At 65.2% G+C, this 53,969-nt stretch carries 58 protein-coding genes, 1 tRNA gene and 1 pseudogene (2 of these 60 cut by a window edge); 29 read left to right on the top strand and 31 right to left on the bottom strand.

Annotated elements, in window-relative coordinates; genetic code table 11:
- The 4 genes and pseudogenes from ACQR1E_RS30160 to ACQR1E_RS30145 all read right to left on the bottom strand — a co-directional run.
- Positions 1–420 carry the 5' portion of a type II 3-dehydroquinate dehydratase gene (locus ACQR1E_RS30160; RefSeq protein WP_315706506.1) on the bottom strand. It extends 75 nt beyond the left edge of the window, so 420 of the gene's 495 nt are visible here — the first part of the coding sequence; its start codon is at positions 418–420; its stop codon lies off the left edge, out of view.
- 28 nt (positions 421–448) lie between these two features.
- Positions 449–1,722, bottom strand: a pseudogene (locus tag ACQR1E_RS30155) (TRAP transporter large permease).
- A gap of 55 nt (positions 1,723–1,777) precedes the next feature.
- The gene (locus ACQR1E_RS30150; protein ID WP_315706507.1) at positions 1,778–2,287 is read right to left on the bottom strand and encodes a TRAP transporter small permease; all 510 of its coding nucleotides are present in this window, start codon (positions 2,285–2,287) and stop codon (positions 1,778–1,780) included.
- A gap of 74 nt (positions 2,288–2,361) precedes the next feature.
- Complete coding sequence (locus ACQR1E_RS30145; RefSeq protein ID WP_315706508.1) at positions 2,362–3,381, bottom strand: TRAP transporter substrate-binding protein; 1,020 nt, start codon at positions 3,379–3,381, stop codon at positions 2,362–2,364.
- A gap of 217 nt (positions 3,382–3,598) precedes the next feature.
- Between ACQR1E_RS30145 and ACQR1E_RS30140 the strand changes: the two genes are divergently transcribed.
- From ACQR1E_RS30140 to ACQR1E_RS30130, 3 genes are read left to right on the top strand one after another with little or no spacing between them, the layout of a single operon-like run.
- Complete coding sequence (locus ACQR1E_RS30140; RefSeq protein WP_315706509.1) at positions 3,599–4,258, top strand: GntR family transcriptional regulator; 660 nt, start codon at positions 3,599–3,601, stop codon at positions 4,256–4,258.
- A complete protein-coding gene (locus ACQR1E_RS30135; protein ID WP_315706510.1) occupies positions 4,255–4,827 on the top strand; it encodes a hypothetical protein in 573 nt (190 codons plus the stop codon). The genes ACQR1E_RS30140 and ACQR1E_RS30135 overlap by 4 nt, the downstream gene beginning before the upstream one ends.
- On the top strand, positions 4,802–5,743 hold the full coding sequence (locus ACQR1E_RS30130) for an SMP-30/gluconolactonase/LRE family protein (protein WP_315706511.1): 942 nt from the start codon (positions 4,802–4,804) through the stop codon (positions 5,741–5,743). The genes ACQR1E_RS30135 and ACQR1E_RS30130 overlap by 26 nt, the downstream gene beginning before the upstream one ends.
- Before the next feature lie 27 nt (positions 5,744–5,770).
- Here ACQR1E_RS30130 and ACQR1E_RS30125 read toward each other — a convergent pair whose 3' ends face one another.
- Positions 5,771–6,865 (bottom strand): hypothetical protein, encoded by a 1,095-nt coding sequence (locus tag ACQR1E_RS30125; protein WP_315706512.1) that lies wholly within the window; start codon positions 6,863–6,865, stop codon positions 5,771–5,773.
- A 274-nt stretch (positions 6,866–7,139) separates the two neighbouring features.
- Here ACQR1E_RS30125 and ACQR1E_RS30120 point away from each other — a divergent pair, with 274 nt between their 5' ends.
- Positions 7,140–8,138, top strand: coding sequence for a LysR substrate-binding domain-containing protein (locus ACQR1E_RS30120; RefSeq protein WP_315706513.1), 999 nt, complete (start codon positions 7,140–7,142; stop codon positions 8,136–8,138).
- Positions 8,139–8,165: 27 nt separating this feature from the next.
- Here the strand turns inward: ACQR1E_RS30120 and ACQR1E_RS30115 are convergent, their stop codons facing one another.
- Together ACQR1E_RS30115 and ACQR1E_RS30110 are read right to left on the bottom strand one after the other, a co-directional pair.
- The gene (locus ACQR1E_RS30115) at positions 8,166–9,638 is read right to left on the bottom strand and encodes a carboxylesterase/lipase family protein (protein ID WP_315706514.1); all 1,473 of its coding nucleotides are present in this window, start codon (positions 9,636–9,638) and stop codon (positions 8,166–8,168) included.
- A gap of 105 nt (positions 9,639–9,743) precedes the next feature.
- Positions 9,744–11,051, bottom strand: coding sequence for an MFS transporter (locus ACQR1E_RS30110; protein ID WP_315706515.1), 1,308 nt, complete (start codon positions 11,049–11,051; stop codon positions 9,744–9,746).
- 274 nt (positions 11,052–11,325) lie between these two features.
- On the opposite strand from ACQR1E_RS30110, the gene ACQR1E_RS30105 reads away from it, so the two are divergent.
- Positions 11,326–11,523 (top strand): tetratricopeptide repeat protein, encoded by a 198-nt coding sequence (locus ACQR1E_RS30105; RefSeq protein ID WP_315706516.1) that lies wholly within the window; start codon positions 11,326–11,328, stop codon positions 11,521–11,523.
- Between the two features lie 94 nt (positions 11,524–11,617).
- Here ACQR1E_RS30105 and ACQR1E_RS30100 read toward each other — a convergent pair whose 3' ends face one another.
- Together ACQR1E_RS30100 and ACQR1E_RS30095 are read right to left on the bottom strand one after the other, a co-directional pair.
- On the bottom strand, positions 11,618–11,887 hold the full coding sequence (locus tag ACQR1E_RS30100; protein ID WP_315706517.1) for a conjugal transfer protein TraD: 270 nt from the start codon (positions 11,885–11,887) through the stop codon (positions 11,618–11,620).
- A 1-nt stretch (position 11,888) separates the two neighbouring features.
- Positions 11,889–12,215, bottom strand: a complete 327-nt coding sequence (locus ACQR1E_RS30095; RefSeq protein ID WP_315706518.1) for a conjugal transfer protein TraD — start codon at positions 12,213–12,215, stop codon at positions 11,889–11,891.
- 169 nt (positions 12,216–12,384) lie between these two features.
- Between ACQR1E_RS30095 and traA the strand changes: the two genes are divergently transcribed.
- Both traA and ACQR1E_RS30085 read left to right on the top strand, forming a co-directional pair.
- A complete protein-coding gene (traA, locus tag ACQR1E_RS30090) occupies positions 12,385–15,396 on the top strand; it encodes a Ti-type conjugative transfer relaxase TraA (protein WP_315714175.1) in 3,012 nt (1,003 codons plus the stop codon).
- A gap of 102 nt (positions 15,397–15,498) precedes the next feature.
- Positions 15,499–15,774, top strand: coding sequence for a helix-turn-helix transcriptional regulator (locus ACQR1E_RS30085; protein WP_315707353.1), 276 nt, complete (start codon positions 15,499–15,501; stop codon positions 15,772–15,774).
- 218 nt (positions 15,775–15,992) lie between these two features.
- On the opposite strand, the gene ACQR1E_RS30080 is transcribed toward ACQR1E_RS30085, so the two are convergent.
- Positions 15,993–16,256: a hypothetical protein gene (locus ACQR1E_RS30080; protein WP_315707331.1), complete on the bottom strand. Its 264-nt coding sequence runs from the start codon at positions 16,254–16,256 to the stop codon at positions 15,993–15,995.
- Between ACQR1E_RS30080 and ACQR1E_RS30075 the strand changes: the two genes are divergently transcribed.
- Entirely contained in the window at positions 16,201–17,871 is a 1,671-nt protein-coding gene (locus ACQR1E_RS30075) for a recombinase family protein (RefSeq protein ID WP_315714387.1), read from the top strand. The genes ACQR1E_RS30080 and ACQR1E_RS30075 overlap by 56 nt on opposite strands.
- On the opposite strand, the gene ACQR1E_RS30070 is transcribed toward ACQR1E_RS30075, so the two are convergent.
- From ACQR1E_RS30070 to ACQR1E_RS30050, 5 genes are all read right to left on the bottom strand, one after another.
- Positions 17,828–17,904: transfer RNA gene (locus tag ACQR1E_RS30070), tRNA-Met, on the bottom strand. The genes ACQR1E_RS30075 and ACQR1E_RS30070 overlap by 44 nt on opposite strands.
- Before the next feature lie 237 nt (positions 17,905–18,141).
- On the bottom strand, positions 18,142–18,492 hold the full coding sequence (locus ACQR1E_RS30065; protein ID WP_316194262.1) for a hypothetical protein: 351 nt from the start codon (positions 18,490–18,492) through the stop codon (positions 18,142–18,144).
- 76 nt (positions 18,493–18,568) lie between these two features.
- Positions 18,569–19,204 carry a class I SAM-dependent methyltransferase gene (locus ACQR1E_RS30060; RefSeq protein ID WP_316172598.1) on the bottom strand — a complete coding sequence of 212 codons (636 nt, stop codon included), beginning with the start codon at positions 19,202–19,204 and terminating at the stop codon, positions 18,569–18,571.
- 27 nt (positions 19,205–19,231) lie between these two features.
- The gene (gene mnmA, locus ACQR1E_RS30055; RefSeq protein ID WP_315714172.1) at positions 19,232–20,428 is read right to left on the bottom strand and encodes a tRNA 2-thiouridine(34) synthase MnmA; all 1,197 of its coding nucleotides are present in this window, start codon (positions 20,426–20,428) and stop codon (positions 19,232–19,234) included.
- A 142-nt stretch (positions 20,429–20,570) separates the two neighbouring features.
- Entirely contained in the window at positions 20,571–20,798 is a 228-nt protein-coding gene (locus ACQR1E_RS30050) for a hypothetical protein (protein WP_316176096.1), read from the bottom strand.
- Between ACQR1E_RS30050 and ACQR1E_RS30045 the strand changes: the two genes are divergently transcribed.
- The 9 genes from ACQR1E_RS30045 (at position 20,785) to ACQR1E_RS30005 (ending at position 29,582) form a co-directional block, all read left to right on the top strand.
- Positions 20,785–22,389, top strand: a complete 1,605-nt coding sequence (locus ACQR1E_RS30045) for a flagellar hook-length control protein FliK (protein WP_434897927.1) — start codon at positions 20,785–20,787, stop codon at positions 22,387–22,389. The genes ACQR1E_RS30050 and ACQR1E_RS30045 overlap by 14 nt on opposite strands.
- A gap of 12 nt (positions 22,390–22,401) precedes the next feature.
- Positions 22,402–23,100, top strand: a complete 699-nt coding sequence (locus ACQR1E_RS30040) for a flagellar hook assembly protein FlgD (RefSeq protein WP_315750102.1) — start codon at positions 22,402–22,404, stop codon at positions 23,098–23,100.
- A 249-nt stretch (positions 23,101–23,349) separates the two neighbouring features.
- The gene (locus ACQR1E_RS30035) at positions 23,350–23,625 is read left to right on the top strand and encodes a DUF1153 domain-containing protein (protein ID WP_002714638.1); all 276 of its coding nucleotides are present in this window, start codon (positions 23,350–23,352) and stop codon (positions 23,623–23,625) included.
- Positions 23,626–23,960: 335 nt separating this feature from the next.
- Positions 23,961–25,559, top strand: a complete 1,599-nt coding sequence (gene fliF / locus ACQR1E_RS30030) for a flagellar basal-body MS-ring/collar protein FliF (RefSeq protein ID WP_315750101.1) — start codon at positions 23,961–23,963, stop codon at positions 25,557–25,559.
- Between the two features lie 44 nt (positions 25,560–25,603).
- A complete protein-coding gene (fliG, locus tag ACQR1E_RS30025) occupies positions 25,604–26,698 on the top strand; it encodes a flagellar motor switch protein FliG (protein WP_315714167.1) in 1,095 nt (364 codons plus the stop codon).
- Positions 26,698–27,318, top strand: coding sequence for a FliH/SctL family protein (locus ACQR1E_RS30020; RefSeq protein WP_315714166.1), 621 nt, complete (start codon positions 26,698–26,700; stop codon positions 27,316–27,318). The genes fliG and ACQR1E_RS30020 overlap by 1 nt, the downstream gene beginning before the upstream one ends.
- 29 nt (positions 27,319–27,347) lie before the next feature.
- Positions 27,348–27,695 carry a flagellar motor switch protein FliN gene (gene fliN / locus ACQR1E_RS30015; protein WP_015669138.1) on the top strand — a complete coding sequence of 116 codons (348 nt, stop codon included), beginning with the start codon at positions 27,348–27,350 and terminating at the stop codon, positions 27,693–27,695.
- Positions 27,696–27,748: 53 nt separating this feature from the next.
- Positions 27,749–29,128 (top strand): sigma-54-dependent transcriptional regulator FlbD, encoded by a 1,380-nt coding sequence (gene flbD / locus ACQR1E_RS30010; protein ID WP_316194259.1) that lies wholly within the window; start codon positions 27,749–27,751, stop codon positions 29,126–29,128.
- Positions 29,058–29,582, top strand: coding sequence for a hypothetical protein (locus ACQR1E_RS30005; RefSeq protein ID WP_434897926.1), 525 nt, complete (start codon positions 29,058–29,060; stop codon positions 29,580–29,582). The genes flbD and ACQR1E_RS30005 overlap by 71 nt, the downstream gene beginning before the upstream one ends.
- Here ACQR1E_RS30005 and ACQR1E_RS30000 read toward each other — a convergent pair.
- The 6 genes from ACQR1E_RS30000 to ACQR1E_RS29975 form a co-directional block, all read right to left on the bottom strand.
- On the bottom strand, positions 29,573–29,728 hold the full coding sequence (locus ACQR1E_RS30000; protein WP_315714164.1) for a hypothetical protein: 156 nt from the start codon (positions 29,726–29,728) through the stop codon (positions 29,573–29,575). The two genes, ACQR1E_RS30005 and ACQR1E_RS30000, sit on opposite strands and share 10 nt — an antisense overlap.
- Positions 29,729–29,819: 91 nt before the next feature.
- Complete coding sequence (locus ACQR1E_RS29995; RefSeq protein ID WP_434841370.1) at positions 29,820–30,395, bottom strand: flavin reductase family protein; 576 nt, start codon at positions 30,393–30,395, stop codon at positions 29,820–29,822.
- 14 nt (positions 30,396–30,409) lie between these two features.
- Complete coding sequence (locus tag ACQR1E_RS29990; protein WP_434897925.1) at positions 30,410–31,270, bottom strand: ATP-binding cassette domain-containing protein; 861 nt, start codon at positions 31,268–31,270, stop codon at positions 30,410–30,412.
- Positions 31,271–31,279: 9 nt separating this feature from the next.
- Positions 31,280–32,086 carry an ABC transporter permease subunit gene (locus ACQR1E_RS29985; RefSeq protein ID WP_315714161.1) on the bottom strand — a complete coding sequence of 269 codons (807 nt, stop codon included), beginning with the start codon at positions 32,084–32,086 and terminating at the stop codon, positions 31,280–31,282.
- Complete coding sequence (ssuD, locus tag ACQR1E_RS29980) at positions 32,083–33,261, bottom strand: FMNH2-dependent alkanesulfonate monooxygenase (RefSeq protein WP_434897924.1); 1,179 nt, start codon at positions 33,259–33,261, stop codon at positions 32,083–32,085. The genes ACQR1E_RS29985 and ssuD overlap by 4 nt, the downstream gene beginning before the upstream one ends.
- Positions 33,262–33,297: 36 nt before the next feature.
- On the bottom strand, positions 33,298–34,254 hold the full coding sequence (locus tag ACQR1E_RS29975) for an aliphatic sulfonate ABC transporter substrate-binding protein (RefSeq protein ID WP_316166532.1): 957 nt from the start codon (positions 34,252–34,254) through the stop codon (positions 33,298–33,300).
- A 389-nt stretch (positions 34,255–34,643) separates the two neighbouring features.
- Here ACQR1E_RS29975 and napE point away from each other — a divergent pair, with 389 nt between their 5' ends.
- The 7 genes from napE to ppk2 all read left to right on the top strand — a co-directional run bounded on the left by napE (position 34,644) and on the right by ppk2 (position 41,473).
- Positions 34,644–34,829 carry a periplasmic nitrate reductase, NapE protein gene (gene napE / locus ACQR1E_RS29970; RefSeq protein WP_315714158.1) on the top strand — a complete coding sequence of 62 codons (186 nt, stop codon included), beginning with the start codon at positions 34,644–34,646 and terminating at the stop codon, positions 34,827–34,829.
- A 16-nt stretch (positions 34,830–34,845) separates the two neighbouring features.
- Positions 34,846–35,166: a chaperone NapD gene (locus ACQR1E_RS29965; protein WP_315750094.1), complete on the top strand. Its 321-nt coding sequence runs from the start codon at positions 34,846–34,848 to the stop codon at positions 35,164–35,166.
- Between the two features lie 15 nt (positions 35,167–35,181).
- Positions 35,182–37,686: a nitrate reductase catalytic subunit NapA gene (gene napA, locus ACQR1E_RS29960; RefSeq protein WP_315750092.1), complete on the top strand. Its 2,505-nt coding sequence runs from the start codon at positions 35,182–35,184 to the stop codon at positions 37,684–37,686.
- 5 nt (positions 37,687–37,691) lie between these two features.
- On the top strand, positions 37,692–38,162 hold the full coding sequence (locus ACQR1E_RS29955; RefSeq protein WP_315714155.1) for a nitrate reductase cytochrome c-type subunit: 471 nt from the start codon (positions 37,692–37,694) through the stop codon (positions 38,160–38,162).
- A complete protein-coding gene (locus ACQR1E_RS29950; RefSeq protein ID WP_315827657.1) occupies positions 38,159–38,821 on the top strand; it encodes a NapC/NirT family cytochrome c in 663 nt (220 codons plus the stop codon). Before ACQR1E_RS29955 ends, ACQR1E_RS29950 begins: the two co-directional genes overlap by 4 nt.
- Before the next feature lie 265 nt (positions 38,822–39,086).
- Entirely contained in the window at positions 39,087–40,196 is a 1,110-nt protein-coding gene (locus tag ACQR1E_RS29945) for an ATP-dependent DNA helicase (protein WP_316201308.1), read from the top strand.
- 146 nt (positions 40,197–40,342) lie between these two features.
- On the top strand, positions 40,343–41,473 hold the full coding sequence (ppk2, locus tag ACQR1E_RS29940; protein ID WP_434842748.1) for a polyphosphate kinase 2: 1,131 nt from the start codon (positions 40,343–40,345) through the stop codon (positions 41,471–41,473).
- Between the two features lie 10 nt (positions 41,474–41,483).
- Here ppk2 and ACQR1E_RS29935 read toward each other — a convergent pair whose 3' ends face one another.
- Together ACQR1E_RS29935 and ACQR1E_RS29930 are read right to left on the bottom strand one after the other, a co-directional pair.
- The gene (locus ACQR1E_RS29935; protein WP_434897923.1) at positions 41,484–41,735 is read right to left on the bottom strand and encodes a hypothetical protein; all 252 of its coding nucleotides are present in this window, start codon (positions 41,733–41,735) and stop codon (positions 41,484–41,486) included.
- A gap of 177 nt (positions 41,736–41,912) precedes the next feature.
- Positions 41,913–42,170, bottom strand: a complete 258-nt coding sequence (locus ACQR1E_RS29930) for a hypothetical protein (protein WP_315714149.1) — start codon at positions 42,168–42,170, stop codon at positions 41,913–41,915.
- A gap of 1,046 nt (positions 42,171–43,216) precedes the next feature.
- Here ACQR1E_RS29930 and msrA point away from each other — a divergent pair.
- From msrA to ACQR1E_RS29915, 3 genes are all read left to right on the top strand, one after another.
- On the top strand, positions 43,217–43,930 hold the full coding sequence (msrA, locus tag ACQR1E_RS29925) for a peptide-methionine (S)-S-oxide reductase MsrA (protein WP_316176092.1): 714 nt from the start codon (positions 43,217–43,219) through the stop codon (positions 43,928–43,930).
- 112 nt (positions 43,931–44,042) lie between these two features.
- On the top strand, positions 44,043–44,453 hold the full coding sequence (msrB, locus tag ACQR1E_RS29920) for a peptide-methionine (R)-S-oxide reductase MsrB (RefSeq protein ID WP_315750087.1): 411 nt from the start codon (positions 44,043–44,045) through the stop codon (positions 44,451–44,453).
- A gap of 397 nt (positions 44,454–44,850) precedes the next feature.
- Positions 44,851–45,135: a hypothetical protein gene (locus tag ACQR1E_RS29915; protein WP_315714146.1), complete on the top strand. Its 285-nt coding sequence runs from the start codon at positions 44,851–44,853 to the stop codon at positions 45,133–45,135.
- Positions 45,136–45,234: 99 nt separating this feature from the next.
- Here the strand turns inward: ACQR1E_RS29915 and ACQR1E_RS29910 are convergent, their stop codons facing one another.
- Entirely contained in the window at positions 45,235–45,768 is a 534-nt protein-coding gene (locus tag ACQR1E_RS29910; RefSeq protein ID WP_315750086.1) for a DUF4112 domain-containing protein, read from the bottom strand.
- A 75-nt stretch (positions 45,769–45,843) separates the two neighbouring features.
- Complete coding sequence (locus ACQR1E_RS29905) at positions 45,844–46,803, bottom strand: helix-turn-helix domain-containing protein (RefSeq protein WP_434897922.1); 960 nt, start codon at positions 46,801–46,803, stop codon at positions 45,844–45,846.
- 254 nt (positions 46,804–47,057) lie between these two features.
- Here ACQR1E_RS29905 and ACQR1E_RS29900 point away from each other — a divergent pair, with 254 nt between their 5' ends.
- Positions 47,058–47,303 (top strand): hypothetical protein, encoded by a 246-nt coding sequence (locus ACQR1E_RS29900; protein ID WP_015669168.1) that lies wholly within the window; start codon positions 47,058–47,060, stop codon positions 47,301–47,303.
- 32 nt (positions 47,304–47,335) lie between these two features.
- The gene (locus tag ACQR1E_RS29895; RefSeq protein ID WP_434897921.1) at positions 47,336–47,584 is read left to right on the top strand and encodes a GCG_CRPN prefix-to-repeats domain-containing protein; all 249 of its coding nucleotides are present in this window, start codon (positions 47,336–47,338) and stop codon (positions 47,582–47,584) included.
- A gap of 23 nt (positions 47,585–47,607) precedes the next feature.
- Here the strand turns inward: ACQR1E_RS29895 and ACQR1E_RS29890 are convergent, their stop codons facing one another.
- The 6 genes from ACQR1E_RS29890 to ACQR1E_RS29865 form a co-directional block, all read right to left on the bottom strand.
- Entirely contained in the window at positions 47,608–48,045 is a 438-nt protein-coding gene (locus ACQR1E_RS29890; protein ID WP_315750083.1) for a DUF5413 family protein, read from the bottom strand.
- Between the two features lie 54 nt (positions 48,046–48,099).
- Positions 48,100–49,749: a hypothetical protein gene (locus ACQR1E_RS29885; protein ID WP_434897920.1), complete on the bottom strand. Its 1,650-nt coding sequence runs from the start codon at positions 49,747–49,749 to the stop codon at positions 48,100–48,102.
- Positions 49,750–49,785: 36 nt separating this feature from the next.
- Positions 49,786–51,078, bottom strand: a complete 1,293-nt coding sequence (locus ACQR1E_RS29880) for an adenylosuccinate synthase (protein WP_315714139.1) — start codon at positions 51,076–51,078, stop codon at positions 49,786–49,788.
- A gap of 347 nt (positions 51,079–51,425) precedes the next feature.
- Complete coding sequence (locus tag ACQR1E_RS29875; protein WP_315750081.1) at positions 51,426–52,109, bottom strand: ABC transporter ATP-binding protein; 684 nt, start codon at positions 52,107–52,109, stop codon at positions 51,426–51,428.
- Entirely contained in the window at positions 52,102–53,328 is a 1,227-nt protein-coding gene (locus ACQR1E_RS29870) for an ABC transporter permease (RefSeq protein ID WP_315750080.1), read from the bottom strand. Before ACQR1E_RS29870 ends, ACQR1E_RS29875 begins: the two co-directional genes overlap by 8 nt.
- Positions 53,325–53,969, bottom strand: the 3' portion of a protein-coding gene (locus tag ACQR1E_RS29865) for an efflux RND transporter periplasmic adaptor subunit (RefSeq protein ID WP_434897931.1). 624 nt of this gene lie beyond the right edge of the window; only the last 645 of its 1,269 coding nucleotides appear in the window; its start codon lies beyond the right edge, outside the window; it ends in the stop codon at positions 53,325–53,327. The genes ACQR1E_RS29870 and ACQR1E_RS29865 overlap by 4 nt, the downstream gene beginning before the upstream one ends.

Genomic DNA, 53,969 nt, shown 5'->3' with positions numbered 1-53,969 from the left:
GACCGCCAGGATCGCAGCGAGATAGCCGTAAGCGCCAAGTCCGCAAATCACCGCTGTGCAGGCCCGCGAGGTGATCGAATGGCGGTGCAGCTCGTCCCGCGCATGGATGTTGGAGATGTGCAGCTCGATCTTCACCCCATCGAAGATGTTCAGCGCATCGATCAGCGCGACCGATGTGAAAGAATAGCCTGCCGGATTGATGATGATCGCATCCGCCTGGCCGTGAGCGGATTGGATCAGACCAACGAGCTCGCCTTCCATGTTCGACTGGTGGAACGAGACGGATACGCCGAGTTGGTCCGCGAGCGCGTGGCAGCTGTCCTCGATCTGCTTCAGCGTCGTCGAGCCGTAGATGTCGGGCTCCCGAATGCCGAGAAAATTGAGATTGGGTCCATTCAAGATCACGATCCGTGCGGCCATGTTCGACTCCTTTGCCAACGCAGCCCGATCAGCCGCCGAACCATCGCGCCGGCACCGTCACCAGGCCGGGAAACAGGACCATCGCGAACAGGACGATCAGCTGCGCGATCATGAAGGGCCAGACCCCCTTGATGATGTCTTCCATGCTGATCTTGGACACGCCGCAGACGACGTTAAGCACGATGCCGACCGGCGGCGTGATCAGGCCGATGGAGTTGTTGATGATGAACAGCACGCCGAAATAGACGGGGTCGATATTTGCCGCCTTGATGATTGGCATCAGGATCGGCGTCAGGATCAGGATGGTGGGCGTCATGTCGAGCGCCGTGCCCACGATCACGACGACCACCATGATCGCGAGCATCAGGATGGTGTTGTTGCTCATGAACGGCTTCAGGAGATCGACGACCTGGTTGGAGATCTCAGACACCGTGATCAGCCAGGACGACACCAAGGCCGCAGCGACCAGGAACATGACGACGCTCGTGGTCACGGCCGACGAGACCAGGACCGCGTAGATCTCGGACCATTTCAGCTCGCGATAGATGCACGTCGCGACGAACATCGAATAGACGGCGACGACGACGCCGGCCTCGGTTGGCGTGAAGATCCCGAAGCGCAGGCCGACGATGATGATGGCGGGGAGCATGAGTGCCCAGAAGCCGTCGGTGATCGCATGCCACACCTCGCGGCGCGCGGCGGCGGCGACAGGTTTTCCTTGCGCACCACCCAGTACCAGGCGGCGCAAAGGCCCAATCCCAGGAAAAGGCCGGGCACGATGCCGGCAAGGAACAGCTTCGAGATCGAGACGTTGGCGGCCACGCCGAAGATCACGAATCCGATGCTGGGCGGAATCACCGGGCCAATCACGCCGCCGGCCGCCACGAGACCCGCCGCATAGGTCTTCTTGTGTCCCGCCGCCACCATCATCGGCACCAGCAGCGCCGCCAGCGCGGCGGCGTCGGCCGCCGCCGACCCCGACAATGACGACAGGATGCAGGCGGCCAGGATCGTGACGTAGCCCAGGCCGCCCCGGAAATGCCCCACCGCCACGAGTGCGACATTGACGATGCGCTTGGCCAGTCCGCCCTTGTTCATGATCTCGCCCGCGAGCATGAAGAACGGGATGGCCATCAGCGGAAAACTGTCGGCGCCGTTGATGACGTTCTGGGCGACGATCTGGGGATCGAACATGTCAATGGTGCTCATCAGGGCGACGCCGCAGATGAGGAGCGCAAAGGCGATCGGCATGCCCAGCGCCATGGCGCCCAGCAGAGAGACGGTGAAGACGACGATCGTCATGGCATGATCCGGGTGACGCGGAGAGAGTGAGAGGGCGCGAAGACGATCGAGGCCATCACTGCTCCTCCGATTCCCTGACCGCCACCATGTCCTCCTCGCTCGCCTGCCCGCTGATCACCCGGTACAGGTCGTAGAGAAGGATAATTGCGGCCGACACACCGAAGATCACGCCGACGGCGTAGAAGATGGCCATCGACAGACCGGTCGCCGGCGCGCGGTCGTCGATGTTGATGAGGGTCTGACGCCAGCTGCCGGAGAGCAGCAGCCAATCGGCGAACAGCATCAGGCCGTAGTTGATGAGGAAGCAGATGCGCTTGCCGGAGGCCGGCAGCTTCCGCACCAGGCTGTCGACGCCGAGATGGGCGTGCTCGCGCAGCGCGACGATGGCTCCGAGGAAGGTCAGCCACACCAGCAGCCAGCGCGACAGCTCCTCGGACACCGTGATGCCGGAGTTGAAGCCATAGCGCAGCACTACGTTGCCGAAGACCAGCACCACCATGGCCGCGAGACACGCGGCAATGACGGCTTTCAGAAACGAGCAATAGAGGTCGAGAAACTGCGCCATGCGTCAGGTCCGAGCAGATGTGGGACGTGAGCCGGCATGGGCCGGCTCCGCCGCCTATCGTGATGGAGAGGCGATTACTTTACGTCCTTGCGGATGCGCTCGACTTCCTCGTTGAACAGCTTCACCGTCTCGGGCCGAAGATTGGCCGAGACCTTGTCCACGACCGGTTGAACCGCCTTGCGCATGCGCTCGGTCTCCTCGGGAGCGATCGCATTGTACTGCATGCCCTTGGCCTGCAATTCCGCCAGCGCCTTTTCGGTCTGGAGGCGCGTCTGCTCCTTCTGATAGTTGCGGCTTTCCTCATAGGCCTCGCGCATCAGGCGCTGCTCGGTCGGCGACAACTTGTCCCAGAACGTCTTGCTCACCAGGATGATGTTGAGGGTGAAGGTGTGGTTGGTGGCCGAGACGTACTTCTGCACCTCGTAGAACTTGTTGGAGAGGATGACGGTGTAGGGATTCTCCTGCCCGTCGACGGTGCGAGTCTCCAGCGCCGAATACAATTCGCCGAACGCCATCGGGACGGGATTGGCCTTGAAAGCGCTGAAACTCTCCAGATAGACCGGGTTCGGAATGACGCGCAGCTTCAGGCCGGCGAAGTCCTCGACCTTGGTGATCGGCCGGGTGCTGTTGGTGACGTTGCGGAAGCCAAGGCCCCAATAACCGAGGCCGATCAGGTTCTTCGACGGCAGGCCCTCAAGCATGGCCTTGCCGAATTTGCCGGTCGCGAGCGCATCGGCCTGCTCGGTCGTGTTGAACAGGAACGGGAAATCGATCAGGCCGAACTCGGGCACGACGGTCGCAAGCGACGTGGTCGAGGCCGACAGCATCTCCTGAGTGCCGCCGCGCAGCGCGGATTGCTGCTGCAATTCGTTGCCGAGCTGCGAGGCCGCGAACTCGCGGACCCTCATCTTACCCCCGCTCTTGGCCAGCAGGATCTCTCCGAACTTCTGCACGCCGAAGCTGACGGGGTGATCGGTGTTGTTCAGGTGCCCCCACCGGATCGTCCGCTCCTGAATGTCATCGGCGGCAGATGCGCCGACCGTCAGCGCCACCGAGATCGCGGCGGCAGACAGCGCCCGTGCGAACAAGCTCATCGTGTCCTCCCTGGTTTCTTCGGGGCACGCGGCGGGTTGAGCGCTTATTTTCCGTACCCTCTGTTTATCGAGAAAACACACATCAATATCGATGTCAAACGACAATCATAATTTCATATGAGATTTCAATGGACATCAGATGCCGCGACTCTGCTATAATGCCGGCGAGTGGCCCGCTCCCACAGGGCGGCGCTCCGGGCGAGCGGGATCAGAAGGCATGACGGATCTTGAGGAACGGCCGCTGTCGGCGGGCGACAGCGGCTATCGGCGCATCCGCTCCGACATCATTTTCGGCGTGCTCACGCCGTCGGGACGCCTCAGGCTCGAGGCGATGAAGGAGGATTACGGCGTCAGCATCTCGACCCTGCGCGAGATCCTCAATCGCCTGGCGTCCGAAGGCTTCGTGGTCGCCGAAGGGCAGCGTGGCTTCGAGGTGGCACCGGTCTCGCTCCAGAACCTGCGCGAGCTCGCCGAGCTGCGCATCCTGCTGGAGCATCACGCCATGGCCGAGTCGTTCCGCGCCGGAGACGTCGAGTGGGAAGGACGCGTGGTGTCAGCGCATCACAAGCTGGCCGCGACCGAGCGCACCATCCTGAAGGAGGGCGACGATCCCGAGTTGCGAAAGCGCTACGACGGCGAATTCCACCAGGCGCTGATCTCGCGTTGCGGGTCGCGCGAGCTGATGCATACGCATTCCATCGTGTTCGACAAATATTTCCGTTACGCACTGCGCTATCGCGGCAGCGAGACGATCAACCAGCACAAGGCGCTGCTGGAATGCGCCCTGAGGCGCGACATCGAGGGCGCAAGGACCGTCCTGAGCGAGCACATCAACAACTGTGTCGCGCATGCCCTGTCCTCCTGGACCGGCAATTGATCGCCCTCACCTTGCCGCCCCCCGGGTGGTCGACGCAGAGAACGATTCATGCGCGCCAACATTCCCTTCTCGACCGCCCGGCTCGACGGCCTGCTCGACGCGGCCGGCATCGACGTCCTGATCTGCACGTCGAAGCACAACATCAGTACCTTCTCGGCGGCTACTACCATTTCCAGTTCGACTTCATGGACGCGATCGGCATCAGCCGGCACCTGCCGATCCTCATCTATGTGAAGGGCGAGCCGGACAAGACGGTCTACACCGCCAACCGGAACGAGCGGGACAGCATCCCCAATAGGACGGACGCCGGATACTGGATGCCGCCGGCCGTGTTCGGATCGTCAACCTCGGTCGAGGCCATGACGCTCGCGCTCGGGCATGTCCGATCCGTCGCGACGCCGGGGCTTGCTGTCGGCGTGGAGTTGTCGTTCCTTCCGCCGACGCCGCGGACCTGCTGCGCAAGGAACTGCCGCTTCGTCCAGGCGATGCGCCCGCTGGAAAAGCTGAGATCGATAGCGCGCGCGGCTGGAACGGGATTCCGACATGACCATTCATTCGATCTCCGCTGATCGGGTCGAGATTGCGGTGGCCAACGCCGATCTCCTCGGCGAGACGCCATTATGGTGCGACCGGACCCGCAAGCTGTGGTGGATCGATATCGACGGCAGGCTGCATCAGTCGTTCGATCCGGAAACTGGCGCGCACCACGCTGTTTCCCATGAGTGTCAATTCCTTGGCAGCCAGGCGCTGACGGCGGACGGCTCGCATCTGCTCGCACGGGATCTGACTCTGTACCGTCGCGCGGCCGATCATCCGGAGCAGTTTGTCGAGGTCGAAAACGGCCTCGACAACCGCCTCAACGACGGCCGGGTTGATGCGCGCGGCCGCTTGTGGATCGGCACCATGGACAACCAGCTGCATCGCCCGAACGGCTCGCTCTATCGCGTGACCGGAGACGGCCAGGTGACGCGCATCTTCGGCGACGTCATCGTGACCAATGGGATCGCGTTCGCGCCGGACAACCGCACGCTCTATTTCACCGATACGCGGCGATACTGCACCTGGTCGTTCGACTTCGATCTCGACGACGGTATCATCAGCAACCGGCGCCTGTTTGCAGATTATAGCACGTCGAAGGAAAGACCGGACGGCGCCTGCGTCGATGCCGCAGGCGGGTTATGGACAGCCTTCTTCTCGGGCGGCCGCGTCGTACGCTACCGCCCGAACGGGCAGATCGACACCATCGTCCCATTGCCGGTGACGAACCCGACCTGCGTGTGCTTTGGAGGCAGCGACCTCAAAACGCTGTTCATCACGACGGCCAGAAAATTCCTGGATCCGAAGCAGTTGAGTGCCGAACCCATGGCGGGACATCTGCTTGCTGTCCGCGGCCTCGCACAAGGCCTCTCCGAACATCGTTTCCCATCGGGCGGTGCTGTGCGACGCCAAAAAGCTGACGACGGTCGCATCAGGCGCGGCAGGTAAACCGCTCTCCCCCGTTTTGTCGACGCACTAGAACTTCACGCTGATGCCGCTGGACAGACTCGATTCGGTGCAGGTGTTGTTGCTCACCCCTGGCGATCTCGTGCAGAGCTTGCTGACATTGTGATCGAGACCGTATTTGTTCTGCCAGTAGCGATAGGCCACCCAGACATCGAGATAGTGCGAGAATTTCGGGCCCCACATCGCTTTGGAGGCATCGAAGGTAAGGCGGATCGGCTCGGAGTTGAGTGAGACTTTGGTCATGGAGTTGGCCGGCGCCGCGACGGGCAGCGGATTATAGGGAAGTGGGCTGTTCTCGGGGCCGAGCGCGCCGAGCAACTGGGCGCGGCCGCTGATGGATAAATAGCGCATGCTCTCGGGTAAGAAGCCGAGGTCCATGTAGTAGTTCGTTTCAATCGCCCAGGTCGGCTGATACCGCCGGTTGCCGTCGGGCAGACAGCTCACGCCGGGCCCCGGAGGGGCAAAGCCACCACCGCACTGCAGGAATCCCATGTGTGCCATGTAGATCCATGTCGCGAGCGGCGCGACGTTGACGTAACCCTTGTAGGGAAGATCGAACTGGAACTGCAGGCCGGCCGATACGGCCTGCGCAGCGGCGGCGCGATAGTAGTTCGACGTGCTCAGGTCCAAACCGACCTCGAAGGAGATGTTGCGGAGCGGGCCGACCGTGAACGCCTTGGTATCGAAGATTTCATTCCAGCCAAATGTCGAACGGCTCTGACCGGTGAAAAAGATTGCACCCGCGCAATTGGCCGGTGTTGCAACACCGGTGCCCGGATTGACCACGACGCCCGCGTTCGTGCAGGGGCTGGCGGGATCGTTATGGTCCGCCTTGAACATCGAAATGTTCAGGAAGTTCGTACCGTACTGCCAGATGTCGAAATGCGTGAACGAGTAGACCTGCATCGCGGTCGTGCTGTTGAGCGACCCGTCCGGATTCCTGGAGAACACGCCGGGGTCCGTCGCCTTGGGGATATAGGAGAAGGTGAGGCGATCATCGATCAGCGAAAAGAATGGCTGACCGGAGGCCGCTGGCTTTGCCTTGACCGGCAAATCCTCCGCGACAGCTGCCGCGCTTGCGCACGACGCAAAAGCCAGTGCCATGAGTAATGGCTGAATATGATGCCTCAAGTCCCCCTCCAATGTCCTCTAAGCCCAGGTCCAAGACATCAGACGCTGTCGTGGTCCGGCGTGTTGTCCCTCGAACCGCCCCGTTCAGTTCGGTGAAACAGCATAGGCAGTGGACGCGGGACAAAAAGTCCGGCAATCGGTACAGTCACGTTCCAGGATTGGAACGACGACCTGCTTGCTGGAGTGCCGCTTTCGATCGTCTCATCGAATCCGGACTTCTGTCTGAGATCTCCGCAGAGGATTACTCATGGGAACGGTCGATGACCTGACACTTCTCGTCGAAATCATCGAGGCCGGCAGCCTGTCGGCGGCGAGCCGCAAGACAGGCATTCCGAAGTCGAGCTTGAGCAGACGGATCGGCGACCTCGAAAGTCAGCTCGGCGTGCATCTCGTTCATCGCGGCCCGCGCAACTTCGCGGCGACTGAAATCGGCCTCTCTATCTACGAGCGGAGCCAGAAGATCAGGGAAGAGCTGGTTGCGATCAAGGCGCTTGCGGAGGACCGCACGAACCGCCCCTCGGGCATGCTGCGCATCTCCTGCCCGGCCGTCCTCTCCGAGATTCTGGTCGCCGATTTTGCCATCCAGTTTGCCGAGACCTATCCGGATGTGCGCCTGACCTTGGACAACACCAAAGGGACGTTCGACCCGAAGATCGATCACTACGACCTCGCAATCCATCCTGTGCGCGAAGATCTGGCGGATTCCGAATTGATCTGCCAGAAGCTCGCGACAGCGCCTTACCGCTTAGTCGCAGCGCCCGCCCTGATGGCGCGCCTCGGCCCGCGCACGACCCCCGCAGACCTCGAAGGCCTCCCGGGCGTCGGATGGGGCGCCGACGGCTTCATGGCGCGCTGGCGTCTGTTAGGCGCAAGCGACGCGACGACGGAGATCAACGTCAAGCTCAACTTTTCAGCCAACAACCTCAACATCATTCGCCAGGCTGCGCTACGCGGCCTCGGTCTCGCGCGACTGCCGATGCCGATGTGCGACGCCGACCTGCTCGATGGCCGGCTCGTTCTGCCGCTTCCCGACTGGGCGCCGCCACCGGTGACGTTCTATGCGCTCTATCCTTCGCGCCGATCCCTGACGGTCGCCGGCCGTTTGTTCCTCGCCGGTCTCGCCAAATTTCTTCAGGACAGGCTGCGCTCGTCCGATAGTCCGCAGCCATCGGGTCCGGCGTCCGCCGTGAGGCGCAAATCCCAACGCGCCGTGAAGAAGCGCAGGCCCAGACCGGCCAGGCGTTGAGAGAACTCCCGGCCGTTCCTGCTCGAGTCAGGCGATGTATCGCGATGCCGTGATGCGGCGATCAAAATGCAGGACCGCCTGATCCGCCGCGTGGGCGGGCCATTCCGGGAGACCGCGCGCGTTCGGGTCTCCCGCTGCCGCGAACGCGGCGATCGAGCCTCTGAAGAGGCGGCTCAGGTCCTGCACTTCGCGCCGGTCCGCGCCTTTGACCATGGCAGCCGACTGCCAGATGTTGAAGTTGCCAAACAGGAAGGGAAGATCGATGCAATGGCAGGCTCCCAGGCCCGGAACGGGCGCCTGCCAGTCGAACAGATAGGTGAAGGCCTTTCGACCGAGGCTGGACTGCGTGGCGGCGATCTCCAGGCTCTGCTTTGTGAACATCCGTTCGCTGTAGAAGTCGCCCAGGAGCATGCGAGGTGTCGCAGGCACGCGCGAGGAACGCAGCCGTGCCAGCGTCGCACTTGCGTCGTCGTCCCCCTGGGATCGGATCACGTCCTCGAGCGCATCATCGGACAGTTCGTCGAGCGACGGATTCGAGATCGAGAACGCGGCATACTCCTCGCGCGTCAAGCCGATCATCATGTCGCACCACCGTGCGCCGCCGCTTCGAATTGACTCGATGGGATCGCGGTGCACGAGGGCATCATCCAGAACCGGCATGAAGGGAGGCGTGATATCTCCCGGGGTCGCCGGCGGCCGCCTTTGCAGCATGCGCAAGCCCTCGAGGGCGCGACCAATCGGGATCGTTCGGAGTTTGTCGACCTCGTCAGCGGCGATGCCGAGAACATCGAGGATTGCATTGGCGACCGGTCGCGACTGTTCGACGGTACGCAGCTTGACGCCGACCGGCGCGCTCATCAGGATCGCCCGGTTGAACAGCCCCGATCCAGCTTCGATGCCGGCAAGGGCCGCGATGCTGAATGCGCCCGCCGATTGGCCGATCACCGTGATCCGCTGCGGATCTCCGCCGAACACGCTGATGGCTTGTGCTATCCAGCGCAACGCTGCGACCTGGTCGTGCAGGCCGAGGTTCAGACCGCCGAGGCCGGGATGCGGGAAGAAGCCGAGAATGCCGAGCCGATAGCTGACGTTGACAACGACGAGGCCATTGTCCTTCGCGAGGATGCCTCCGTCGTAGCAAGGCAGCGATCCGCCTCCGGTCATGAAGGCGCCGCCATGAATGAACACCAGGACCGGAGCGCGGTCGCCTGCCGCATGACCGGTCCAGACGTCCAGATGGAGACAATCCTCGCTTTGCTCGACGTCGTAGGTCCCCATCACCACGTCGAGACGCGACGGATTCTGCGGAGGAATCGGCCCGGCCGCGACGGCGTCGCGAACACCGCCCCATCGCGGCGGCACTGACGGCATCTCAAAGCGCAATGGGCCGACGGGGGCTTCCGCATACGGAACTCTCCGAAACGCGGTCACTCCTTCTGATCGCGCGCCGCGCAGCCGACCAAACGGCGTTTCCAGCTCAACATGCTCCACAGCGGTCATTCCTATTCCGACAAGGCACTTCCCGGCCCCACGGCTTAAGCTCTCTCACCAAATGCAGCCAGCGTCCGAAAATGGCGAGCAGCGTTCCAGATTTGAAACGCCGCATCATGACCGCTCCGTCGTCCGCAAGTGCGGAAGCAGAGCGAAGATCGCAAGCAATGCGGGAAGCGTGGCCGCGAGCAAGATCGCTTTCGGCGCAACACCCTTCGAAACGAGGAGACCTGCGAACGCGGGCCCAACGATCGAGCCGATGCGGCCGGCGGCAGCGGAGAAGCCGACACCGTGGGTGCGAAGCGCTTCGGGATAGATCGCGACAGCGAGAGCGGACTGCCCCACGCTGCAGGAGATCAGACCTGCACCGGTTCCGGCAATCAGCAGCCAGACACCGAGCGGGACCACGTCGTGCGCCGCAAGCCCCGCCGCAGACATGACCCCAAGGGTCACGGCCGACACCAGGATACGCGCAATCGGAAGCCTGCTCACGAGGAGCATCACGAGGACGTTGGCGACCAGGCCGCCGGCGCTGAAGAAGCTGATGCCAAGCTGCGAATATTCGGTCGAGAATCCGAGCTTGACGAGCAGCGCCGGCAGCCAGAACACCAGTGCGTAGCCGTCAGCGAAGATCAGAAAGGAGAATATCCAAAGGCTGACGGTCCGGCTCGCAACGCCAGTGGCGAGCAGATCTCCGATCAGCTTCAAACCGCCCAGGTGCAGGTCGCGTTGATTGGTCGACAACGGATCGCGCGCGGCGGTCAGCCTGGGTAACCAAAACAGCAGAACGAGGGAGAGTCCGAGCGGCAGGGCACCGCCGATGATGAAGATGGACTGCCAACCCAAACGCGCGGTCAGGACTGCACCGAGCACACCGCCCAGGATGCCGCCGGCGGCGAGCCCGGTCCCGACGATGACGGCAGCCGTCTCCTTCAGCCTTGGCGGACATTGCGACGTCGCAATGGCAATCGCCGACGGCAACGCTGCACCGAGCCCAATAGCCGTGATCAGGCGCAGCGCTGCAAGCTGCTCCACGGAACCCGCAAGCGGCGTTGCCAGCGAGAGAACGCCAAACGCCGCCACGCTTGCGATCAGGACAGGACGCGCCTGCCAACGGCTGACCAGCGGGCCGGACGCCAGGTATCCGAGCACGGCGCCGACGCTCGTCAGCACGAACGCAGGTGTGAGCGACGCCGGCGAGACCATGAAGTGGGCTGCGATGACGGGAGCCGCCACGCCGATCGAACTGGTATCAAGCCCGTCGAGCAGGACCGCTGCGAAGCTGAGCGCGATCGCGATCCAGGCTGATCTCGATACACGTTCAGCGGACGTGCTCCCAAGGCGCGTGCTGGTGTCGTTGACGCCGGAGTCGCATTCTTCGCCTTCGCTTCCTAGCGGACTTGCTTGCGCTACGCCCTTCACCCTTTTGCCTCCACACCAATCCCGTTGGGGAAAACTCAAGGGGTTTCCAAACTAGCTGTCCAGCTCCAGGAATGGGATGCTCGGTTCTATAATTGAGACGCGAGCTGTTACGCGCAGCCCGTGATCCTCACTTGGCTTGAAGACATGTTCAAGCATGGCGACGTTGCTGGTGACGAGGTCGTTGCCAATCAGACCGTCGTGGCCCTGATGCAGCCTGAGCAACGATGCGCCGACCACCGTCGCGGCGCAGACCGCGGCCTCGGGGCGACCGCACATGAATCTGGCGGCGGCCTACCAGCAGTTGGGCCGGACCGAGGAGGCGAAGGCGGCCATGCAGGAGGGCCTGAGGTTGCGGCCTGGCACGACGGCCCTCAACGTTGCACCGCCGATGAAGAACACCAGCCCGGTCTTCGTCCAGGCCGCCGATCGGATGATCAAGCTGATGATCGCCGCCGGCTTGCCGGAGCGCTAAGCGGCATTGCTGCCATGCCTCTCGCCGGCTCAAGCTCACACCGCACAGCCGCCAATTGCGCGTCAAGGACACTGGCGATTGGGCAGGCAGAGTTTCAGCTCTTGCTTGGTGTTGAGCCATTTTGATCGTTCTTGTCTGGTGTCGCCGCTTCCGCCTCAAACACCCGCTTCCCCTCTGCCATCCATAGCGCTCGCGCCCGTTCGCGCTGATCACTTTGGAGTTTGTCAGCAACCCAGAGCAGCGCGCCATAGATGATGGCGCGATCATCGCCGGTTTGCTCCACGACACCGGCTTTGACGACGAGGCCACCGAGTTCGATGAGATGGCGGGTGCGCTTTCGGCGCGTGATCTGCCAAGAGCGCATGTCACGCCGTGCCCTTGCGGCTTGTTGCCGGTTGCGCGCCGCTCGGTTGCGTCGAAACCACATTAGCGTCGCGGTCAGTTGCTGGCGCATTCCGCATCGACCGTCCTTGAAAGAACGAGACGCCGCGCTTGGCCCATGCCTCCCTCTTTCCGGCCTCCTTGGTCTCGACCAGCACGATCAGCGCACCAGCGAGTTCGTCTGCGCTAAGCGCGTCAGCTCCCGTGGCAATGACGAGCTCGCCTAGCTGCCGCACCTTGCGGGTTTTAAGCTCGTGCGCTTTGTCGTCGAGTGCCTTCAGGTCCGCATCAAAGTCCCTTGGTTTGCGCATTGTCGTCTCCCTACGTCGGCGGAGAAATGATAACTCGGCTAGCGGCGCCTTGCCGTAAGGTCGTCAGGACGAGCTGAGATGGGATAATCCCTCCCGAGATTTTTTCGAGGGAGGGCGCGCTTATACGTCGTGCCGACGTACGCTTCGCTGTGTAGATGCTCTGCTCGCGATGGCGATCTATCATCTTCACGTCAAGGTCATTGGCCGGAAGGCCGGGAGCAGCGCGGTGGCATCGGCGGCCTACCGCTCGGGCTCGCGGCTGCGCGACGAGCGGTTGGGCCGTGAGCAGGATTTTTCGGCCAAGCGCGGCGTCGTCCATTCCGAGGTGATGCTGCCGGAGAATGCGCCGGAGGCGTGGAGTGACCGCGAGCGGCTCTGGAACGATGTCGAAGCATTCGAAGTCCGCAAGGACGCCCAGCTGGCCCGGGAGATCGAGTTCGCCCTTCCGCGAGAACTGACTGAGGCGCAGGGCATTGAGCTGGCTCGGGACTTCGTTCAGAGCGAGTTCGTCCGTCGCGGCATGATCGCCGATCTTAATGTGCATTGGGACAGGGCCGAAGACGGCCTGCCCAAGCCGCACGCCCATGTCATGCTGACAATGCGCTCGGTCGATCAGAACGGCTTTGGTCAGAAGGTGAGAGAGTGGAACCGCACGGAGATGGTCGAGCGCTGGCGCGAACGCTGGGCGGAGATTGCCAACGAGCGGCTGGCCGAGCTCGACATCGACGCGCGGATTGATCACCGCAGCCTGGAAGCCCAGGGCATTGCGCTCGAGCCGCAAAGCCAGATCGGCGCACCGGCCAAGCGCATTGAGGGGCGGAGAGGCGGAGGCGAGGGCGCTGAGGCTGACCGGGCCGAGATGCACCGCGAGATCGCGCGAAACAACGGCAGGAGGATCATCGCCGATCCCTCCCTTGGACTGGACGCGATCACCCAACAGCAATCGACCTTCACACGCCGTGACCTCGCAAAGTTTGCGCATCGGCACAGTGACGGGCTCGACCAGTTCAATGAAGTGCTGGGCGCAATGCAGGGAGCGCCAGATCTAGTCGACCTCGGCAAGGACGCTCGCGGCGAGGATCGGTTCACCACCCGCGGAATGATCGAAGCAGAACGGCGCCTGCACCGGGCCGCTGAGCTGATGGCAGAACGGGAGCGCCACCAGGTGCGCGACGAGGATCGCCAGGCCGCTTTGGCGCGTGCGGAAGCACGCGGCCTGGTGCTGTCATCCGAGCAGGTTGACGCCTTGGCGCACGTCACGGATGGACGCGGTCTCAGCGTCGTGGTCGGCCATGCCGGGACAGGAAAGAGCGCGCTGCTGGGGGTGGCGCGGGAGGCGTGGGAAGCAGCCGGCTTCGAGGTCCGGGGCGTGGCGCTGTCCGGCATTGCAGCAGAAAACCTCGAAGGCGGGTCGGGCATTGCGTCGCGCACGATTGCCAGTCTGGAGCATGGCTGGGAGCAGGGCCGTGATCTACTCAAATCGAGCGAGGTGCTCGTCATCGACGAGGCGGGCATGGTCGGCACGCGCCAGCTCGAGCGCGTGATGTCTCGTGCTGCCGAGGCGGGCGCCAAGGTCGTGCTGGTCGGCGATCCGCAGCAGCTGCAGGCCATCGAGGCGGGCGCAGCTTTCCGGTCGATCCATGAGCGTCACGGCGGGGCGGAGATCGGCGAAATACGCCGTCAGCGCGAAGACTGGCAGCGCGACGCCACGCGCAATCTGGCGACCGGCAAGGTCGGCCATGCGCTAGAAGCCTATCGGGCCAACGGCATGGTGCATGAGGCGATGACCCGCGAGCAGGCGCGGGGCGATCTGATCGCGCGCTGGGACCGCGACCGGCAGGTATCGCCGGACCGGAGCCGGATCATCCTGACCCATACCAATGACGAGGTGCGCGCGCTGAACGAGGCGGCGCGCGGACGGATGCGGGCCGCCGGCGCTCTGGGCAATGAGGTGGGTGTAACGGTCGAGCGCGGCGCGAGAAGCTTCGCCGGCGGAGACCGCATCATGTTCCTGCGGAACGAGCGTGGGCTTGGTGTCAAGAACGGCACACTCGGGACCATTGAACTGGTCAGCGCGCAATCCATGACCGTGCAGATCGACGATGGCCGGTCCGTGCGCTTTGACCTCAAGGATTACAACCGGATCGACCACGGTTATGCCGCGACGATCCACAAGGCGCAGGGTATGACGGTCGACCGGGTCCATGTACTGGCAACGCCCGGCATGGACGCCCACAGCAGCTATGTCGCACTGTCGCGGCATCGCGACAGCGTGGACCTGCATTATGGCCGCAACGATTTTACCGATGCGGATCGGCTCAACCGTGCTCTGTCGCGCGACCGGTCGAAGGACATGGCCTTGGATTACGACCGTGCCGATCCCGTCCAGAGCTACGCCGAGCGGCGCGGGATCACGTTCCGCGAGCGCGTGGCCGAGATCGTGCGCAAGGCCGTGCCAGAGACGCTGCGCGGCATGTTCGACGGCCTTAGCGTTTCTGGAGAGGTGCTCGACCGGGATGGCGGACGACGGCCCGAGCGGGGATCCCCCGAAAAAGAAAACAGCGGCACGGCAGCCGACCGGCGCGAAGCCGAAGTGCCGGCAAGGACCGTGGCGCAAGATCCCGAAGCGGAAGCCCGTCGTGTGCGGACCCGAGCGCTGGTGCGCCATGCTCGCGCCGTGGATGCGATCTTCGCAGCGCATGAGATGGGCGGCAGAGCGAGCCCCGAACAGGTCAAAGAGCTACAGACCGCCCGCCAGGCCTTCGAAAAGGTGCGCCCCTATGGCTCCCACGACGCTGAGGCCGCCTACAAGAAGAACCCCGAGCTGGCCCGCGAGGCCGCTGGCGGACGCCTCAACCGCGCCATCCGCGCGCTCCAGCTCGAGACTGAACTGCGCACCGATCCGAGCCGCCGCGCCGATCGCTTCGTAGAGCGCTGGCAGAAGCTCGAGCACACCAGTCAGCGACAATATCAGGCCGGGGACATGTCCGGTTACAAGGCCACGCGGTCCGCGATGGGCGACATGGCGAAAAGTCTCGAACGCGACCCGCAATTGGAATCCATTCTCGCCGGTCGCAAGAACGATCTCGGCATTGCATTCGAATCAGGCCGCCGGCTCGGCCAGGATCTGGCCTTCGTCCATGGCATCGATCTCGGCAGAGGCCGAAGCCTTGGAATTTGACCCATCCCGTTTGCCGCCGGCTCTACGCCACGCTTGGCAACGCGCGAACTCTTATTGTCCGCCTGCATCTGTTTGGCCTCTCTGGTCTCACAACACCTCAGAATCGACCAGCGAAGGGCATCACGGCCATGCGCGAACCAGATCATCAGGTTGAAGACCATCCTCACCAGGACCGGGCTGTCCCGGTCCACAATCTACCGCAAGATCGCCGAGGGCACGTTCCCGGCCCAGCTCAAAATCAGCAGCAACGGTTCGGGCTGGCATGAATCCGATATAAACCGATGGATCGCAGATCCAGCCGGATGGCGTGCGGAAGGTCGATTCGAGGAAGCCGCGGTGAGCTCGATTTCCGATCCTTCAACCGGCCGCAGAACGTAAAGACTCGTGCTCTCGTATCCTCACTTCATACACCGCCCACTTTCGATCCCGGACCCTTTCCTTCGCCAGCGCATCCTAAACGGCGAGCGCGTCTCCGATCCTCTTCCGTTTCCGGACACCCCTCTTTTGACTGTGCCGACGGCAGGCACAGTGCCCAAGGTCAAAGCGATCCGCATCCAAACGACGTTTCTGTTCTCGATTCTATCCAATGCTACGCTTCATCGTTCCCCGATCTCGCCTCGGCTCTCCCCGCGCAGCATCCTGTTGAGATGGCGCGACAAAAGACCGGACAGGGATCGCATCGGGCAACAGGCTGTGTTGCCGAAACTGACAATGCCCTGGCCAAATTCGTTGAAGCGCTTGCGATTGCCGATGCGAGGCGCGATCATCTGCGGGAAAGAGAGCCGCTGACAAAATGCCATCTTGATGCGGTCAACTCTCGGTGCCGCAGCAATGGTGTTCATGATGAAGCGCGCAGCCATTTACGCCAGATTCTCGACCGAGCTCCAAAGCGAAAGATCGACTGAAGATCAGATCGCTTTGTGTCGGACCTATGCGGCGCGTCATCAGCTCTCAGTCGTCGCTACGTTCGAGGACAAGGCCCGGTCTGGGGCCTCGGTTTTTGGACGCGATGGCTTGATGCAGCTGATGGATGCTGCACGCCTGCACACATTCGATGTCGTAGTCGTGGAGGCGTTGGATCGGCTCTCGCGCGACATGGAGGATCTCGCCGGAATTCACAAGAGGCTGTCCTTTCAGGGGATCCAGATCCAAGCGGTGCATGACGGCACGGCAGACTCCATCCTGATAGGGATTCGCGGTCTCGTCGGACAGATGCAACGCGAGGATGGCGCGAAGAAAGTCCGGCGCGGTATGGCCGGCGTGATACGCGATGGCCGCCACGCTGGCGGGCGCGCCTATGGCTATCGTGCGGTCGCCGGCAAACCCGGCGAGCTCGAAATCGTCGAGCAGGAGGCCGCCGTCGTTCGGCGCATCTTCGCCGCTTATGCCGACGGACGAACACCTCGCGACATTGCGCGGGATCTCAATCGCGAGGAAATTCGTCCGCCGCGAGGCCCGCGGTGGAATGCATCGACGATCAACGGCAACGCGCAGCGCGGGAACGGCCTCATTTTCAATGAGCTGTATGCGGGTCGCATCGTCTGGAACAAGGTCCGGATGGTCAAAGATCCCGACACCGGAAAGCGGCTGTCTCGGCCCAATCCGCCGGACGAGTGGCAGCGCATCGAAGCCCCCCATTTGCGGATCGTCGAACAGTCCATTTGGGAACAGGCTCATCTGTTGAAGTCGCAGAAGAGCCGTCTCGCCAGCCACGTCAAGCGCCGAACGCCACATCTGCTTTCCGGACTTCTTCGCTGCGGTTGCTGCGGATCCGGCCTGTCGGTGCATGACCGGGACAAAACGGGCAAGACCCGCGTCCGCTGCTCGGCCGTGCGCGAAAGCGGCAGCTGTTCGAACCGCAGAATCTTGTACCTTCGCGACGTCGAAAATCTGGTCCTCAGCGGCATGGCCGAAGAACTGAAGGATCCTCGGCTGATCGAGACCTATGTGCGCAACTATAATCGTGAACGAGAGCGCCTTGCCGGAGACGCCGCCGCAACACGCACGCGCCTGGAGGCGAAGCGCGATCGGATCGAGGGCGAGCGGCAGCGCAACATCGATCTTGTCGTCCGATACGTCATTTCGGAGGACGACGCTCGGCAACGCATCGCCGAGCTCAAAGAGGAGCGAGAGCGGGTAGAGGCGGAACTGGCCGCGCTCGAGGAAGCGCCTGTTCCGGTTGCCCTTCACCCGGCAACCTTGGACCGATATGTCGCAACCGTCGATGCGCTAGCGGAAACCTTGGCGGACCACGCCATTGCCGAGGACGACCGAGGCACGCTCATCGACGATTTCCGGGCTCTCGTGCACAGCGTCACGATTTACCCGAAGGGACCCAGGGAAGGATTTGAGATCGAAGTGAAGGGAAAGCTAGCTGCTTTACTCGGGAAAGGAGTGTTCCCAGACGGCAGCTACAATAGTGGGTCACGCGTGGTAGCGGGGGAGGGACTCGAACCCCCGACCCCAGGATTATGATTCCCGTGCTCTAACCAGCTGAGCTACCCCGCCACGATGTTCGATCAAGGCAAGACCGGTCGAAGCGGGCGCCGGGCCTTGTGAACGGGCGGCATATAAGGAGGCGTCTCCGCCCCTGTCAAGCAAAGCTCGCGGGCAGCAGCGGTTTTCGCACCAGGGGATTTCCGGACGACTCTCCAAGGCCTTGCGCATGTATCCGCCGGTCGTCGAGGGCCACAGGCCGACATGTGCGCCAGGAGCGACGGCTAGGCAATGCAGTTCACAAGAGGCTCATTTCGGCTGCACGTTCGGATTGCCGCCGGGGCTGCCGGGCGGCGGGATCACCGGCGTCGTGCCGCCCTCCGGGGTCGGCGCGTGCATCTCCGGATCGACCCCGCTCGGCGGACACAACACACCGTTGGTCTTCGCCAGCTTGTCGCCGAGCGGCTCGCCGGCACTGCCGGTGGTGATGCCGTCGGGCGTCGCCGTCGCGCGGGCATTCGGCGCACAGGCGGCATTCGCGTCGGGGGCCGGCGCCGTCGCCTGCGGAGGTGTGGCCGCCGTCGGCGGCGCCTGGGCGTGGGCCGCAGCCGCGGCCGAGACCAGTGCGAAGGAGAGGAACAAGGATTGCCTGATGCTCATGGCGGGGCAACGCAAACCCCGCGTTCGCGTTCCGCGCGGATGGCGTGGCAAAGCGCACGGCCAGAGGATCTGGCGGTCAGCCCTTGCGGTAGCGAATGAGCGAGAAGTGTCCGAGCGGTGGCATCGGCCGGCGCTCGGCCAGCGTGACGCCGCCATGCTTTGCGGCCCAGTTCACCAGTCGGGCCCAGGGGAACTCCGGCCGCCAGCCGAGCCGGCGCGCGATCGGCGCGAAGGCGAGCTCGAAGATGCGGCGCGGGCCGCTCTCGGCGCCGATATGGTTGACCAGGATCAGCTCGCCGCCCGGCTTCAGCACGCGGATGAAATCATCGAGCGTCGCTTCGGGATCCGGCACCGCGGTGATGACGTATTGCGCGACCACCGCGTCGAAGAAATTGTCGGGAAACGCGAGATGCTTCGCGTCCATCACCGCGAGCGTCTCGACGTTGAAGAGCTTCAGCTCGCGCACGCGGGCCTGCGCCCGCCGCAGCATCGGCTCGGAGATATCGACGCCGCAGATCTTCGTGGTCCGGGCATAGTCCGACAAGGACAGACCGGTGCCGACGCCGACGTCGAGAATGCGGCCGCCGATGCGATCGGCTTCCGCGATGGTCGATTGGCGGCCCTGATCGAAGACCTTGCCGAACACCAGATCGTAGATCGGCGCCCAGCGCTCATAGGCCTTTTCGACCCCCGCGCGGTCGATGTCCCCCATGCCCCTGCCCCGAATGATGGATGCTGATCAGCCGCGGACCGGCTCGGCCACGCGCTGCGGCCTGATCACGTTGCCGCCCAAGCTGCTGCTTTCCGCAACAGCGCTCTGGATGAAGCCGCCACCGAGCACGCGGGCGCGGCCGGACGCGGCATCGTAGAACACGCAGGCCTGGCCCGGCGAGACGCCCTCTTCGCCGGCGACCAGCTCGACCTCGTAACGGCCGTCCGCACCGCGCAGCCAAGCCGGCTGCGGCGGCCGCGTCGAGCGCACCCGCACGAACAATTCGAGGCCCTCGCGCGCGGCGGCGTCGAGCGCGCCGTCACCGATCCAGTTGACCTCGCGCAGCGTGATGCGATGCGTGCGCAGCGCCTCGCGCGGGCCGACCACGACGCGGCGGGTGGCGACGTCCAGCTTGACGACGTAGAGCGGCGCGCCGGCAGCGATGCCGAGGCCCTTGCGCTGACCGATCGTGTAGTTCGCGATGCCCTGATGCACGCCGAGAACGCGGCCATTGAGATCGACGATCTCGCCCGGCTCCATCGCGTTCGGGCGCAGCTTGCCGATGATGTCGGTGTAGCGGCCGGTCGGCACGAAGCAGATGTCCTGACTGTCGTGCTTGTCGGCGACCTCCAGTCCGAAGCGGCGCGCGAGCTCGCGCACCTCCGGCTTGGTCATGTCGCCGAGCGGAAAGCGCAGATAATCGAGCTGCTCGCGCGTGGTCGCGAACAGGAAGTAGCTCTGGTCGCGATCGCTGTCCGCCGCGCAAGTGAGCGCGCGCGATCCGTCCGCCAGCCGCCGCGAGGCCACGTAGTGGCCGGTGGCGAGCACGGAGGCGCCGAGCTCGCGCGCGGTCTTCAGGAGATCGCCGAACTTGATGGCGCGGTTGCACTCGATGCACGGCACCGGCGTTTCGCCCGAAGCGTAGCTGGCGGCGAAATTGTCGATCACCGACTCGCGGAAGCGGTCTTCGTAGTCCAGCACGTAATGCGGGATGCCGAGGCGCTCGGCGACGTTGCGGGCATCGTGGATGTCCTGGCCGGCGCAGCACGCGCCCTTGCGGTGCGTCGCCGCGCCGTGATCGTAGAGCTGCAGGGTGATGCCGACGACGTCGTAGCCTTCCGACTTCAGCAGCGCGGCCGTCACCGAGGAGTCCACGCCGCCGGACATGGCGACGACGACCCTGGTGTCTTCAGGACGGCCTTCGAGATCGAGACTGTTGAGCATGATCCGGTCACTGCGATCGCGGCGTCAGGCAACGGGTTCCCGGCGCGGGAACGCCTCGCATGCGCCGTCTTTGCGGATGGCTTGCTTCGGGCGATCTCCGGACAGGATGTCCTGATCGGAAACAACACGAAAGCATCTGTCTCTAATATAGGCGCACTTCCTGCGAAGCAATTGCGCCGGTCGCAGATGCCGGCGGCAAATCTTGCCGGCCGGGCAGAAATGGCGAGGACGCGGCGGGGGATCCGCGCCGCGATCGATTCCATAAGAAATTGAATTTATTGACTATTTTCAGTTGCGCCGGCTTGGCCCGCTCCTTGCTGAACTGCTTGGTCGAGTTCATCGCGAGAGGGTCCAAGGTGTTCAGCGTCACGTCAGACATCCAGGCAGGCACGGTTCTCAAGACCACGGCGCCGAGACAGTCCCGTCAGGACGCTCCGCAGCCGTCCGACAGCTTCTCGGCGCTGGTCGACGCCGCGACTCCGGATCCGTCGACAGCGTCGCCGCCCACCTCCGCGTCGCCGTCACCGCGCGCCGGCAGCGCTTCCACCCCGAGCCGCGAGCCGGCGCGGGCCGGCGACGCCGATCGCACCACCCAGGCCAAGTCGCAGGACAAGCCGGCGGACAAGGCCGACGGCAGCACTGCGGGCGCCGACGCCAGCGGTCCCGATACCACGGCTGACGCGACCACCGGCACGCCGACCAAGACCGATGCGGCCGGGACCGCCGACGGAAAGACCAGCGACGGCAAGACGGGCGACAAGAAGGACGGCGATCAGGCCAGCACGGATGCGAGCGCTGCGACGACCGCTATAGCCGAGCAGACCGTGGCCGTGCCGACGCCGGTCGCCGTCGTCATCCAGCCCGACATCACCCTCACCAACCCCGCCACCGGCGATGGCACGGCGGGCGGCGACGGCAAAACCAATGCGCCCGGCGCGACCGCGCCCGTCGGAGCGGCCGGTGTTGGCCCGCAGGGCTCGGTCGATGCCGCGGCAGGTCTGCTGGCGGCCGCAGCCAAATCCACCGGGGCGGCCAAGGATGCCGACGGCGCCGGATCAACCGCGACGACGCCCGAGACGGCAGCGGCGACCTCCGGCGACGCTGCCGCATCTGCCGATCAGACCTTCACCGCCGCGCTCGATGCGGCCGTTCCCGGCAGCACCAAGACGACGGGCAAGCCGGGCACCCAGACCAAGACGGGGCTCGCCGACGGCGCAGCCGGCAAGGTCACCGAACCGGGCAATGGCAACGTCCAGTCCACTCAGCAGCCGGGCCAGGGCGCGCTCGCGCAACAGCCCGCTGTTGCAGCCAAGCCGGACTCCGTCGAGGCCGGCGACGGGAAGGCGAACGGCAATTTGCAGGCACCGGCCTCACATGATCGCAACGCCGCGCCGACGACCAGCCAGACCAACGCGCCGGCGCCCGATCCGAGCGCACAGGCCACGGCCGCCGCGCAGCCCCAGCTGTCCACGCCGGCCGCATCGACCAGCCAGATCACCGCGGCCAACCTGACCGCGACCGCCGCCACGGCGGCCGCTGTGCCGCTTCATGGGCTTGCCGTCGAGATCGCAGCCTCGGCGCTCAACGGCAAGAGCCGCTTCGAGATCCGACTGGATCCGGCCGAGCTCGGCCGCATCGACGTCCGCATCGACGTCGACCGCAATGGCCAGGTGACCTCGCATCTGCGGGTCGAGAAGCCGGAGACGCTGGCGATGCTGCAGCAGACGGCGCCGCAGCTCCAGCAGGCGCTGCAGGACGCCGGCCTCAAGAGCAACAACAGCGGATTGCAGTTCTCGCTGCGCGACCAGAACTCGTCCGGCCAGAATGGCGGCGATTATCAACAGAATGGCAACGCACAACGCCTGATCGTGACCGAGGACGAAAACGTCCCGGTCCAGCTCGCCGGACGGTCCTATGGACGGATGTTCGGCGCGCAAGGCGGCGTGGATATCAGGGTTTAACAGGAGGCTTCCATGGCAATCGGCGACGCGATCACGTCAAGCCCGCCAGTCTCGGGCACGACCAACACCAATTCGTCAACCGGCAACAACAGCCTCGGCTCGAGCACAGGCTCGACGATTGCCGGCAATTTCCAGACCTTCCTGACGCTGCTGACGACGCAGTTGCAGAACCAGAATCCGTTGGATCCGCTGGACACCAATCAGTTCACCCAGCAGCTCGTGCAGTTTGCCGGCGTCGAGCAGCAGCTCAAGACCAACGACCAGCTCGCATCGCTGCTCACGATGCAGCAGGCGACGCAGGCGACCCAGGCGCTGGCCTTCGTCGGCAAGACCGCCGTGGTCAGCGGCTCCACGACGACCATGGCCAGCGGAAAGGCGAGTTGGGACCTCAGCATCCCCAAGGACTGCAACCTCACCGTCAACATCACCAACAGCGTTGGCCAGACCGTCTTCACCGGCAAATATACCGCCAGCGCCGGCAACAATCAGACCTACAACTGGAACGGCCAGGGCAATGACGGCACCCAATGGCCGGACGGGCAGTACAAGATCACGACGGTCGCGACCGATGTGACCAATGGCAGTCCGGTGGCGATCTCGACCCAGGTCCAGGGCACCGTGTCCTCGGTCGACCTGACCCAGCAGCCGCCGTTGCTGACGATCGGCGGCCAGACCTACACGGTGAACCAGATCCAGCGGATCGTGAGCTAGCTCCCACCCCATCTGAACCGATCCCGGCTGGACTTGAACAAGCTCAGCCGCCGCGGCGACCTGTCAGCGTAAGCGCCGGAAATTCTTAACCAATCATTCACCACGATTCCGCTCCCGGGGCGCAGCGCCACCGGAAGTGGCGGCGTTCGCGCGCAACGCCGGATTCGCGCCCTCGGCTTAGGCAAATTTTAAGCGAGGCGGCGTAGGGTCTTACCGTGAGTTCAGTGGTTAAGAGTTTGTGAGTACGCCATGACAGAACCCCATCGCCCGAGGGTGAAATACGTCATCGGGCCTGACGGCAGCCCACTCACCATCGCGGATTTGCCTGCGCCAGGCACCAAGAGGTGGGTCATTCGCCGAAAGGCTGAAGTCGTTGCCGCCGTTCGCGGCGGCTTGCTGTCCCTCGAGGAAGCGTGCAGCCGCTACACCCTGACCGTCGACGAATTCCTGTCGTGGCAGTTCTCGATCGACCAGCACGGTCTCGCCGGCCTGCGCACCACCCGAATTCAGCAATATCGCCAATAGATCGTTGCCGACGCGACGGGATTTCTTCGAAAATCGGCTTGGCCCTGCCAAGCCGATTTTTTGCATGTCTACACTTTGTTAGGACCCTTTAACCACCGTTAACCATATCGAAACCTTCCCATAGGCAATAATTGCCCAGTGGTTCGATTCAACCTCCGCGCCCCGTCCCGCGAACGGCGGGGCAGCGGCCGACATCGGATCGCCACCTGGAATGCGGGTGCTGGTGAAGGTTAAGGATTGAATTTCGCGATCGATGCAACCGGCCGTAAAGGCCCGCGAAGCTCAAATCACCTTTCAGCGGCCACCCGTCGAATGCCGAACTATGGGGCAGTTGCTTGCAAGGTCTCTTGGACTTCCTGAAGGGTTTGGGCGCCGCGCGGCTCACCGCCATGATCGCAGTCACCGCTGCCTTAATCGGCTTCTTCGGCTTCGTCATCATGCGCGTGACCGCGCCGCAGATGACCACCCTCTTCACCGACCTGACGATGGAAGACTCCTCCAGCATCATCAAGGATCTGGAGCGGCAGGGCATTCCCTTCGAGATGCGCAATGAAGGCAGCGTGATCCTGGTGCCCAAGGACAAGGTGACCCGGCTGCGCATGAAGCTCGCCGAGGGCGGCCTGCCCAAGGGCGGCGGCGTCGGCTACGAGATCTTCGACAAGTCGGACGCGCTGGGCACCACGAGCTTCGTCCAGAACATCAACCATCTCCGCGCGCTCGAGGGCGAACTCGCCCGCACCATCCGCGCCATCGACCGTGTCCAGGCGGCGCGCGTCCATCTCGTCCTGCCGGAGCGGCCGCTGTTTTCGCGTGAGACCCCGGAGCCGTCCGCCTCGATCGTCGTGCGCGTGCGCGGCACCCTCGAGCCGGCGCAGATCCGCGCCATCCGCCACCTCGTCGCCTCCGCCGTCAACGGCCTGAAGCCGCAGCGGGTGTCGATCGTCGACGAGGCCGGCCAGCTGCTTGCCGACGGCACCCAGACCGACATCGACCAGCAGGTCGGCGACGAGCGCCGCAACGCCTTCGAGAAGCGGATGCGCAAGCAGGTCGAGGACATCGTCTCCTCGGTGGTCGGAGCGGGCCGCGCCCGCGTCCAGCTGTCCGCCGACTTCGACTACAACCGCATCACCCAGACCTCCGACCGCTACGATCCGGAAGGCCGCGTGCTGCGCTCGAGCCAGACCCGCGAAGAGCAGTCGGCGACCAACGAGAACAACGGCCAGGTCACGGTCAACAACGAGCTGCCGGGCAACCAGCAGAACGCGCCGCCGCAACAGCCGCGGGACCAGAGCAAGAAGACCGAAGAGACCAACAATTACGAGATCTCCCGGACCACCAAGACCGAAGTCACCGAGGCCGGACGGGTCAACCGCATCTCGGTCGCGGTTCTGGTCGACGGCGCCTACTCGAAGAACGAAAAGGGCGAGCTGGTCTATCAAGAGCGCAGCAAGGACGAGCTCGACCGCATCGCCGCACTGGTCCGCTCCGCCATCGGCTTCGACCAGAAGCGCGGCGACCAGGTCGAGGTGGTCAACCTGAAATTCGCCGACGCTCCCGCCGTGCCGCAGATCAACGAGCCCACCGGCTTCCTCGGCATGCTCCACTTCACCAAGGATGACGTCATGTACGTCATCGAGCTCGCGGTGATGATGCTGCTCGGCATCGTGGTCGTGTTCATGGTGGTGCGGCCGCTGGTGAAGAAGATCATCGCCAGCGAGGAGATCGCCGCCCCGGGCGGCGGCCTGCCGGCCCTCACCGACGAAACCATCCAGGCAGCCGCTCACGCCCAGCAGACCGCCAACATGATCGACGTCGCCCAGGTCCAGGGCCAGGTCCACGCTCAGTCCGTCCACCGGGTGGGCGAGCTGGCCGACCGCAACCCGGGCGAAGCCGCCGCCATCATCCGCCAGTGGCTCGCCGAGCCGCAGAGCTGACCCGATCGACGTGAACCGCCTGAACTGAAAAGAACGTAGACGCCATGTCGCTGCCGCAGACCCAGAACGCCAACGCCAACAACAACGACATTTCCACGGTCATCGCGACCTTGGCGAGCCGCCAGGCGCAGCGCGAGAAGACCGAGCCCTTGAGCGGCCCACGGCGCGCCGCCGTGATGATGCTCGCGCTCGGCGAGCAGTATGGCGGCAAGATCTGGCAGCAGCTCGATGACGACGAGGTGCGCGAACTGTCGCTGGCGATGTCGACGCTGGGAACCATCGAAGCCGACGTGGTCGAGGACCTGATGCTCGAATTCGTCTCGCGCATGTCGGCCTCCGGCGCGCTGATGGGCAATTTCGACGCCACCGAGCGCCTGCTGCAGCAATACCTGCCGCCGGAGCGCGTCAACGGCATCATGGACGAGATCCGCGGCCCCGCCGGCCGCAACATGTGGGAGAAGCTCTCCAACGTCCAGGAAGAGGTGCTCGCCAACTACCTCAAGAACGAATATCCGCAGACCATCGCGGTCGTGCTGTCCAAGCTGAAGCCGGAGCATGCCGCCCGCGTGCTCGCGATCCTGCCCGAGGACATGGCGCTCGACGTCATCGGCCGCATGCTGCGCATGGAAGCGGTGCAGAAGGAGGTCATCGAGCGCGTCGAGCAGACCCTGCGCGTCGAGTTCATGTCGAACCTGTCGCAGACCCGCCGCCGTGACGCCCACGAGGTGATGGCCGAAATCTTCAACAATTTCGACCGCCAGACCGAGACCCGCTTCATCACGTCGCTCGAGGAAGAGAACCGCGAATCGGCCGAGCGCATCAAGGCGCTGATGTTCACCTTCGACGACCTGATCAAGCTCGATTCCGCCTCGGCGCAGACCCTGCTGCGCAATGTCGACAAGGACAAGCTCGGCGTGGCGCTCAAGAGCGCCAACGAGGAGGTCCGCAACTTCTTCTTCGGCAACATGTCGTCGCGCGCCGCCAAGATGCTGCAGGACGACATGGCCGCCATGGGGCCGGTGCGGCTGCGCGACGTCGACGAGGCGCAGGCCCTGCTCGTCAATCTCGCCAAGGACCTCGCCGCAAAGGGCGAGATCATGCTCAGCAAGAACCGCGCCGACGACGAACTGGTGTATTGATGGCTCAGCCTGCGAAATTCCTGTTCGATACCGACTTCGCCGCGCCGGAGAAGACGACGCGGGAGCGTGCGGCCACGTCCGCGGAAATCGCACAGAAGGTCGCGGCCGCCGAAGCCGCCGCCTATCGCAATGGCTACGAGGCGGCGCAGCGCGAAGCCAAGGTCGAGGCCGACCGCCGCGTCGCCTCGGCGCTGGAGCAGATCAACATCCAATTGCAGGGCATCTCCGCCCGCTTCGAAGGCATCGAGCAGCGGATGGAAACCGAGGCCGTCGATGTCGCGGTCGCCGTCGCCCGCAAGCTGTGCGCGGCGCTGGTCGAGGCGGAGCCGCTCGGCGAGATCATTGGACTCGTGCACGACTGCTTCGCGCATCTGGTTGCCACGCCGCACCTCGTGCTGCGCATCAACGAGACGCTGTACGAGCTCGCCCGCGAGAAGATCGAGAAGCTCGCCAAGCAGAGCGGCTTCGAGGGGCGCCTCGTGATCCTCGCCGAGCCGGAGATCGCGACCGGCGACTGCCGTATCGAATGGGCCGATGGCGGCGTCGTGCTGGAGCGCGCTGCGATCGACGCCAAGATCAACGAGCTGGTCGGACGCTACATGGCGTCCAAGAAGAACTAGGCCGCTGTGGTGGCCGAGGGAGTTAAGTCATGAGCGACAACGAGATCCCGCTTCCCGACCTCAACGCGGCGGACGCGCCTCCGCTGGGCGGGGACGTCGGCTACAACGAGGAAGAGCATGCCGCGCGCATCGCGGCCGACCTCGAGGCGGTGTTCGACGTCCCGGTTCAGGTCTCGGCCGTGCTCGGCCGCTCCAAGATGGATGTCGGCGAGCTCCTGAAGCTCGGGCCCGGCACCGTGCTCGAGCTCGACCGCAAGGTCGGCGAGGCGATCGACATCTACGTCAACAACCGGCTCGTGGCACGCGGCGAGGTGGTTCTGGTCGAAGACAAGCTCGGCGTGACGATGACCGAAATCATCAAGTCCGACCGCAACTGACAGACATGACCTGCGTGCCGATCGAGAGCGGCACGACCGAATAGGAGACCAACATGCGGCTTCTCATCGTCGGAACGCTGAAGGGCCAGCTGACGACGGCCACCAAGATCGCCATGGAGAACGGCGCCACCGTCACCCATGCCGAGGACAACGAGCAGGCGATGCGGGTGCTGCGCGGCGGCAAGGGCGCCGACCTGCTCCTCGTCGACGTCGCGCTCGACATCCGCGACCTGGTGATGCGGCTCGATGCAGAGCACATCCACGTGCCGATCGTCGCCTGCGGCATCACCAGCGATGCCCGCGCCGCGGTCGCCGCCATCCATGCCGGCGCCAAGGAATACATTCCGCTGCCGCCGGATCCCGAACTGATCGCCGCCGTGCTCGCCGCCGTCGCCAATGACAGCCGCGACCTCGTCTATCGCGACGAGGCGATGGCGAAGGTGATCAAGCTCGCCCAGCAGATCGCCGGCTCCGATGCCTCGGTGATGATCACCGGCGAGTCCGGCACCGGCAAGGAGGTGCTGGCGCGCTACGTCCACACCCGCTCGGCCCGCGCCAAGCGTCCCTTCATCTCGATCAACTGCGCCGCAATCCCTGAGCACCTCCTGGAGTCCGAGCTGTTCGGCCATGAGAAGGGTGCCTTCACCGGGGCCGTCGCCCGCCGCATCGGCAAGTTCGAGGAGGCCAATGGCGGCACGCTCCTGCTGGACGAAATCTCGGAAATGGACGTGCGGCTGCAGTCGAAGCTCTTGCGCGCCATCCAGGAGCGCGTGATCGACCGCGTCGGCGGCACCCGCCCCGTCCCCGTCGACATCCGCATCATCGCGACCTCCAACCGCAACCTTGCCGACGCCGTGCGCGAGGGTACGTTCCGCGAGGATCTCTTGTTCCGGCTCAACGTCGTGAACCTGAAGATCCCTCCCCTGCGCGAGCGCCCCGCCGACATTCTCGAGCTGGCGCAGCATTTCGCGCGCAAATATTCCGAGGCCAATGCCGTACCGCTGCGGCCGATCTCGGCGGAGGCCAAGCGCATCCTCACCACCAACCGCTGGCCGGGCAACGTGCGCGAGCTGGAGAACACGATGCATCGCGCGGTGCTGATGGCGCAGGGCGATGAGATCGGGCCGGATGCCATCCTCACGCCTGACGGTACCCGCCTCGACATCGGCAAGACCCAACCCGCCGTAGCGCATGCTACGATGGCGGCGGAACAGGTCACGCGCGCCTTGGTCGGCCGCACGGTCGCCGATGTCGAACGTGACCTGATCCTGGAGACCCTGAAGCACTGCCTGGGCAATCGGACACATGCGGCCAATATCTTGGGCATCTCGATCCGCACGTTGCGCAACAAGCTCAACGAATATGCCGACGGCGGCGTGCCGATCCCGCCGCCGGGCTCCGGCGATACGCCGCGCATGCCGAGCCCCGTATAATCTGCCCATCCGGTTCGTTCTCGGCGGCGCGCTGGCCCTCGGCGCGCCGCTTGCCGTTTCGCCGGCTGATGCCGCAACGCGCGGCGTGCTGTCAGGCTGCTGGGAGCAGACGTCGCACGCGCCGCTCGTCAATCCGTCGTCGGGTCAGGAATGGGGCGCCCGGAGCTGGTGCTTCGCAGGCAAGGGCAAGCTGATCTCGCGAACGGTTGCCTGTGGCAGGGAGGGCTGCGACGGTTGGGACAACGAACGCAGCTATCGCTGGCGGCCGCCCACCCTGTCGCTGTCCGATGTCGAGACGTCGCCGGATGGCGGACACATCAAAGTGTGGCGCCGCTGCCGCGTGCAGTTTCTGACCGACGATTGGATGCAGCTACAGGACTGTGAACAGTCCCCGGATCCGTGGGTTCGCGAGAATACGCCGGCGCGTCGTCGCCGGGCACAGCCTCACGAATAGTTCGGCGCCTCGGGATTGCGGAAGATGTGAATGGGATCGCCGGGCGTGAACTCGCGTTGCGTCAGCACGGCATAGGCATAGAGCGCGAGATACAGGATCGCGGCCGTGCCGATCACATAGAGCGCCCAGGTTCCGATCCGTTTCATCAGCTCCGCCGCAAACACCACCTCAAGGCCGCGGTGCTTTTACGGCGTCCAGCTTCGGGACGCCACCCTGCGGCCAACCGCCGCTCACCGCCTATGGCTCGTCCTGCGGATCAGGCCCGCCGAGGGGGGCGAGCCGGGCCACGTCCTCGTCGCGGTCGACGTGCACATAGCCGCCATGCCAATACGCCAGGGCTGCCGCTTGCGGCGCCACCTCGACATGCACCACGCGGCCGATCACGATGCCATGAGAGTGCCGCTCGATGATCTCCTCGACCTCGCAGTCCAGCGCGGCGAGTGCCCCGACCAGGAGCGGCACGCCGGTCACGTGCTTGCGCCACTCCGCGCCGGCGAACCGCTCGGCGCCTCTGAGACCACCTTTACCCGAGAACCGCTCGGCCACGCCGATCTGGTCCGCGGCGAGCAGATTGGCGCCGAAAACACGCTCCCGCTGCAGGATCGGCCATGACGAGGCGTTCCGATTGAGGCTCACGATCACGGACGCCGGCTCGATGGAGAGCGATGACAGCGAACTCACCGTCATGCCGGTGACCTCATCGCCGCGCCCGACGGTGATCACGCTCACGCCGCCGACCAGCTGGCGCATCGCGGAGCGGAAATCGGGCTGAAGCGCGGTGGCGTCGGGCATGAGGCGGACGATGGAGTTCATTGCGATATTCTCTCCTAACCCGCCGCGCCCGGTCCAAGCAACTGGCCCAGGATCGAGCCTTCCTGCGCCGCAAGCTCCGCAGAGCCACGCTGGCGCGGGCGCGGCAGATCGACCACGATATCCTCGGCGATCCGGCCATTCTCGATGACCAGAACCCGGTCGGCCAGGGCCACGGCTTCCGCCACGTCATGGGTGACCAGGATTGCGGTGAAGGTTTGATCGGCCCAGACCCGCTCCAGCAACCGCTGCATCGCGATCCGCGTCAGCGCATCGAGGGCGCCGAGCGGCTCGTCGAACGCCAGCAGGCGCGGACCGCTGACGAGCGCGCGCGCCAGCGCGACGCGCTGCTTCTGGCCGCCGGACAGCTCCGCCGGCCATTGGTCGCGCTTGTCGGCGAGACCCACTTCCTCCAGCGCCTGCCGCGCGCGCTCATGGGCGCCGGCGGCCTTGCGCTCGCGGCCGAGGCCGACCTCGACATTGCCGAGCACCCGCGCCCACGGCAGCAGCCGCGGTTCCTGGAACATGACGCGGACGTCCTCGGGCCGCGCCGCGGCTTCACCGAAGCTGATGCTGCCCGACGTCGGCTTGTCCAGACCTGCGATCAGGCGGAGCAGCGTGCTCTTGCCGCAGCCACTCTGACCGACGATCGCCACGAACTGACCGCCCGGAATCTCGAGATCGATGCCGCGCAGCACCTCGTTGTCGCCGAACGCCTTGCGAAGGTCGCGGATCACCAGCGGCAGGCCGCGCGTCGCGGGTTTGGCCGGGGTCACGCCGGGCTTCCTCGCGTGGCGGAAGGCCTCGGCATGCCCGATCACGTCAGTGCCGTCGATCGCCTCGACGCCGGACACGGGAATTCGGAGCGCTTGCTGCATTTACGAACCTCAATGTTTGCTGAAGGCCGGATGCCAGGACAGCGTCATCCGTTCCAGCACCCGCGAAGCGCTGTCGGCGACCTTGCCCAGCAGGGCGTAGATCAGGATGGAGAGCACGACGACGTCGATCTGCATGAACTCGCGCGCCTGCATCGCCATGTAGCCGAGCCCCGAGGACGCCGCGATCGTCTCGGCGACAATCAAGGTGAGCCACATGATGCCGAGCGCGAAGCGCAGACCGACGAAGATCGACGGCAACGCACCGGGGAAGATCACGCGGCGAAACAGTTCGCCGTCGGTCATGCCGTAGACGCGGCCCATTTCAATGAGTTGCGGATCGACGGTGCGAATCCCGTGCAGCGTGTTGAGGTAGACGGGGAAGAACACGCCGAGGGCCACCAGGAACAGTTTTGCGCTCTCGTCGATGCCGAACCACAGGATGACCAGCGGGATCAGCGCCAGATGTGGCACGTTGCGCACCATCTGCAGCGTGGTGTCCGTCAGCTTCGCCGACAGCTGCGACAGGCCATTGGCGAGCCCGAAGGCGAAGCCGATGCCGCCACCGATCAAGAAGCCGATCGAGGCGCGCCAGAAGCTGACCCAGATGTTGCGGCCGAGTTCGCCTGATAGCAGCAGCTTCCATCCGGCGCGTGCGACGTCGGTCGGCGCCGGCAGTACCCGCGGCGACACCAGGCCGGCGACCGAGGCCGCCTGCCAGATCAGGATGATCGCGAGCGGCACCAGCCAGGGGATCAGCGCATCCGCGCGCGGCACCACGAGCTTGCGGACCTTGGGAAGACTTTCGATCAGGCTCATGACTGCGAGGCTCTCTGCAACGGACGATGCTCGTTGGCGATGGTCTCACCGAATGGGCCGGTGTTGGTGCGCAGTTTGGTCACGTTGCCGGCCTGCTCGGACACGTTCAGCCCAAGCTTGGGAAACACCAGTTCGGCGAAGCGGTAGGCTTCTTCGAGATGCGGGTAGCCGGACAGGATGAAGGTGTCGATGCCGAGCTCCTGGTACTCGCGGATGCGCGCCGCGACCGTGTCGGGATCGCCGACCAGCGCGGTGCCGGCGCCGCCGCGGACGAGGCCCACGCCGGCCCACAGGTTCGGGCTGATCTCGAGCTTGTCGCGCCGGCCGCCGTGCAGCTGCGACATGCGCTGCTGGCCGACCGAATCCATCCGCGCAAAAATCTTCTGTGCCGAGGCGATGGTGTCGTCGGTGACGTGCTTGATGAGGTCGTCGGCGGCGACCCACGCCTCCGCGTTGGTCTCGCGCACGATCACATGCAGGCGGATGCCGAACGACAGCCTGCGGCCACGGCTGTCGGCGACTGCTCTCACCTTGGCGATCTTCGCCGCGACATCTGCCGGCGGCTCGCCCCAGGTAAGATACTTCTCGACCGTATCGACGGCGACGTCGATGCCGGCATCCGACGAGCCTCCGAAGAACAGCGGCGGGCGTGGCGACTGCACCGGTGGGAACAGCAGCCGGCCATCCTCGACCTTGATGTGCTTGCCGGCGAAGTTGACGGCTTCGCCTTCGAGCAGCGCGTTGTAGACGGTGAGAAACTCGCGGGTGACCTCGTAGCGCTCCTCATGCGACAGGAAGATGCCGTCGCCCTTGTTCTCGACCGGATCGCCGCCGGTGACGACGTTGACCAGCAGGCGACCGTTGGTGACGCGGTCGAGCGTCGCGGTCATGCGCGCGGCCACGGCCGGCGATTGCAGACCCGGACGCACCGCGACGAGATACCGCAGCTTCTCGGTGAATGGCGCCACGGCCGACGCCACGATCCAGGAATCCTCGCAGCTGCGTCCCGTCGGGATCAGCACGCCGTAATAGCCGAGCTGATCGGCGGCCTGCGCCACCTGGCGCAGATAGTTGAAGTTGACCTCGCGGCCGCCTTGCGAGGTGCCGAGATAGCGGCCGTCGCCATGGGTCGGCAGGAACCAAAGCACATTGGGCTTCGACGAAGCGTTGCTCATGTCGTTCTCTTTCGGATTTGAGTGGCGGGACAGCCGTCAGGTGGACGGCGTCCATTTCCAGACGATGTCGGCGACGTTGACGGCTTTGGGAATGAGGCCGACACGGGCGAAGCGGTCGGCGACGGCCTGCTGGCTCTTGATCACTTCGTCGTCGATCGGCACGACGCTATAGACCGAGCGGTCGACGAAGCGCTTGACCGCCTCAAGATCGACGCCGGTGGCCTCGGCCTGCGCCTTGGCGACCTCGTCGTGATGGCTGTTGGCCCACACGCCTTCGGCGGCGAAAGCCGCATTCAGCCTGGCGACGACGGCCGGATACTTTTCGACGAAGTCGGAGCCGACGATGTAGAATGAGTTCGGCTTGTGGACATCCTTGTCCCACACGATCACGCGCGCATTCTCCTTGAGCTCGGCAAGCGCGAGATACGGATCCCAGATCGACCAGGCATCGACCGAGCCTTTGACGAAGGCGGCGGTGGCATCGGCGGGCGCGAGCGGCGCCGGCGTGATGTCGGTCCAGGACAGGCCCGCCTTCTCCAGCGCGGCGACCAGGAGATTGTGCGCGCTCGAGCCCTTGCCGAAGGCGACGCGCTTGCCTTTGAGATCGGCGAGCGACTTGATCGGCGAGTCCTTGGGCACGATGATCGCCTGGCTGCTGCCGTTCTGCTTGACGGCCGCCGCGTAGCGGATCTTGGCACCGGCGGCCTGCGCGAAGATCGGCGGCGCGTCGCCGACATAGCCGAAATCGACGCTGCCGACATTGATGGCCTCCAGCAGCGGCGGGCCGAACTGGAAGTCGACCCAGACGATGTCGATGCCGACGGGCTTGAACGTATCCTCGATGGTGCGGCGCGCCTTCACCGCCGGGAAGAAGCCGCCCTTCTGGGTGCCGATGCGGATCTCCTTCGGCTTGTCCTCGGCGCGCAGCGGCGCCGCTGAGGCCATCACCGCAGCCGATGCCAACGACAATTTCAGAAAATCACGACGCTTCATTGCCCTCTCCGACCAAGACTGCATCCGCATTGATGCGATGCACGGAATGATGGTGGCAGGCGCAACGCGTGTCGAGCGTCCCGGAAAAATAGCGATGCGGGTCCTATCGGCTTACGGCCGGAGGGGATGTTCGTATCGAGACCGCGGCGCAGAGCAGCGAGAATTTCTCGCAAGCAAAGCTGCGATCACGCGTCTTCACAGCCCGTCAACCAAGAGCTCAGTGGGGACCGGCGCGACTCCGCTCTGGCGGTGCGCCGGTGTGCGCGGGGTTCCGCCCGCTTGATCCAGGTCAACGCCGGTTTCCGGAGCCTTCTTAAACATAAGATCAGGCGCGGCCCGGATGCCGCAATCCCTCCTGAACTGAACCTCCCCTAGCAGAGAATTCTCTCATGTCGCTCGTTGGCGGCGATGCGAACGCGCGTGCGCGTCGCAGACGCATGGAAATTGTTGCCTTCCTGTTTCTCACCGCTGTGCTGATGCCCGCGCTCGCGGTCGCCACCGTCGGCTCCTACGGGCTCACGGTCTGGGTTTACCAGATGATGGCCGGGCCACCCGGGCCGCCCGCGGCGCACTGATCGGAAGGACCCCGCCATGCTCTCACACCGCACCTCCCTCGACCGCCGTGCTCTGATCACCGGCCGAGTCCTCACCGCCGATCCCGTCGTCGCACCGGCCAAGGGCGAGATCGCCAGCATCATCGTGCAGACCCGGCCCGAGCAGCTCGACCGCGTCGAAGCCGACATCCTCGCGCTGTCCGGCTGCGAGATTCACGGCCGCGACGCACGCGGCAAGCTGATCGTCGTCGTCGATGCGCCCGATGCCGGCGCGCTCGGCGCCACCATGAACCGGATCGGCCTGCTGCCGCACGTGCACTCCGCCTGCCTCGTCTTCCACGCCATCGACGCCGGCTAATCACACGAGACACCAATGACCGACATGAAGATCGATCGTCGCCAGATGCTGAAGCTGGAAGCCGCCGCGATTGCCGCGGCCGCCGCCGGCATGCCCGGCAGCTCGCTTGCGGCGAACCTCGTCACCGAGCGCGAAGCCAGCGAGCTGAAATGGGACAAGGCCGCCTGCCGCTTCTGCGGCACCGGCTGCAGCGTGATGGTCGCGACCAAGGACAACCGCGTCGTCGCCACCCATGGCGACATCAAGGCCGAGGTCAATCGCGGCCTCAACTGCGTCAAGGGCTACTTCCTCTCGAAGATCATGTACGGCCATGACCGCCTGACGCATCCGATGCTGCGCAAGACGAACGGCAAGTACGACAAGAACGGCGAGTTCACCCCCGTCTCCTGGGACGAAGCGTTCGACGTCATGGCCGCGAAGTACAAAGACGCGCTGAAGAAGCGCGGTCCCTCCGGCGTCGGCATGTTCGGCTCGGGACAGTGGACGATCTGGGAAGGCTACGCTGCGTCAAAGCTGTTCAAGGCCGGCTTCCGCTCCAACAACATCGATCCGAATGCGCGGCACTGCATGGCCTCGGCCGTCGCCGGCATGATGCGCACCTTCGGCATCGACGAGCCGGCCGGCTGCTATGACGACATCGAGGCGACGGATGCGTTCGTGCTGTGGGGCTCCAACATGGCGGAGATGCATCCGATCCTGTGGAGCCGCGTCACCGACCGGCGCCTGTCGGCGCCGCATGTCAAGGTCGCTGTGCTCTCGACCTTCGAGCATCGCTCGTTCGACCTCGCCGACATCGGCATGGTGTTCAAGCCGCAGACCGATCTCTATCTCCTCAACGCGATCGCCAACCACATCATCAAGACCGGCCGCGTCAACAAGGAGTTCGTCCAGGCGCATACGGTGTTCAAGAAGGGCCAGACCGACATCGGCTACGGCCTGCGCCCGGAGCATCCGCTGCAGAAGAAGGCCACCGGCGCAGCCAAGGCCAACGACGCCACCGACATCTCGTTCGACGAGTATGCCAAGTTCGTCTCCGACTATACGCTGGAGAAGGCCGCCGAGATGTCCGGCGTGCCGCTGAATCGGCTCGAGGCGCTGGCCGAGCTCTATGCCGATCCGAAGACCAAGGTGGTCTCGTTCTGGACCATGGGCTTCAACCAGCACACCCGCGGTGTCTGGTGCAACAACCTCGTCTACAACATCCATCTCCTGACCGGGAAGATCGCAGAGCCCGGCAACAGCCCGTTCTCGCTGACCGGCCAGCCCTCGGCCTGCGGCACCGCGCGCGAGGTCGGCACCTTCTCGCACCGCCTGCCCGCCGACATGGTCGTCACCAACAAGGAGCACCGAACCAAGGCCGAGCACATCTGGCAGTTGCCGGAAGGCACGATCCCCGACAAGCCGGGCTATCACGCCGTGCTGCAGAGCCGGATGCTGAAGGACGGCCTGCTGAACGCCTATTGGGTGCAGGTCAACAACAACCTGCAGGCCGGCCCCAACGCGAACGAAGAGACCTATCCGGGCTTCCGCAATCCGGACAATTTCATCGTCGTCTCCGACGCCTATCCGTCGGTCACCGCGCTCGCCGCCGATCTCATTTTGCCGACGGCAATGTGGGTGGAAAAGGAAGGCGCCTATGGCAATGCCGAGCGCCGCACCCAGTTCTGGCACCAGCTCGTGTCGGCACCGGGCGAGGCACGCTCGGATCTCTGGCAGTTGATGGAGTTCTCCAAGCGCTTCAAGATCGAGGAGGTCTGGCCTGAGGAGCTGATCGCCAAGAAGCCCGACGTGCGCGGCAAGACGCTGTTCGACGTGCTCTACAGGAACGGCCAGGTCGACAAGTTTCCGCTCGACCAGATCGAGCCGGGCTATGCCAACGACGAGTCCAAGGCGTTCGGCTTCTACGTCCACAAGGGCCTGTTCGAGGAATACGCCTCGTTCGGCCGCGGCCATGGCCATGACCTGGCGCCGTTCGAGGCCTATCACCGGGAGCGCGGCCTGCGCTGGCCGGTGGTCGACGGCAAGGAGACGCGCTGGCGGTTTCGCGAGGGCTCTGATCCTTACGTCAAGGCCGGTACCGGCGTGCAGTTCTACGGCTTCCCCGACGGCAAGGCGCGCATCTTCGCTTTGCCCTACGAGCCGCCGGCGGAATCGCCCGACAAGGACTATCCGTTCTGGCTGTCGACGGGACGCGTGGTCGAGCATTGGCATTCCGGCACGATGACGCGCCGCGTGCCCGAGCTCTACAAGGCGTTCCCCGAAGCCGTCTGCTTCATGCATCCGGACGATGCCGAGGCCGCGAACTTGAGGCGCGGTGACGAGGTCAAGGTCGCCTCGCGCCGCGGCTTCATCCGCGCCCGCGTCGAGACCCGCGGCCGCGACAAGCCGCCGCGCGGCCTCGTCTTCGTGCCGTGGTTCGACGAGTCGAAGCTGATCAACAAGGTGACGCTCGACGCCACCGATCCGATCTCGCTGCAGACCGACTACAAGAAGTGCGCCGTGCGCATCGAGCGGGTGTGACCATCATGATGAGAAAAATCGCTGTCATGCTGATCGCGGCCAGCGTTGCGGCCGGATCGAGCGCCCTGCTCGCCCAGAGCGTCTCGTCCTCGCTGCGCGGTCCTGCACCGCTCAACGACGAGGGTCCTGCGCCGCCGATGCAGCCGATGAAGAACACCGCCGAGAAGGAGGTGCGCAACTATCCGGAGCAGCCACCGGTGATTCCGCATGCCATCGACGGCTATCAGGTCGACATGCAGGGCAACAAATGCCTGTCCTGCCACGCCCGGGCGCGCACGGCGGAGTCGAAGGCGCCGATGCTGTCGATCACCCATTTCATGGATCGCGACGGCCAGTTCCTGGCGTCGGTGTCGCCGCGGCGCTACTTCTGCACCCAGTGCCACGTGCCGCAGAGCGTCGCCAATCCGCCTGTCAGCAACGACTTCGTCGACATCGACACGCTGCTGGCGCACGACAGGCCGGGTGGCAAGCGATGAGCAGCGCCGACATCCCGGAGGGCGCCAAAGCGCCCGTCCCCGAAAAGCGGCTCGGCCTTGCCGGCCGCGCCTGGCAGTTCATTCTCGACCTCATCGACGTGCTGCTGAAGCCGAGCTCCGTGTTCGGGCTCGGCGTGCTGGTGCTCGCCGGCTTCCTCGCCGGCGTCATCTTCTGGGGCGGCTTCAACACCGCGCTGGAGATCACCAACACCGAGAAGTTCTGTACCAGCTGTCACGAGATGCGCGACAACGTGTTCGCCGAGCTGAAGACGACCGTCCACTTCTCCAACCGCTCCGGCGTGCGCGCCAGCTGCCCGGACTGCCATGTGCCGCACAACTGGACCGACAAGATCGCGCGCAAGATGCAGGCCTCCAAGGAGGTCTGGGGCCATCTGTTCGGCTCGATCGACACCCGCGAGAAGTTCACCGACCGAAGGCTGGAACTGGCGTTGCACGAATGGGCGCGCTTCAAGGCGAACGACTCGCTCGAATGCCGCAACTGCCACAGCGCGCAGTCGATGGACATCACCAAGCAGTCGCCGCGCGCCGTCGAAGCCCACCAGCGCTTCCTCTTCACCGGCGAGAAGACCTGCATCGACTGCCACAAGGGCATCGCGCATCACCTGCCGGACATGCGCGGCGTGCCGGGCTGGCAGTAGGCTTCCTCTGGAGGGGAACGAGCGATCGCCGCAGGCACGCTGCGCCCCCTCCCCCGCTTGCGGGGGAGGGCTGGGGTGGGGGCGCCACACGGGCAGTCCCGCCGGAGCGTTCCCCCACCCGCATCGCATCTTCCGATGCGATGCGACCTCCCCCGCAAGCGGGGGAGGCGTGGACCCATTCACATCGAGCGCTTGATCTCTCCCCGTCAGCCCTTAGGTTCACGGAATGTCCCCGAGTCGCCGCGCGGCTCCATTTCGTTGAGCCATGACCACCTTCTCTCCGCATCAGGATTCCGCCCTCAAGGCCGTCGGCGACTGGCTGAAAGCCAAGCCGGGCAAGAACGGCACGCCGCAGGTGTTCCGGCTGTTCGGCTATGCCGGAACCGGCAAGACCACGCTGGCCCGCCACATCGCCGAAGACGTCAACGGCGAGGTCAAGTTCGCGGCCTTCACCGGCAAGGCGGCGCTGGTGATGCGCAGCAAGGGCTGCGACAATGCCTCCACCATCCACTCGCTGATCTATCGCGCGCAGGAGAGCGGCGAGGAGCAGCCGAACTTCGAATTGTGGGACGACGCGCCGGCGTCCAAGGCCAAGCTGATCATCATCGACGAATGCTCGATGGTCGACGCCGATCTCGGCCGTGATCTCCTGTCCTTCGACTGCCCGTTGCTGGTGCTCGGCGATCCCGCGCAGCTGCCGCCGGTCAAGGGCGGCGGCTTCTTCACCGAGAGCGAGCCCGACGTGATGCTCACCGAGGTGCATCGCCAAGCCAAGGACGATCCGATCGTGCGGATGTCGATGGACGTGCGCGAAGGCAACACGCTCGACATCGGCCGCTACGGCGAGAGCGAGGTGGTGGAGCGCCGAGAGCTCGATCCGTCGCGCGTGATGGAGGCCGACCAGGTGCTGGTCGGCCGCAACGCCACCCGCCGCGCCTACAACAACCGCTTTCGACAGCGCCTCGACATCGAGGACGCCCTCCCCGTCGCCGGCGACAAGCTGGTCTGCCTGCGCAACAACCGCAAGAAGGGCCTGTTCAATGGCGGGCTATGGCGGGTGAAGTCGCGCGCGACCTCGAAATCCAAGATCGTGACGATGCGGGTCGCGCCCGACGAGGATCTCGGACGCAAGGTGACGAAAGTCTCGGTGCGCGGCGAATGCTTCGGCGGCGGCATCGAGGACATCCCGTGGGAGCAGCGCAAGCCTTACGACGAGTTCGACTACGGCTACGTGCTGACCGTGCACAAGTCGCAGGGCTCGCAATGGGATGACGTGGTGCTGTTCGACGAGAGCTTTGCCTTCCAGGAGAGCCGCGCCCGCTGGCTCTACACCGGAATCACACGGGCCGCGAAGCGGCTGTCGATCGTGGTGTAACGCCGGCTTTACCGCGCGAGACGATTTCGCTCGCCTCGCTGGTACCCACCTGCGGCCGGTTGATCCACGTCAACCTGACGCAGGGTCCTTGGCGGATAAAAATCGATTCACATCTCTGTTAAACCAACAGCAGGCAGCGGAATCGCATGGCAAAGTCCAAGACCACGAAAGCCAAGGCCTCCAATGGCCGACGCATGAAGCGCGCAGCCGCCACCATGCGCGCCCCGCGCCGGCAATCGGCTGCGGGGCTCGATCCGATCGCCCAGTCGCTGGTCGACGAACAGATGCAGGCTGCGCAGATCACCGGGCTGTCGGCGTTCGAGACCGTGCTGAACGGACCGCCGGCGCTCGACGCCGACAGCGCACCGATCAGGGCGATGCTGGACGGCGCAGCACCCGACGATGCCAAGCTGATGAAGGCGCTGATCGAAGGCAAACAAGCCAAGCGCGACAGGCGCCACACCTCCGACGAGCTCGCCGACAATTGGCGCCAGGGCGGCTACCCCTACAAATACCGGATGTATCGCAAGGACTATGAGGAGCAGAAATTCATCCTGCAGACCGAGCTGCTCAAGCTGCAGAACTGGATGAAGGATGCGCGGCAACGCCTGGTGCTGCTGTTCGAGGGCCGCGATGCCGCCGGCAAGGGCGGCACCATCAAGCGCTTCATGGAGCATCTCAATCCGCGCGGCGCCCGCGTCGTGGCGCTGGACAAGCCGAGCGACGTCGAGCGCGGCCAATGGTACTTCCAGCGCTATGTCGAGCACCTGCCGACCGCCGGCGAGATCGTGCTGTTCGACCGCTCCTGGTACAACCGCGCCGGCGTCGAGCGCGTGATGGGCTTCTGCTCGCAGGCCGAATATGACGAGTTCCTGCGCCAGGTGCCGGAGTTCGAACGCAACCTCGTACGCAGCGGCATGCACCTGATCAAGTTCTGGTTCTCGGTCAGCCGCGAGGAGCAGCGCCGCCGCTTCAAGGAGCGCGAGGCGCATCCGTTGAAGCAATGGAAGCTGTCGCCGATCGACACCGCCTCGCTCGACAAATGGGACGACTACACCCGCGCCAAGGAGGCGATGTTCTTCTCCACCGACACCGCCGACTGCCCGTGGACCGTGATCAAGTCGGACGACAAGAAGCGGGCGCGGCTGAACGCGATGCGCTGCGTGCTGCATTCGCTGCCCTATGCCGGCAAGGACGTCTCACGCATCGGCCAGGTCGACGATCTCATCGTCGGCCGCGCCAGCGTCATCCACGAGCGCGAGGAGCACGCCAACTGAGGCGACGCGCTCAGCGCCGATGACGCCGATGCGGCCCCACGCGATCGGCCGGAGGCATCGCTGCATTTGCATTCGGAAAGGCCGACGTGCCACGGCGGGCCAGTTCCGCCTGCGCCGCCGGCGTCAGCGCGGCGCCATTGAGCACGTCGCGTTCGGGATGCATGGCCGCATAGGCCGCCGGCTCGGAGAATTGGGCCGATGCCGCGGTGGCCGCCAGCGTCGACATCAGCAGAGCTGCCGCCAGGCTCCTGAATGCGATCATGATTGGTCTTCCCTGTTGCGCACCAGTTCACGCAGGCGATGATGTAGGCAGGCGAAAGCGGCATCCCAATCACGACCGCGCGAGCCGACGGCCGTTCGTGATCGCGCCCATCGCTCAGACGTAGCGCGGCAGCCGCTGTCCGGGCAGCCGATCATAGGGCGCCTTCCGGGCGACGCGTCATCGCCGCTGCGGCCGCCGATCATACGGGCGGAGATGAGCCGGCGGCGGAAACACGAGCACCGCGCCGGAGGCGCGCACCAGGCCCATTCGTCCCGCCGGCGTCAGTGCGCCGCCGTTGAGCACGTCGCGATCGGGATACATCGCCTGAAACGCCCCCGGCTCCTGCTCGCCGTAGAACCAACCCTGCGCCGATGCAGGCGCGGCAGTCGCCATCGACAGCAGCACGGCTGCCGCCTTCGATTTCCACATTGTCATGATTGTTCTCCAGGTTCTCAAGGGGCGGAGAGCGCGCACTCGATTGATCGATGCCCTGGTCAGGGCCCTGCCGGTCGAGGCGCGACCGCCTCTGTATTGACCATCGGATGGAGGAAATATTCGCGGCGTCCCGCCGCGCCGGCATCACGACCGCGACAATGGAATGACATCATGGTTCGAGGATCGGCGAAGCGTGATGGGATCGTGACCTGGCGGGTTGGACGTCGCGCGTCGCGCCGTCGACGATATCGACTATGGTGAATCTCGTAGCTGCCCACCCATGCATGAATCACTGCACCTTCCTCGCATGCGGCAGCGCCGTTCGGCCCGTCGGGCAAATCGGCCGGCGACGACAAAAGCTGTCAAGGTCTTCTGAAAAACATAAATCATTTCGCGCCGTGCCCAAATCAGGCTTATGATGCCTGCGTTTCGTTGCACGGCAGGGGACGTATCGCGATCGTCACGGACGTTGGCAGCGAAATGCGATGGATGCGGCATGTTGCAGCGGGTGAAGCGCCTGCGGACGAACGGCATGGCGCGGACGGCGAAAGCGTGTGGTCCTGGCCTCCCGACGCTGAGGCCAAGCTGGCGGTGATGATCCGCCGGCGACGGGGGCAAGACAGCCGGTCCCCGGGGAGAGCACGTATAAGCGTTAAAACCATCGCGCAGGGAGGGCCGGATCTGTCCGGCTGAACCTGTGGTACCTGCCGCCTGCATTTTTTCCGCAGGCGGGCCACGGGCCTCAGTCGAGGTCCGGCCTTCCCTGCGCCCTCCGCTTTCGGAGGGCCAATGAACCGGCATCCCTCGGGCAATTCGGGCCGCGAGAACAGATCACCATGCCTGGAACGCTCTCGCCACAACTCCCAGCGCCGTCCCGGCACCCATTGGGCGATAGCGCACGCCTCGCGCCACCCGCCTGTTCACGCAGTCGTGTCACGTCCCCCGTAACGCCGGCCGGGCACCGACGTATCTTGCAGCAGAGGCCGGACCGGGCCAGTGTTTCCGGCCGGCGAGACGAGACAAGCCCCCCTCACGAGGATCCGAAGATGCGCCTCACCCGCTCCCTTTTCGTCAAGACAGCCGTGCTCGGTGCGATGGCGGCCGGCATCCTGGCCTGGCAGCCGCTGCACGCCGCCGAGCAGGCCGTTGTGATCCCGCCGCCGGCCCAGGACCAGGCGGCCTCCGACGCGCTGGAAACCGCTGTCGTCGCCGGCGGCTGCTTCTGGGGCGTCCAGGGCGTCTACCAGCACACGGCCGGCGTGGTCAGCGCCGTGTCCGGCTATGCCGGCGGCACCAAGGCCACGGCCGACTACCGCACGGTCTCGAGCGGCACGACGGGCCACGCGGAATCGGTCCAGATCAAGTACGACCCAAAGAAGATCTCCTATGGCAAGATCCTGCAGATCTTCTTTTCGGTCGTGCACGATCCGACCCAGTTGAACCGACAGGGCCCGGACTCGGGACCGCAATATCGCTCGGCGATCTTCACCACCTCGGAGGCGCAGAGGAAGGTCGCGGAGGCCTATGTCGCCCAGCTCGAAAAGGCCAAGGTGTTCGGCAAGCCGATCGTCACCAAGATCGGCAAGCTCGACGCGTTCTATCCGGCCGAGGCCTATCATCAGGACTACCTGACGCTGCACCCGAGCCAGCCCTATATTGCCTATAACGACCTGCCGAAGATCGAGAATCTGAAGAAGATCTTCGCGGAGAACTATGTCGAGAAGCCGACGCTGGTCGGCGAGGCCAAGGCAACGAACTGAGGCGACGAACTAACTGGGTAACGAACTGAGGCGACGACCTGCGGCCGCGACCGAGGCCGATCAGCGCAATGAGAGGGAGCGGACCAGTTCGGTCCGCCCGGAGGACAACGGGATGAGCGACACCAAGACGAGCGACAAGGTCATCAAGAGCGAGGCGGAATGGCGCGAGGAGCTGACGCCGATGCAGTACGCCGTGCTGCGCGAGAAGGCGACCGAGCGCCCGTTCTCGGGCGAATACGAGCATGAGCATCGCGCCGGGACCTATGTGTGCGCCGGCTGCGGCCAGACCCTGTTCGAGTCCGACGCCAAATTCGACTCCGGCTGCGGCTGGCCGAGCTTCACCCAGCCGGCGACGGAGAGCCACATCGACGAGGAGACCGACCATACCCACGGCATGGTCCGCACCGAGGTGCTGTGCTCGAAATGCTCCGGCCATCTCGGCCATGTCTTTCCCGACGGCCCGGGGCCGACCGGCCTGCGCTATTGCATCAACTCGGCGGCCCTGAAGCTGAAGCCGCGGTGACGTCTCCATCGGCCCCGGTTCCGTCACGGACGGTAATCGGGGCCGCTGGGCTGGCGGCCGGCGCGGCGCCGGGGGCCAAAACCGGCCACCAGGGGCGAGATTTTAGCCGTGCAGATCGGGCTCTCCTGCATTCACAAGTTGTGGATCGATTAAACCATTGAAAAAATAGGATATTTCAGTAGGCCCCGAACCAGGCCGGATTTACGATGTGAGCGTGCAGGATTCGCATTTCTGCCAAATCGGCCTATATTAGAGACCGTAACTGACTATGCAGGGCCGGGCCGCCTGGAGCGGCAAATCCCGCCCTCCACCCCCGCAATCGCTGGCGTCATTGCCAAGCTGAATGTTTTGAAAGCTCGCGTCAGCGCTTCCAGCCGACAAGAAGAGGTCTCAGACCATGCGTCCACTGCGTCCGTTCAACTTCAACACCTCTGCCGAACTGTTTCCCGCCGCCATCCGCAAGAAGAAGCGGGCGGGCTTCGCCTACCGGCGGTTCGGCACCGCGGCTGAAGCCGTGCGCTTCGCCATGGAGGAGTTGCCTGCGGATTCGCTGAATGGCGCCTACCTGCAGGTCGAGGAAGCCCGCTTCGACCAGAACGGCATCCGCACCTTGTATGAGAGCGAGGCGTTTCCGTTGCCGCGCCGGGGGGTCGACAAGGCGCAGGACGCCGATGCGGCCTGACGGCTGCCAGACCAGTCTTCAACACCCTGCCCCGCCTCGCGCGGGGCAGTTTTTTTATGGGGGTCGGTTTGCGAGGTTTTGGCCCGGTCTCGCAGCGCCTCAACGCGACTGGGTATCCAGCCACCGCCGCAGGATCTTGGCGTTGCGCATGTTGGCGCGGAACAGCACGTCGAAGGCGTCGCCCGCGACGGGGACCATGCCGATCACCCCCTCGACCGCGACATTGCCCAGCATCCGCGTAATGACGTGCCAGGGCGCGCCCAGCGCACGGGCCTCGCGCACCAGCCACAGCGACAGCGCGGTCGCGATGAGGTCGCCGACCACCGGGATCAGGCCGATGATGCCGTCGATGCCATAGCGGATGTTGGTGCCGGGCAGGACGAAGGCGACGTCGAGCAGCTTCGCCACGGCCTCCAGCCGCGCGATGCGCTGCTCACGGGTCAGATTGCCGAAGGGATTGGCGGTGTTGAAATCGAAGCGCACACCGTCCGGACCGACGAAGGCGCCGTTGAACGAGGACCGGAAGGAGCCCTGCGGGATCTCACGTCCGTCCTGGTCGATGATCGGTCCGCGCGCCTCATTGGCGTCGAAGTGCGCCTGCGAGGCGCGTCCGCGGCGGGGCGAGGGAGCCATGTGGTCTTGCATACCCATGAGATGGCAACGCGCGGGGCTCGGCACAAGTTGCGTCGAACCGTCGCCTTGTCTCGCCTAGCGGCCCCGGGCGCCGGTCGGCGTCAGCCCGAAGCGGCGCCGGAAGCAGCGGTTGAAATAGGACAGGTCGTTGAAGCCGCAGGCAAACGCGATGTCACTGATGCGGCGTCCGCCGCCGGCCAGCAGGTCCATGGCCTTGCGCAGGCGCAGCTCGTTCAGCCGGGCCGAGAAGCCGGCGCCGGCCTCATGCAGCAGGTCATTGACGTAGCGCTCGGACAGCCCGGCCGCGACGGCGAGCTTCTGCGCCGAAAAATCCGGCTCGGTGAAGCGGCTGTTCAGAATCGCGAGCACGCCGCTCAGGCGAACACTGCGCAAGCCGCCGCGCTGGGCCTTCAGCATCACGTCACCGCGAACGCCAAGGCCGAGCGCAACTAGGTCGAGGAGATGCTGCGCGATCGCGGGGCCCGCCTGGTCGGCTGCGCTGGGGCGGCCGAGCAACAGCTCGCTGTAGTCCATGGCGAGCGAGAGCGCGCCTCCGGGCTCCAATTCCCGTCCGACCAGATCATCGACGGCGGGCACCATCGATCGCAGCGTCACCATCGGCAGATGCACGTTGACGAAGCGCTTGTGGCTCGCGCCATCGGCGCTGAAGAACGGCTCATCGAGCTTGAGCAGCACCATGGCGCCGGGCCGCAGCGCGAACTCGCGTCCGCGATGAACGACCATCGCCTCGCGGCTGCCGGCGTTGCGCGCCAGGCAATAGCGGTCGTCGTTGGTGGCGAGCACCTGGCGTCGTTCTCGTCGCACGCGAGTGAAGGTGCCGTCGCAACGGCCGAGCAGCGTGGTGCCGATGTGGATCGCGTTCATTGCAGCGCGAAAGGGCACGTCGTCGGCCGGGTCGAGATCGCCGGTGTTGGAAAAGTGCTCGAACAATTCCGCAAAGCACAAATAGCGCTGCCTGTCGTCGAGCCCTTTCGGCAGCATGTCGGTCGACAGTGCTTTCCTGACAATGGTCATCGAAATCGGATCCGAGGCAAAGGAAATAGTCTGGAGGCAACAAGATCAATGTGGCAGCCGCAGGATGAACGGCCGCTGAAATCCCCACAAGCCTTCAGGAAGGGACCGAGAGTGCCGACCAGTCCAAATCGCGCGCCGGTTCGTGCCGATTAGTCCAAGACAGCGGCAACTGGTTCAACTAGCGATGCGGAGGGACGCACGCGTGCGGACCTCAACCTTCCTAGTCGACAGCATGAGCGCAAGGAGAGAATGAAATGAAGTTGTCTTCCGCCGCCCGCAGGCTCGGCCTCGGCGCCGCCCTCACGGCCGGCATCGGTATCGGCTACGCGCTCGGTGCGCAGCCGCACATGACCGCAACCGTCACGATGCTGCAGTCCGCGCGCGCCGAGCTCGCTCAGGCGACACCGAACAAGGGTGGGCATCGCGAGCGCGCGCTGGCGCTGATCGACCAGGCGATCGGCGAGGTCCGGGCCGGCATCGCTTTCGCGGCCGGCGGCTAGCTCATTCACCACCGACACGACGGAGATCGACGATGCGAACCATCACCCTCAGCACAATCCTCCTGGGCGCGCTGACCGTCAGCGCATCGGCGCTGCCGCTGGCTTCGATCAAGACCGGATCGGGGCCTGTGGTCATCCAGGTCGCCGGCGGATGCGGTCCGGGCTGGCATCGGGGCCCGTATGGCGGGTGCCTGCGCAACTTTGCCAATCCGGCGGCCCACGCCTGTCCGCGCGGCTTTCACATCGGCCCCGGCGGCCGGTGCCGCGGCAATGGGAGATAGGCCGGCCGGGCCGTGCGATCGCGCTACGCAGTCGGCGGCTCAGTAGCGACCGCCGGCTGCGGCTCCTCAACGAATCTGTGCACCAGCCACGATGACACCGTCGCCGGGATGAAGCCGACCAGCCCGTACAGGATCCACTGCACGATGCCGTATTCGGAGCCATGCGAGGCGTAGTTGAAGGCCGCGAGCAGGAAGGCGATGCCGCCCACCAGCAGCATCCGCAACGTCGGCCCGATGCGCCTGACGTGGAACAGGATGTCGTCGATCGCGCACATCATCAGCGCCGGCAAGAAGCCGAACAGGTAGCTGTATTGCAGCGAGGTGACGAAGACCTTGAACAGCTTGGCCACTTCGCCCGGATTGGTGTTGGTCCAATAACCGGACATGTAGGTCGTGACCAGGAGCAGCGCGAAGCCGCCCAGCGCCGGGCCTACGGCAACGAAGATGAGATATCGCTTCATGCCCAATCTCCTGCCTCGGCGATTCGCCGAACGCGCGAGGCGCGTGCGGCCTGCTCAATCACCCCACAGCGCGAAGGCGTCGTTGAACGCGCGCTCGCCCGGCGCACCCTTCTCGATCGCGATGATGGCCCGGCGCTGATTGGTGTAGACCAAAGGAACGTCGAACCAGGAGCGCTCCTTCAGGAGCTGCACGTTGCGGGTCCGGTCGGCGTCGACGTTGGACAGGCCGACCAGGAAGAAGCCGTCGGTGACCTTCACCGCAAGGCCCGCCAGCGGCGTTCCGCGCGACTGCTCGTTGGACTTCATCAGGATGCCCGGCACGTTGCCGACGCCGCCGCCCGAGAAGTCCTGCGGCAGGATGAAGGTGAGTTCGGCGGTGTGGCTCGCCGGCAGCGACGTGTCGGTGTTGCGGCGGAACGACATCGTCATCTTGAACTTGCGATCGGGAATCTCGATGTCGGCGCGCACCGCGATATCGGCCTTCTGCGTGCCCGTCGCCTTGATCTGCTCGGTACGCCAGACCACCGAGCCGATGTACTGCTTGCCCTTCGGATCGGCGGGATCCTCGTCATACAGCACGACGCGCTGTGCGACCGGCGCGATCTGGTCCGAGGACGGCGACTGGCCGACGCGGTCGGTGATCTTCGGCTTGCTCAGCGGCGCGCCGGTGTCCTTGGGCGCCTCGACCGTCGAGGACGATTTGAACAGGCCGTTGACCATCCCGACCAGCGGCCGGCCCCACAGAATTCCGGCGCCGATCAGGATCAGCACGATCCCGGCGGCGATGGCGGCCTTGAACGGAAAGGTCGAGCCGCTGCGCTCCGGCTTCTTCTTGCCCTCGCGATCCGGAGCGGCGCCACGCTGGCGGGTCGAGGTGGCCGGCAGCGCGTAGCGCTCGGCCTCCTGGACCGACTCGTCATAGGAGTACGGCGCCTCGGGCAGCGGCGGCCGGTCATCGTCGTCGCCCTCGAGCCGATCGAGATCGGTGGCCGGAACGTTGGCGTAGGTCTTGCGCGCCGCGCGGTTGGCCTGGGCGGTGGCCTTGCCGAGATCGTCGACATCAGCGGTGATGTCGCGGAAGCCGCGCATGGCGGGCGGCGTTGCCGGATTGCCGTTGTCCTGAGCACCGCGGCGGGCGGCAGCCGGACGTTCGCGCACGGGAGGCGCCGCCCCATCCTGTGGAGGCGTTTGAGGCGGCTGGGGCCGCGGTGGCACAGCTGGTGCGCCAGCGGCAGCCGGCGGCGCTTCCGGTCGCGGATTGCGCGCCGGACGCAGCTCGGCCGTTTCGGCGCCGAGCGGCGGCCGCTCGGCCCGGGCAGCAGCCGGTGCCGCCGGTCGTGGCCGGGGGGCGGCAGTGGCGGCCTGGTCTGGAGTCGGAGTGGGCTGAGCCGAGGGGGGTGCCGGAGCATCCGAATTGCGCGCACCGGCCCGCCGGAGCGCATCGCCTGGGCGGGCAGCGCCACTGGACGCCCGCTGCGCCTCGCGGGCACGCTGGGCTGCTTCCGCCTCGACCTTGCGAACGGCCTCCTCGAGCGACAGCCGCTCGCGCGTGATCTCGGACTCGCTGAGCGGCGGCTGGACGCTGCGCAACTGTGCGATCAACGCCGCCCGGGCCCGCTCGTAAAGCGCACGCCGGCTTTCCCCGGGAGCGTTGGGGTCCAATCCGGCAATGGCACGGGCTATCAGCGGGTAGTAGTCGGCCATATCAACTCAATTCGCGCGCTCAGCTGTCGGGTCCCGTCACGCCTCGAAGGGATTCTGGACCAGAATAGTATCCTCGCGTTCGGGGCTGGTGGAAAGCAGCGCGATCGGGCAACCCACCAGTTCCTCGATGCGCCGGACGTATTTGATGGCCTGTGCCGGCAGATCGGCCCAGGAGCGCGCGTTCGCCGTCGGCTGTTTCCAGCCTTCGATCGTCTCGTAGATCGGTTCGACCCTGGACTGCGCGCCCTCACCTGCCGGGAAATGATCGATCTCCTTGCCGTCCAGCCTGTAGCCGGTGCAGACATCGATGGTGTCGAAACCATCGAGAATGTCCAGCTTGGTCAGCGCAAGACCGTTAATGCCGCAGGTCCGGACCGCCTGACGGACCAGGACCGCATCGAACCAGCCGCAACGACGCGGCCGGCCGGTATTCGTTCCGAATTCGCGGCCACGCTCGCCGATCTTGCGGCCGGTCTCGTTGTCCTGCTCGGTCGGAAACGGCCCCTGCCCGACCCGGGTCGTGTAGGCCTTGCACAGGCCGAGCACGTAGCCGATCGCGCCCGGCCCGAGGCCGGCGCCGGTGGCCGCCTGCGCCGCCACCGTGTTGGACGAGGTCACGTAGGGATAGGTGCCGTGGTCGACGTCGAGCAGCGCACCCTGCGCGCCCTCGAACAGCATGCGCTTGCCTTCGCGGCGCTTGATGTCGAGCAGCCGCCAGACCGTCTCCGCATAGGGCAGCAGCTTCGGCGCGAAGGCGGTCAGCTCGCGCAGGATCTGCTGGCCGTCGATCGGCTCGAGGCCGAGGCCGCGGCGGAGCGCATTATGGTGCGCGAGCAGGCGGTCGATCTTGTGCGGCAGCGTATCGAGATCGGCGAGGTCCATCAGCCGGATCGCGCGCCGGCCGACCTTGTCCTCATAGGCCGGGCCGATGCCGCGGCGGGTGGTGCCGATCGCGGTCGCCGCGCTCGCGGATTCCCGCAGCGCGTCGAGTTCACGGTGCAGCGGCAGGATCAGCGTGACGTTCTCGGCAACGCGCAGATTGTCCGGGCTAATGGCGACGCCCTGCGACTGGAGCTTGCCGACCTCGTCCAGGAAGGCCTGCGGATCGAACACGACGCCATTGCCGATCACCGACAGCTTGCCGGTGCGCAGCACGCCCGACGGCAGCAGCGCCAGCTTGTACGTCGCGCCGTTGATGACAAGCGTATGACCGGCGTTGTGGCCGCCCTGGAAGCGAACGACGATGTCGGCCTGCTCCGACAGCCAGTCGACGATCTTGCCCTTCCCCTCGTCACCCCATTGGGCGCCGACGACGACGACGTTAGCCATTCGCAGCTCTTTCCTCTGCCAAGATCCAAAACAGCACGATCGGTTCGGACGAAATCGCTTCCGATGAGGGGCCAGCCTGGCCAACCATGCGCCCAGCCCAAATCGCGGCCAGGACCGCTCGCTTGCGAGGCGACCCACCGGATAAAGGAAGCCGCCGGGCTAGGCAAGCGAGAACGGGCCTTCGGAGCACACAAGAGCGCCACCAAGCCTTTGATAAGCCCCAAAATTTCAAGCCGCCCCGGCTGCGGATCGGGCGACCCGGCCGTGCGCTTCTGGCGGCGCATCGACCCGGGCAGTTCCATTGAGCCCCCGAACGGCGGCGAATCTACGATCGAAGCGGCCCGCCCTCAGCTCTGGATGCGGCCGTCGACAACCTCGATGATGCGATCGCAGCGCCGGGCCAGATCAAGGTTGTGGGTGACGAGCAGGAAGCTCGTGCCGACCTCCCGATTGACGTCGCGCATCAGGCCAAAGACCGCCTCGGCAGACTTGGTGTCGAGGTTGCCGGTCGGCTCGTCCGCCAGGACCAGATCGGGGTTCATCGCCAGCGCCCGCGCCACCGCGACCCGCTGCTGCTGGCCGCCCGACATGTTGCTCGCGAGATGGTCGGCGAATTTCGCCAACCCAACCTGGTCGAGCAGCTTCGACGCCTGCGCCTCGATCTCGGGGCCCGGGAAGCCGCGATCGACCAGCAGCGGCATCATCACGTTCTCCTTGGCCGTGAAGGCAGAGATCAGGAGATGAGACTGAAAGATGAATCCGATGGTATGGCCGCGCAGATGGGTGAGCTCGGTATCACTGAGCGACGCAGTATCCTGGCCCTTGATCGCCAACCGGCCGGAGGTCGGCCGGTCCAAGAGACCGACGATGTTCAGCAGAGTGCTCTTGCCGGAGCCGGACGGACCGATCAGCGCGACGAACTCGCCGCGGTCGACCTCGATGTCGATGTCGTGCAGCACCTCGGTCTCGGTCGGCAGCCCGACATTGTAGGCCTTGCAGACCTTCTCCAGTCGCAGCAGGACCTCAGCCACGGATCGCCACCACCGGATCGAGCTTGGCCGCGCGCAGCGCCGGCGCGGTCGCGGCGAGCAGGCCCGTCACCGTCGCGAGCAGGGCCGTGATGAGAAACAATCGGCGTTCGAGGATCAATGGAAACAACTCCGAGCCATCGGCCTGGCGCTGCACCGCATGCCAATAGATCAGCGCACCCGCGCCCATTGCCGCGCCGAACAGCGAGCCGACGAAGCCGAGCAGCCCGCCCTGCAGCAGGAACACGCGCAAGATCTGTCCGCGCGAGGTGCCCATCGCACGCAGGATCCCGATCTCCTTGGAGCGCTGGATCACCGAGACGATCAGCACGGCCGCGATGCCGAACGCGACCGAGAGCGCGACGAAGACGCGGATCAGCGTGTTGGATGTCGCCTGCGCGCGCACCGCCGTGAAGAACTGCGCGTTGGTCTTGATCCAACTGTCGGCCTTGACGCGATTGGCGGCCTGGATGCGCTGCGCAATGTCCTCAGCGGCATAGATGTCCCGTACGGTGATGTCGATCGTGGTGACGCCGCCGACCATGCCGAGCAGCGACTGCGCCGTGCGCAGCGCGACATAGGCGGAGCGCTGATTGGCGCCCTTGCTGCCGAGGTCGACGAGGCCAGTCACGATCAGCACCCGGTTGGCGCCGGATGCGGCCTGAACATTGAGCTTGTCGCCGACGATCGCGCCGAGATCCCTGGCGAGCTCGGTACCGATGATGATGTCCTCGCTGGTCAGCCGCGGCTCGCCGGCGACGATGTAGTCCGGCACGCGCACGATTGTGAAGTAGCTCTCCGGCTCGATGCCGGACAGCGTCACGGCGCGGCTGGCGTCGCCGCGAATGGCGAGGGCGGAGCCGGAGATGGTCGGCGATACCGCCGAGATCTCCGGCATCGCCAGCATCTGATTGCGGATCTTCGGCCATTGATCGATCGAGATCACGCGCTGGCTCGGACGCTGCACGATGGCATCCTCGATCACGCCATTGTCGTTGCGCAGGGGACGCGCAACCTGATCCGGCGTCAGCAGTTGGATCTGCGGCTGCGAGGTCAGCACCCGCTTGATGAAATTGGCCTCGAGGCCGGCGAGCATCGCCGACATGAACACGATGACGCCGACGCCGATCGCGATGCCGCCGATGATGAACAAGGTCTGCAGCCGGCCCTCGCGCAGGAAACGCACCGCCGCGATCCACTCGAAGGGCAGCCAGCGGTTCACGGCAGCACCGGGCGGAAGCGCTGGCCGGTCAGGATGCCGGAACTCTGGGGCACGGCGATGTCACCGGCGTTCAGGCCGTCGACGATCTCGACATGGCTGTTGCCGCGGATGCCGACGCGCACCGGCTGCTGGGCGGCGCGGCCGTCCTTCACCCCGAGCACCCAGGGCTGTCCCGAGGTGATATCGTGAACCGAGCGCACCGGCAGCTCCAGCGTATCCTTGCGGGAGGCGACCTCGATGTCGACAGACACCGTCATGTCCTGGCGCAGATAGTCGGGCGGGTCCTTGACGATCAGCTTGACCTGGACGGACGCGCGGGAAATATCGATGCCGGGATTGATGTAGCTGACCACAGCGGGGAAGCGCCTGTCGGGGTAGGCATCGGCCGACGCGAGCGCCGTCTGGCCGAGCGCCAGCTTGCCGAGATTGCGCTCGTCGATCTGCAGGACGAGCTGGAGATCGCCGGCAGGCGCCAGGACGAGCAGCGTCTTGCCGGGCTGCGCCACGGTGCCGCGCTCGACACTGCGCGTGATCAGCACGCCGTCGCGCGGCGCCGAGATCGTCGCATAGCCGAGACGCGACTGCGCCGTGTCGAGATTGGCGCGCGCCTGGTTCAGCTGCGTCTCGGCCATGACGTAGTC

It is taken from the genome of Bradyrhizobium sp. HKCCYLRH1030 (genome assembly GCF_051168395.1).
In the GTDB taxonomy this organism is placed as follows: Bacteria; Pseudomonadota; Alphaproteobacteria; order Rhizobiales; family Xanthobacteraceae; genus Bradyrhizobium.
The sequence above is the reverse complement of the archived record's forward strand: the minus strand, read 5'-3'. Positions and strand labels throughout refer to the sequence as shown.

What these genes read in the sequence shown, in the direction of transcription:
- ACQR1E_RS30105 (WP_315706516.1), top strand. Translation starts at nt 11,326, where the DNA reads ATGAATCTGGCGGCGGCCTACCAGCAGTTGGGCCGGACCGAGGAGGCG.
- fliG (WP_315714167.1), top strand. Translation starts at nt 25,604, where the DNA reads ATGTCGCTGCCGCAGACCCAGAACGCCAACGCCAACAACAACGACATT.
- ACQR1E_RS30040 (WP_315750102.1), top strand. Translation starts at nt 22,402, where the DNA reads ATGGCAATCGGCGACGCGATCACGTCAAGCCCGCCAGTCTCGGGCACG.
- ACQR1E_RS29990 (WP_434897925.1), bottom strand. Translation starts at nt 31,270, where the DNA reads ATGCAGCAAGCGCTCCGAATTCCCGTGTCCGGCGTCGAGGCGATCGAC.
- ACQR1E_RS30100 (WP_315706517.1), bottom strand. Translation starts at nt 11,887, where the DNA reads ATGCGCTCTTGGCAGATCACGCGCCGAAAGCGCACCCGCCATCTCATC.
- ACQR1E_RS30120 (WP_315706513.1), top strand. Translation starts at nt 7,140, where the DNA reads ATGGGAACGGTCGATGACCTGACACTTCTCGTCGAAATCATCGAGGCC.
- ACQR1E_RS30060 (WP_316172598.1), bottom strand. Translation starts at nt 19,204, where the DNA reads ATGGGGGACATCGACCGCGCGGGGGTCGAAAAGGCCTATGAGCGCTGG.
- ACQR1E_RS29935 (WP_434897923.1), bottom strand. Translation starts at nt 41,735, where the DNA reads ATGATCGCATTCAGGAGCCTGGCGGCAGCTCTGCTGATGTCGACGCTG.
- ACQR1E_RS29965 (WP_315750094.1), top strand. Translation starts at nt 34,846, where the DNA reads ATGCTCTCACACCGCACCTCCCTCGACCGCCGTGCTCTGATCACCGGC.
- ACQR1E_RS29890 (WP_315750083.1), bottom strand. Translation starts at nt 48,045, where the DNA reads ATGAAGCGATATCTCATCTTCGTTGCCGTAGGCCCGGCGCTGGGCGGC.
- ACQR1E_RS29995 (WP_434841370.1), bottom strand. Translation starts at nt 30,395, where the DNA reads ATGAACTCCATCGTCCGCCTCATGCCCGACGCCACCGCGCTTCAGCCC.
- fliN (WP_015669138.1), top strand. Translation starts at nt 27,348, where the DNA reads ATGAGCGACAACGAGATCCCGCTTCCCGACCTCAACGCGGCGGACGCG.
- ACQR1E_RS30115 (WP_315706514.1), bottom strand. Translation starts at nt 9,638, where the DNA reads ATGACCGCTGTGGAGCATGTTGAGCTGGAAACGCCGTTTGGTCGGCTG.
- ACQR1E_RS30145 (WP_315706508.1), bottom strand. Translation starts at nt 3,381, where the DNA reads ATGAGCTTGTTCGCACGGGCGCTGTCTGCCGCCGCGATCTCGGTGGCG.
- ACQR1E_RS30125 (WP_315706512.1), bottom strand. Translation starts at nt 6,865, where the DNA reads ATGGCACTGGCTTTTGCGTCGTGCGCAAGCGCGGCAGCTGTCGCGGAG.
- ACQR1E_RS30065 (WP_316194262.1), bottom strand. Translation starts at nt 18,492, where the DNA reads ATGAGCATCAGGCAATCCTTGTTCCTCTCCTTCGCACTGGTCTCGGCC.
- ACQR1E_RS30150 (WP_315706507.1), bottom strand. Translation starts at nt 2,287, where the DNA reads ATGGCGCAGTTTCTCGACCTCTATTGCTCGTTTCTGAAAGCCGTCATT.
- ssuD (WP_434897924.1), bottom strand. Translation starts at nt 33,261, where the DNA reads ATGAGCAACGCTTCGTCGAAGCCCAATGTGCTTTGGTTCCTGCCGACC.
- ACQR1E_RS29930 (WP_315714149.1), bottom strand. Translation starts at nt 42,170, where the DNA reads ATGACAATGTGGAAATCGAAGGCGGCAGCCGTGCTGCTGTCGATGGCG.
- flbD (WP_316194259.1), top strand. Translation starts at nt 27,749, where the DNA reads ATGCGGCTTCTCATCGTCGGAACGCTGAAGGGCCAGCTGACGACGGCC.
- ppk2 (WP_434842748.1), top strand. Translation starts at nt 40,343, where the DNA reads ATGGCAAAGTCCAAGACCACGAAAGCCAAGGCCTCCAATGGCCGACGC.
- napE (WP_315714158.1), top strand. Translation starts at nt 34,644, where the DNA reads ATGTCGCTCGTTGGCGGCGATGCGAACGCGCGTGCGCGTCGCAGACGC.
- ACQR1E_RS29900 (WP_015669168.1), top strand. Translation starts at nt 47,058, where the DNA reads ATGAAGTTGTCTTCCGCCGCCCGCAGGCTCGGCCTCGGCGCCGCCCTC.
- ACQR1E_RS29955 (WP_315714155.1), top strand. Translation starts at nt 37,692, where the DNA reads ATGATGAGAAAAATCGCTGTCATGCTGATCGCGGCCAGCGTTGCGGCC.
- traA (WP_315714175.1), top strand. Translation starts at nt 12,385, where the DNA reads ATGGCGATCTATCATCTTCACGTCAAGGTCATTGGCCGGAAGGCCGGG.
- ACQR1E_RS29915 (WP_315714146.1), top strand. Translation starts at nt 44,851, where the DNA reads ATGCGTCCACTGCGTCCGTTCAACTTCAACACCTCTGCCGAACTGTTT.
- ACQR1E_RS30140 (WP_315706509.1), top strand. Translation starts at nt 3,599, where the DNA reads ATGACGGATCTTGAGGAACGGCCGCTGTCGGCGGGCGACAGCGGCTAT.
- ACQR1E_RS29910 (WP_315750086.1), bottom strand. Translation starts at nt 45,768, where the DNA reads ATGGCTCCCTCGCCCCGCCGCGGACGCGCCTCGCAGGCGCACTTCGAC.
- ACQR1E_RS30000 (WP_315714164.1), bottom strand. Translation starts at nt 29,728, where the DNA reads ATGAAACGGATCGGAACCTGGGCGCTCTATGTGATCGGCACGGCCGCG.
- ACQR1E_RS29895 (WP_434897921.1), top strand. Translation starts at nt 47,336, where the DNA reads ATGCGAACCATCACCCTCAGCACAATCCTCCTGGGCGCGCTGACCGTC.
- ACQR1E_RS29880 (WP_315714139.1), bottom strand. Translation starts at nt 51,078, where the DNA reads ATGGCTAACGTCGTCGTCGTCGGCGCCCAATGGGGTGACGAGGGGAAG.
- ACQR1E_RS29905 (WP_434897922.1), bottom strand. Translation starts at nt 46,803, where the DNA reads ATGACCATTGTCAGGAAAGCACTGTCGACCGACATGCTGCCGAAAGGG.
- ACQR1E_RS30075 (WP_315714387.1), top strand. Translation starts at nt 16,201, where the DNA reads ATGCGGTCAACTCTCGGTGCCGCAGCAATGGTGTTCATGATGAAGCGC.
- ACQR1E_RS30005 (WP_434897926.1), top strand. Translation starts at nt 29,058, where the DNA reads ATGCCGACGGCGGCGTGCCGATCCCGCCGCCGGGCTCCGGCGATACGC.
- ACQR1E_RS29885 (WP_434897920.1), bottom strand. Translation starts at nt 49,749, where the DNA reads ATGGCCGACTACTACCCGCTGATAGCCCGTGCCATTGCCGGATTGGAC.
- ACQR1E_RS30080 (WP_315707331.1), bottom strand. Translation starts at nt 16,256, where the DNA reads ATGGCTGCGCGCTTCATCATGAACACCATTGCTGCGGCACCGAGAGTT.
- mnmA (WP_315714172.1), bottom strand. Translation starts at nt 20,428, where the DNA reads ATGCTCAACAGTCTCGATCTCGAAGGCCGTCCTGAAGACACCAGGGTC.
- ACQR1E_RS30095 (WP_315706518.1), bottom strand. Translation starts at nt 12,215, where the DNA reads ATGCGCAAACCAAGGGACTTTGATGCGGACCTGAAGGCACTCGACGAC.
- napA (WP_315750092.1), top strand. Translation starts at nt 35,182, where the DNA reads ATGACCGACATGAAGATCGATCGTCGCCAGATGCTGAAGCTGGAAGCC.
- ACQR1E_RS29950 (WP_315827657.1), top strand. Translation starts at nt 38,159, where the DNA reads ATGAGCAGCGCCGACATCCCGGAGGGCGCCAAAGCGCCCGTCCCCGAA.
- ACQR1E_RS29985 (WP_315714161.1), bottom strand. Translation starts at nt 32,086, where the DNA reads ATGAGCCTGATCGAAAGTCTTCCCAAGGTCCGCAAGCTCGTGGTGCCG.
- msrA (WP_316176092.1), top strand. Translation starts at nt 43,217, where the DNA reads ATGCGCCTCACCCGCTCCCTTTTCGTCAAGACAGCCGTGCTCGGTGCG.
- ACQR1E_RS29945 (WP_316201308.1), top strand. Translation starts at nt 39,087, where the DNA reads ATGACCACCTTCTCTCCGCATCAGGATTCCGCCCTCAAGGCCGTCGGC.
- ACQR1E_RS30035 (WP_002714638.1), top strand. Translation starts at nt 23,350, where the DNA reads ATGACAGAACCCCATCGCCCGAGGGTGAAATACGTCATCGGGCCTGAC.
- msrB (WP_315750087.1), top strand. Translation starts at nt 44,043, where the DNA reads ATGAGCGACACCAAGACGAGCGACAAGGTCATCAAGAGCGAGGCGGAA.
- ACQR1E_RS30130 (WP_315706511.1), top strand. Translation starts at nt 4,802, where the DNA reads ATGACCATTCATTCGATCTCCGCTGATCGGGTCGAGATTGCGGTGGCC.
- ACQR1E_RS30020 (WP_315714166.1), top strand. Translation starts at nt 26,698, where the DNA reads ATGGCTCAGCCTGCGAAATTCCTGTTCGATACCGACTTCGCCGCGCCG.
- ACQR1E_RS29975 (WP_316166532.1), bottom strand. Translation starts at nt 34,254, where the DNA reads ATGAAGCGTCGTGATTTTCTGAAATTGTCGTTGGCATCGGCTGCGGTG.